Consider the following 57671-nt stretch of genomic DNA (forward strand, 5'->3'; position numbering starts at 1 on the left):
GCAGGCGCTGGCACGCATGGCGGCTGAAATTTCGCAAAGTATAGAAGACCAGAATAAGCGCCCCCGTAAAACTTTTATTACACCCAGCACCCAGGCAGTTGGTTACGCGGTGTATTACAAGACTTTGCAAAAGCGAGTGGAAGATATTGGTACCTTGGATTTTCCGCAAAAAAACGGCAAAAAATTATATGGCGAGTTGATTGTGTACATTCCGATTTTTCAGGACGGCACTATTTATGAAAAAGATGGCGGTCCAAAAGTCGAGAAGTCATCAGGTAATCCCGCATTAGACGCCGCCGCTTTACGTATCGTCAGACGTGCAGCGCCGTTTGGTAAATTCCCACCCAATATGCGCTCGAATGATAAAGACGATTTGTGGATAGTGATCACCCGTTTTAAATTTACCCGTGACCAGCAGTTAGAAACCGAATTGCGCGGAGGTGGCAATTGATTGCTCCGTCAGTGCCCGATCGTTATGTGGTGATCGGTAATCCGATTGCGCATAGCAAATCGCCGTCTATTCATGCCAGCTTTGCGATGCAGACTGTGCAACATATCGACTATCAGCGTTTGCTGGCACCGCTAGATGGTTTTGCGGATTGTGTGCAGGCATTCCGCTCTGCGGGCGGTAAAGGTGCCAACATCACCGTGCCTTTTAAGCTGGAAGCATTTGTATTAGCCACCCAACTGACACCGCGCGCACTAGCCGCCGGCGCGGTAAATACGCTCAAGTTTGATGGTGAGGAGATCATCGGCGATAACACCGATGGACAAGGCCTGGTCACTGATATTGTGCAAAACGCAGGCATAGTATTGAAAGCGAAACGTATTTTGTTACTGGGCGCAGGCGGAGCAGCGCGCGGTGCAATTCTTCCCTTATTAGAACAACATCCGGCACAACTCATCATCGCTAATCGTAGCTTGGTACGCGCACGAGAGTTAGTCGCACTGGCACATCAGTACAATCCCGATGCCGCGAGCAATAGCAGAGTTAAGGCAGTGCCATTTGCTGACGCAGCGGGCATCTTTGATGTCGTCATCAACGCCACCTCAGCCAGTTTGCAGGACGATCTGCCGCCTGTTCCTGCCGGTGTATTTGCGTCCCATACCTTTGCCTACGACATGATGTATGGCGCGCAACCAACGACGTTTCTGCGCTATGCCGCCGGGCAAGGTGCGCAGACCAGAGATGGCTTGGGTATGCTGGTAGAACAAGCCGCCGCTGCGTTCCAGTTGTGGCGCGGCGTGCAACCAGAGACGCAGAAAATATTAGCTGATTTACGCATGGCTTTAGCTGTACCTGCACATGCAACTGCACCTGTATCGACAACAGCACCGGAGCCAACATGAAGCGCGTCCTTTTATGGCTGATCCTGTTGCCACTATTATTATTTGTGTTGTTGCAGGCGTATTTCTTATTGCAAATTTGCTGGTGGGTACATTTCAATCCCTCATCTACTAGTTTCATGCGACATCAATTAGATCTGCTACAAGAGAAAAATCCCGACGCCAAACTTCAACAGAAGTGGGTGCCGTACGCTAAGATTTCTAATAACCTAAAGCGTGCCGTGATTGCCTCAGAGGACGATACTTTTGTCGATCATGAAGGAGTCGATTGGGAAGCCTTGCAAAAGGCTTATGAGAAAAATCAGAAGAAGGGCAAGGTCGTTTCTGGTGGTTCCACCATCACCCAGCAATTGGCTAAAAATTTATTCTTGTCCGGCCAGCGCAGCTACCTGCGCAAAGGACAAGAATTAATTATTACCTACATGCTAGAACTCTGCATGGATAAAGAACGTATCTTAGAAATTTATTTAAACGTAGTGGAGTGGGGCGTCGGCGTATTCGGTGCAGAGGCAGCATCCCAGCATTATTACGGTGTGACGGCGGCGGCACTCAGCCCAACCCAGGCGGCAAGGCTGGCCGTCATGTTACCCAAGCCTAGATACTTTGATAAAAATACTGGATCCGGCTACCTGCAAAGGCGTAGTGAACTGATCTTAAGACGAATGAATTCTGCTGAACTACCATGATCAATCAAAAACAATCTGGCTCCATGAGCTTATGGACTATTTCCTTCTTAATGATGTTATTAACTGCAGTAGGCTTGAGTGTTTTATACATGGCGCGTTATGGTGAATTGCCTTTTCCACAGGCTCGGGCCAGATGGAGTAAATCAGCGAATGTGATTTCAACTGAACTAAAAAATGCCAGTGGCATGCAATCGTCCGTTAGTTCGCAAGATACAAGCAGCACGCCAAATGCCAATATGCAGCAAGCTGTAACCATAGATGCTGGTGTGCGTCGTTGCACCGTTAACGGCAAGACGGTTTATTCCGATACTTTGTGTCTGGATAATAACCCCACGACTAAAACGCTCAAGCTGCACGACAATAAGTCCGACGCACCGAAAGCCCCTGCATCAGCAGTAGACAGCAATGATCTGGCTGGACAAGATTTACGTGAAAAAGTTTTGAGTAAAATGCTGAAGTAAATTGCAGTAATACGTCGCCGAAGCTGAGCTGGAAAGCATGCCAGTTCAATTTAAAGAGATGAGTAAATAAGTCTATCAAATAGGTGTGGTGTGTTCATCTGAGCAGGTCGCTCTAGCGCGAAATGGCCCGCTACTGCCAGGAATGTTGTAGATTGTAAAACTACTATCTGGAGCAACCGCAGCATTGCGATTAAGTGCGCTAATCGTGCAAGAGGCACCAACCGATGGCTGGATCAGATTTTGCGCCTGAACAGGCAACAATTAAAGATTTAATTTTCGGACTTGATGTCTTCATTGATGGAACAAAATCTGATGTCTGTGCATGCACATTACAAGCTAGAAAACCGAGCAACGCGAAACTACAATTTTTAAACACAAGGCGGGCGATTTCCACGAGGCTTCCTTTATTTTCTTCTTTTAAATTTTTTTACTAAAACAGTAAAATCCTTATTTAAAGATTTTTGGTGAAATAACCCGCAAATTAAAAAAAATGTGGCTAAAAGTAAACCATTCAAAAATCCCCATGAATCATGCTCAGTTTCAAACATACTTGCCTTACTTGGATTGTTTTTTTCGTACCATAATTTTGTATTTATAGGATTCGTTTTTTTAAACTCTGCACATGCTTCGATGGTATCAAACCACTTGGTAGCAGTTAATTCATAACGACTAATATCATGGGGGCTAGCAGAATACTGATATGTCATAACAAGTATTGGTTTTGGCGCTCCTCCTCTGGAACCACGCGTAAAAGTTGTGCACTCAGAGGAAACTAGCTTACCTGCGCTGAGAACTGGCTGTATCAGTCTGCGCTGTGCTATCTCTCGATTGTTTTGAACAGTCGCCCAAATAAAAAAACAAGCCATTGTCGAAGCAATGAAAAAAAAGGGAGACCAAGATAATTTTGGGGCTCGACTCATGGGATCAATATCCTGGCGGATGCTTTTCCGTTAACGAACACTGGTACTTGTAAACGAATCCCCGTTACCTTTTGATTGAATGCAACCAGATCGCCTTGCATATAAACATTGATGTAGGAATTGATATCAAAATTCGGATCGCTAGGAGTGCGATTCGAAATAACTTGACCACTATAACCAGCCTTAGTAACGCCGCTATTTGAATCGCTAATCAGCAGCGCCCCATCTTCACTGACAGTGGCTCTACCCATTGCGACAAACGTTGCGAGATCGTGATCCCATTGGTAGATTTCCCGCGTTTCACCTGGCTTCAAGTTAATACTATTGGGGATTTTGACCTGAATCGGCGGATCAAATCGAGTGCCGCTCGGTTGTATTGTCCAAGCAGGTGCCATGAATCCGCTGTATCCACTAGGAGGTACCATTGGCAACTTGTCTTGTTGAACAGGGCTGACCACCAATGGACCGACTTTGGAACCATCTGGAAACGTCACACTGTTGGCTTTAACCACCATCTCAAATCCCTCAAACCCCGGTATCTTGAGGGTGACATCCTGATCTCCACCCACAATTTTGGCTTGACTCATCAGCAGAGGTGGTAAGTAGATTGCATGCGGCAATACGTTATTTTGTCCGCGAACGGCCAATGCTTCAAAGTGCAGCGCAGGATATTGATTCGTTTTTATATCTGCTGTTCTTCCATCAATAAACAGGTCTAGTTTGCCGGGTGGTACCTGATCGTCGAAGTGGAAAAATCCGGTGGCGTCCGTTGTAACATCTAGACTGGTTCTACCAATCGAAACACGAACACCCGACAATGGCGTACCTGTATGGTTGAGGACTTTGCCACTGAACTGGGTAGGACCGTCTTGTTGTTGCAGTACTTGGATTTGATAGGTGGCGCCGCTTATATTGGTTTGCGTTAGCGGATTCATTGCTTGTGCCGTGACTAGCACCAAACCTGCTTGCGTACCCGTAACTGGACGCGCTGCCGCCATACCATTTTTGTCCGTGCTGAGTGTCAGTGTTTTATTCTTATTGCCATTTGCATCTATAAAAATGGCATCGCCCTCTTCTATCGTAAAAACTACGCTGGCGTTAGGCAGGCGGTTTTCTTCGCTGTCAGTCACTATCACTGATAACGCTTCCAGAATACTGGCATTGGTTTCACCGTACTGATTCACACCGGCATCAGCGCGAACAAACGCAGGAATACCTTTTTCTGCTGTGGCAGTAAAGACGACATCTTCAGCGATGGATCTAAAAACCGCTCGTGCTCTCATTAACTGCAAATAAAACCGTGCGTGAAACCAACCGTAAAATAGGGAGAAATATGATTCATGATGGATCAAAAACACGTGGTAAGTTCCGGCCGCCATAGGCAACGCGCTCGATTCGTACGACGTTCCCCATGATACGGAATAAGATTGCATAATTTCCCACTGTAGCCATGCGAGCGTCTTCGCCAATGTCCGGGCGTAGTTGGTAAATTAACGGTTCGCGCTGGATCTGATAAAACTTTCCGCGAATGTCGTGGATGAATGTTACCGCGCGCCTCGGATTGTCTTGCGCGATAAAATCAGCAATAACATCCAGATCTCCTTCGATGTAGCGTGATAGTTCTATTTGCATCAATTAGACGAATCCGCAGCGTTGGCGATTGCCTGGTACTTGCGCTCAAGTCGGTTCAATACCTCGTCAGCCGAGATGCCTGGTGTCTTGTCGCTTAAGGCTTCCTGCCAGACCCCGCGAAGCTCGGCAATGCCTTGCATGCGCAAACTGCGTTTGTGCGCCCAGTCTCGCAAGGCGTCACGAATCACTTCGCTGCTCGATGCGTATTCACCGGTCGCGACGGCGGTACGCACGATGTGCACCATTTCTGGCGGTAGGGCAATACTTATTTTCTCTGCGTTAGTCGTCATCGAAGCACCTTTTATGCAAGTGGTATGAATAATTCCTACCATAGTAGCGAATCTGAAGAAATTGGTAAAATTAAATAGATGATCCCGCCAAGGCTGTTTCACTAAAAGCCACATTGGTGGATATTGCAAACACCGCGCATTTAACCGAGATTCTCCAATAGACCGCTAGCACTTCGCAAAAAACGCAGACGGCATGCGGTGTTCAGAGTGATAGCACCACCGCGATTTGAGTGGGAGCGCTACAGCGACAATTGTACGTTTGGCGAACTGCCTGGCGTTGCTCCTTCTGGCAAGAGGCAGCTTGCGTCGTCGTTGCGTCTAGCAAGTCAGTCCGCGATAGGCACACTTGCAGCTGTTCCAATGGAAAATCTGGGTTTAATGGAAAATTTCGGTGTAACGTCCCATGCGGCGCTGCGCTCCTTTGCCACTATATCGCCACTACTCCAACTCCCGTCGCTCCGGCAATTCCTAAATTAGTCAGAGTCAGCATCTCTTCAGCAGAGCCAACACCTTCAGCGAATACCTGGATATCGATACGATTCAAGATATTTGCCATGCCTTTGATAAATGCCTGGTTACTGGCATTGGCGTGAATGTTGCGGATAAAGCTGGCATCAATTTTCAGGTAATCCAGTTTAATGTCGTGGATCAAATTCATACGGCTGAGTTGATGGCCGGCGTGTTTGAAGCCAATTTTGCAGCCATAAGGATGGACGATTTGTTCAAAAATTCTAAAGGCATCCAGATGGTTGAAGACGCCATTTTCTGGAATCTCCAGCCATAAGCGCTTGCATAGTTCTGTGTTGTTTTTCAACAGCGTTTGTACTGCTGCACGGAATGTCGTATCCCGGATTGATAATGCGGATAAATTGACGGCAACCCCCGCCAAACTTGGATTTTTTCTTAACTCGTTTAAGCCCAGATTCATCGCCGCGAGGTCTAACTGTGTGCTCAAACCCAAGCGTTCTGCAACGGGTAAAAAACGTCCCGCTGCAAACCAGATATCATCAAACATCAAGCGTAAAGCTGATTCCTGATGGACGATGTTTTGCTGGAAATCCACTACAGGAAATAGCGCGATCTTGACTTTCTCTTGCTGTAAGGCTTGCTGGATTAAGTTAGTCCATTCTTCTTTAGTTTTCGGTGCCTGCGTGATGTCTAAAGGCAGCGCACGATGGGTGCCGCTGATACCTGTGCTTTCTACGCTGGCGACGGCGCTGTCGATTTGGGATAAGAGTTTGCCAGAGCTGATGCCAAAATTAAACTCACCATAGCCGACGCAAATTGTGTAGGAGTTTTCGGCGACTGCGTTGACCGTATCTTGTATCCGTTTCAGTAGGGTCGTTGCCAGCGGCTCGGCATTACTTTCCCTGCACAGTATTGCAAAGTCCGAGCCGTTTAAGCGGGCGGCAAATCCTTCCTGTAATCCCGATAAGCTATCCGTCAATTGTCCACCGATTGTTCTTAACAAGGAATCTGTCTTCTCGCGTCCCAGTTGTTGATTGAGTTGTGAAAAATTCGCCAGTCGCATCAGTATCAGACTACCAGTTGCGGTATGTTCTTCTTCGATCATGACTTGCAGGCGCGCCATAAAATGCGAACGATTCGCTAGGCCTGTGATGGCGTCGGTATTGGCTTCGCGTTGCAATGCATCCAGTCGGGACGCTTCTTCTGCGAACATGGATTTGAGTAAATTGACGGAGGCATTCATCGCTATCGTGAGCTGGCGAAGTTCTGGCACATCGGATTCTGGCGTGGTGACAAAGCGTCTTTCAGATAATGCATTAGCTTGTTCAATCACGGTATCTAAAGGCCGCTTCAAGCGGCGCAAAATACGGGTGCCGAGGTAGCCAGAAATCAAACCGGCCAGCCCAATCGCTGCCAGCATTTTGCAGGAAGAATCCCATAGCGCTTGATAAGCAAAACCACTTTGCGTGACGATAGAAATGGTGCCGACTTGTTTCCAACCATTGCTGATTTGTGCCTGACCGGGGAATGAGCTGATCGGGAATAACCGGATAAACCAGTTCGGAACACTTGCTCGCTCGGGTTCTGCAACGCGTTCAACCAGCTTTTTTCCTTCTGGATTAATGATGCTGATATTTTCGTAATAGCCGCGATCAAATAAAGCTGTGACGATCAGTTCCAGCTCAACGGTATCGATGTTTTTTTGATTCAGTGATAAGGCTAAGACGCTGGCGTTATCGGCATTTTTCATGCGTAACTGTTCATTTAGATAGGCTCGTGAACTCAGCGTGGAGGCAAGCAAACTTCCTACCGATGCCAGCACGGTACTGAGGATAATGGCGAGCCAGAGTTGACGATACATGGACATAAATTTTTCTTTAAAAACCTTCTCGTTTGGCACGTTCTAACAGATCTTGCCAGCGCGATAGCCGACTAGTGCCGCCGGCACCAGGTTTGGTATTACCTGCAACGCCCGAGTAAATCCCTTGACTGTTAAAGCTGAAGATCGGGATTAAGTCCGGTCGGCGTGATGCTGGACGGATATCGTTGACCAGGCTGTCAAGTATCAATGGCTCGGCGCTACTTGATGGGTAGTAAGCGAGGATCATGTGCGCCTGTTGTGTGCTAGTGCCATCGGCATTGGTGATTTTTGCTTTGACGTAAATCAGGCGTAACTGATTTTCGGGTACGTTCATGTTCAGCAGGGTGAAGTACTTGGCGATGACGTAGTCTTCACAATCGCCTTTTTCTTTCGATAAAAGTTCCATTGGCGTCGCCCAATAATCCTCAACACCCCAGACTTCCTGATCCTCGGTATAAGTGATTTTTTGATTGAAAAAATCATTCACTTTTTCTAATTTGGCACTGGTCGCAAGCGCCATGTTTGTCTGAATCAGGTTGCGCCATTCCAGCAGCAGTTGCTGGTTGCCACCCATGGCGCGTAGCGTAGATTGCAGTCGCGGAAAATCAAGGGCACTCACCGTCAGCAACACACTGCAAGCGAGCAACAGCAATGCTAGTTTGCAGAGGGTATGTGGGAACGTGCTGCGTAGAGACAAATGGTTGGCCCAAGGTTGAGAGACTTATATGAGGTTTTCTATATCAAGCACTGAAGAATTTTGTACAAAATGCGAAGGACCTATCTAGCGTCATTTAAATATACTCCCCATTATTTTTTCTAAAAATGCCTTATTGTCCAGTAAATATATGGACAACTAATAAATACATACTAGGAGTATATATTTAATCTATTGTGTAATGCAGATTGACGCGAGACTTAATTTTTTTGTCGACACAAAAGGGGATTCTCGGTTTAACTCAAATTTCCCTTTGTGAGTGTAACGCGTGGGGGTTAAAACCTCACCTACATATCCACATCGAATTACTAGCTTTTAGTAGACAAAATAAACTAATACTTCATTGCTGTCTCGATGTCATTTGCTACAGATCGCGGCAAATAAACAGCTTAAAAATAATATTGCCCAAATAACTCCCCAGCGCAATGCTGCGGTTTTATTCGGCATAACAATTGTTAATATCATCATGCCCAAGGATATCTGCACACCGCCCATCCATTGGGCAGTCAATCCATCCGCGCTAAAGAGTTGGCCGCGTTTAGTAGTACCCGCAAAATGACCAGAAAAAATCGCCAGTAAACCTAAACCCAGCATTACAGCAGCGAATAAGCCTGTAATGACATAGACAATACGCTTTTGGCGTGTTTGTTCCTGGATTTTTAGGTTTTCAGGATGCTGCATGAACCTAGTCCTCTTTTTATTTTAGTGTTCTGTTTTATATTAACTTTATTCAGTTTGCTAAACAAAGGCTGTAACCTCGGAGGCCATTACTTCGCTAGTTCCGCAAACGCTTTTTTCGCCGCAGCAATCGTCTCAGCGATGACCGCATCGTCATGTTGTGCTGACACAAAGCCTGCTTCAAAAGCTGACGGTGCCAGGTAGACGCCGGCGTCCAACATCAGATGGAAGAAGCGGTTGAAGCGGTTTTTATCGCTGGCCATCATCGCAGCATAAGTCGTTGGAACCTCGGCGGCGAAGTAAAGGCCGAACATGCCGCCCTCTGAATCTGCACAAAATGAGATGCCTGCTTCGTTCGCCGCAGCGCTTAAACCTTCCACTAATTTGCGGGTTTGCGCGGTCAGATTTTCATAGAAGCCAAGCTCTTGTACCAGTTTGAGTGTAGTCATGCCGGCAGCTACAGCAACCGGATTGCCAGACAAAGTGCCTGCCTGATAAACGCCGCCGATAGGTGCCATGTGTTGCATTAAATCCGCGCGTCCACCAAACGCCGCCACCGGCAACCCGCCGCCAATGACTTTGCCTAAGGCCGTGATGTCTGCGTTAATGCCGTACAGCGCTTGTGCGCCGCCCAAGCCAACACGGAAGCCGCACATGACTTCATCAAAAATTAATACGCTGCCGTATTCAGTGCACAGGCGACGCATGGTTTGTAAAAATGCTGGCGTGGCTTTGATCAGATTCATGTTGCCTGCAATCGGCTCAACGATCACACAGGCGATGTCTTTGCCGTAGGCTTTGAAGGCGTCTTCCAGTTGTTGCGGATTGTTGTAGTCGAGCACCAAGGTGTGTTTGGTGAAATCCTCTGGTACCCCGGCGGAAGTCGGATTGCCGAAGGTGAGCAGGCCGCTGCCGGCTTTTACCAAAAGTGAATCGGCATGACCGTGATAGCAACCTTCAAACTTAATAATCTTATCGCGCTTGGTCGCACCGCGAGCCAGACGCAATGCGCTCATCGTTGCCTCGGTACCGCTGGAGACCAGTCGCACTTGTTCTATTGAGGGCACGAGGCGACAGATTTCTTCTGCCATCTCGATTTCGCCTTCGGTTGGCGCACCAAAGCTTAGCCCGCGTGTGGCAGCTTCTTGTACTGCTTTGACGACAGCCGGGTGTGCGTGACCAAGGATGGCGGGTCCCCAGGAGCCGATGTAGTCGATATAGCGTTGATCTTCCGCATCCCAAAAATAGGGGCCCTCTGCACGTTTGATAAAGCGCGGTGTACCGCCTACGGATTTGAACGCACGCACCGGCGAGTTAACGCCGCCGGGAGTGGTTTTTTGTGCGCGTAAAAAAAGACTGTCGTTGGTATTTGTCATAGTTGCGTAAAAAGATGAATGGGGTGTAATGAGGTTAGCGGCGATTACTGTAAAAAAATATTTAATTTGAGTAATGTGAGGTAAGCGTCCAGCAATTAAAAAAAATGGTGAGCCAGTAAAATCCAGACGCTGGGAAGTTATCGCAAGACCTCAGAAAGGTATAGCAAGACCCCAGATTATTCAGGCTCTTTTGCCCAAAAATAACGATCTGGAATTAACCTGCCCATACCCAGCCGTTGGGCGTGACTAATGGCAGCTAGCGTAAATTCTTGGGCTTCTAAAACTGCCTCGGGGATTTCAAGTCCGTTTGCCAATAAGGCGGCAATACTGGCAGACAAAGTTGTTCCTGCGCCAACGTGTGAGCCAGTGATTCTCTGCCAACGATCATTACGGACGACGCCTGCTTCGTTAAACAAAATATTGGCTACTTCATTGGTCGTGGTCGGTGTGCCGGTGACAAACACGTATTCACAACCGGATTCGATCAAGGTCATAACATCGGCCAGCATCTCATCGTCGATATTAGTTTCGGTATTTGAATTACCGGATTCATCGGATTCGCTTACTTCATTTGGTTCACGCCAGGTTTCTGCTAAACGAGATAGCTCTACTGCGGAGATCAGTAGTACGGTCGCTTGAGGTATCAACAATTCACGTATGGCCAATAACAGATCTTCAGCTTCCGGGTCGTCTGGCATGCCAGAATTAAACGGATCAAGTACCAATGGCAAAGCGGGATAATCAGACACGATCTCCGCAATGACGGTGACATTTTCTACGCTGGCGATTTGGCCGACTTTAAACGCGACAACTGGCATGTCCTCCAAAATCGTCCGGGCCTGGTCAACAACCAGATCGGCTTCCATCGGGTGAACATCGTCAATTTGAGAGGTGTCTCCAACCAGAATCGCAGTGATCACGGGCAAGCCGTGGCAGCCCATCGCTGCAAATGAGGCTAAATCTGCTTGGATGCCGATACCAGACACGGGATCCGAGGCACCAAACGTAAGAATGAGAGGAGAAATTTGGTTTTGCACGGTGGGTAGATTAATATAGGCGACTTTGTGGAGATGATTGCACGATATTCTGTACTCGTGGCGCGTATTTGGCGTGCTTAAGTAGCAAAAAATTCGTACGATAGTCTCTGTATTTTACTTGATTGAAGGGTTTTGGTCGTGAGCGATAAACAAACAACAACTGCAGAATTTAAGACTTGGATGTGCCTGATTTGTGGTTGGGTGTATGACGAAGAAGCCGGTTTGCCCGACGAGGGCATAGCGCCCGGAACACGTTGGGACGATGTGCCGATGAACTGGACTTGCCCTGAATGTGGCGCCCGTAAAGAAGATTTCGAAATGGTGGCGATGTAAGATAGTTAAAATTTAATTTTATTGCTTAAAAGATAAATTTCTGAATCATTTGACGCCGGTTGTTGCAGTTGAATGTTTATTCATGGAAAAAGTGTCGCAAGTTTCTTATTTTTTGTTACAGTGTTAGATGATTTTTAACGCAGTTTATTAGAGATAATCTTATGTCAACCTTGACAGGTAATGAAAGCTTGAAAATTATGGTGATCGACGACAGCAGCACGATTCGTCGGTCGGCAGAGATTTTTTTGGGGCAAGTGGGTTATAAAGTGGTTTTAGCGGAAGACGGCTTTGATGCGCTGGCTAAAATTAATGATTCACACCCTGATTTAATTTTTTGCGACATTTTAATGCCAAGACTGGATGGTTATCAGACTTGCGCATTGATCAAAAAAAGTGCCAGATTCCGCGACACGCCCGTTATCATGCTGTCTTCTAAAGACGGTTTGTTTGATCGGGCGCGCGGCGCTATGGTGGGGTCGGATGAATATCTTACCAAACCGTTTACTAAAGACAGTTTGCTCAAGACAGTTCGTAATTACACATCCGGCACGCCATCCAAATGATTTCAAAGTAAGAATATTGAGGTAGAAATAAAATGGCTATACAAAAAATTCTGGTAGTGGACGATTCTCCAACTGAGCGTTATTTCTTGACTGATATTCTGGTCAAAAATGGCTTCTCGGTTTCTACCGCAGAAAACGGCGAAGAAGCGTTGACAAAAATTAAGGCAGACAAGCCACAACTGATTTTAATGGATGTAGTGATGCCAGGTCAAAATGGTTTTCAGATCACGCGCGCAATTGCCCGCGATCCTGAGACACAAGACGTCCCAGTGATCATTTGCACTAGTAAAAATCAAGAAACCGATCGCATTTGGGGTTTGCGCCAAGGCGCGCGTGACTATTTGGTAAAACCTATCGACCCACAAGAGTTATTGGCGAAAATCGCCGCTCTTGGTTAATCGTTCACGTTATTGAACTTTTCCGATAATCACCTCAGAAATTTATGGACCAAACTCCTCGCGACATAGACCCGCCTGCAGCGGTGACACGCTTAGATGGTGTAAGACCCGATAAGGCCTTACGCCGTACCCGTTTGCGGGAGTTTCAGGCACAGCTAGTCGAGCGCATGCAAGCGGCGCAGACTGGTACTCGCCTCAGTGCTAGTCAGCTCGGTGTGATGATAGGTCAAGTGCGTTATTTATTAGATCTGCGAGAGGCGGGTGAAATCGTGTCCGCCGGATCGATGACCAAGGTGCCGCTGACTAAAGACTGGTATCTCGGGTTGTCAAACATACGCGGTAGCTTGACCAGTGTTGTCGATCTCGCGCGCTTTGAAGGTCGTGATGTTACAAATGTAGATAACAGTTGCCGCGTAGTCGCTTTTGCACCTAGCTTATCTTTCAATAGCGGGCTATTAGTGTCACAAGTGTTGGGCTTGCGCAACGCTACTGATATGGAAGAGCAACTGGTATTAGATAATGGTGGTGAACCCGGCGATAAACCATGGGTAGTAAAGAAATATCGTGACAAAGATGCAAATGTCTGGATCTCGCTGAGTCTTGCTGCCTTGGTCCAGAGCCAAGAATTTCTGCAGGTTGGTTTGTAATTTTGTAATTCGTCAGCTCTCATAAAGTATAGCTGGCCGCTTCTCAATCGTTTAGGAGACCTAGTAATGGCATTTAAACTACCGTCCTTGTCAAAGAAAAAACAAGATCAAGAGCTTGACTTAGCTGAATCGGGCGTTCGGGAGTTAAATGATGCTGCCGATTCGATTGAAGAGGCAAGTAATGTAAAAATGCTCCCGTCTGATACTGCAGAAACTTTGCAAGAAGATTTACAGCCGGATCAAGTCGCTGTAGCACCTGCTGAGCGATCTGCGGTAGCGCATGCTGATGCAACTTTTATCGGCGATGTAATTGAAAAAGGTGGCGATATAAGACTGCCTCTGATTGGTGGTTTGCCTCTGCAACGACAGATTCGCGTATTGTTGATTTTGATGATTGCATCACTCTTAGCTGTTGCTCTTTTCGTGTACTTAAACTCCACGCAGTCGACATTGATTTCTACTCAAGCGCAAATTGCGGGTGAGGCGCTGATGCATTCCCAGCGTATCGGTAAAGCCGCACCAAACTCGATCCAAGGTAATCCAGCTGCGTTTAAGCAATTGGATGAAAGCCGCCGGGAATTAAATAACGATTTGAATATTTTGTTGAACGGTGGTTCTTATCAAGGCCGTGACGTGAGTAGGCCAGATTCAACGCTTGAGCCGGTATTGAAAGATACTCAAAAAGCTTGGAAGAACTCCGATAAAGCCGCTGATACGATTATGAAGTTGCGTAAAGAGCTGACAGGTTTCGGCCAGACGTTACAAAAACTGAATGGGTTATCTGGTGGTTTATTGGAATTAACTGAACAAATCTCTACATTAAAAGTGCAAGGTGGTGGTAGTTCCCGTGAAATTTCTGCCTCTGGTCAGTTAGTGATGTTGACGCAACGTCTTGCCCGTAGCGCAAATGAATTCTTGACCTCCGAGGGTGTTAATCCCGAAACAGCATTCTTGTTAAGTAAAGATACCAATACTTTCCGCGACCTGGTGGATGGATTTTTGAACGGCAGTGAGGTTTTACGCCTTACAGCAACAAAAGATGCAGATACACATGAGAAACTGCTAGAGCTGCAAAAATCTTTTGCGGAGTACCAAGCATCAGTTTCCAGCATTCTAGGTAATCTGCAAAATTTTATTGCTGCTAAACAGTCAGAGCAATTATTGTTTAATGAGAACGAAGACTTAAAACAAAAGCTTACTAAGTTGCAAAAAACGTACACCGCACAGCAAGATTCAACCAGTATCTATTTTATATTGATGTTGATTAGTGCGGTATTCGCGTTGTTATCGGCTGCTGGCATTGCGTTAGTGCTGTTGCAAGATAGTCGTAATCGTACAAAAGAAGCGAATGAACGTCGGGTTGAAGCTGGGGCACAAATGTTGCAGGCGCAAAAGCAAGAGGAAGAAGCAAAAGCTGCAAATGACCAAAATCAGGCTGCGATTTTACGGTTAATGAATGAATTGCAAGAAGTTGCGGATGGTGACTTGACGATTCAGGCAACGGTATCAGAGGACATTACTGGCGCGATCGCCGATTCGGTTAACTACACGGTGGAAGAGTTGCGCGGTCTGGTTGGTCGTGTAACGTCAACAGCAGCGCAAGTTACTTCAGCATCGAATCATGCGCAAGGTATTTCAAACGATTTGCTGGAAGCATCACAGCAACAATCACGTGAGATTTCTGATGCGGGTCAAATCGTTGTGACAATGGCGCAGGATATTACTGATGTATCACGCTCAGCTAATGAATCGGCCGAGGTTGCGCGTCAATCCGTTGCTGCGGCAGAGCAAGGTTCCCATGCGGTGGAAAATGCGATCAAAGGTATGAACGAGATTCGCGAGCAAATTCAAGAAACATCCAAACGAATTAAACGACTGGGTGAATCCTCACAAGAGATTGGTGAGATCACAGAGCTGATTTCCGATATTACCGAACAAACTAATGTTTTGGCGTTGAATGCGGCGATTCAGGCAGCTTCAGCAGGTGAGGCAGGTCGAGGCTTCTCGGTGGTTGCGGAAGAGGTTCAGCGACTGGCGGAACGTTCAGCTGAAGCGACCAAGCAGATTGGTGCGCTGGTTCGTACGATTCAAACGGATACGCATGATGCGGTTGCTGCGATGGAAAAATCAACACAAGGTGTGGTTGAGGGAGCGAAGCTATCCGATGCTGCTGGTACGGCCTTGTCTGAAATTCGGAGCGTTTCTAATCGTTTAGCGGAACTGATTCAAGGCATTTCTTTGGCGACCGAGCAGCAAGCGACTTCTGCGAATGGCGTTGCGCAAAATATTCAACATATTTTGACGATCACAGAGCAAACTCAGAGCGGTACGCAACAAACTGCGCATTCTATTAGTGAATTGTCGATGTTGGCTGAAGAACTTAGAAACTCGGTATCTCGCTTCCGAGTTGCTGCTTAGTTACGTAACTAATTTTGTTCGCTAACTTCTTCAGCTAATGGCTGTTTTATAAATATGTGTATTGATGTGCATATGCAGTCAAATCATAAATGCAAGGCGATAAGCGAAGGTTTATCTCCCTTTGAGTTTGCGGGGTACGCATGACATCTGATTTTTCAAATTCGCAAGAAACTTCCCATGACCAGTTTGACATTGGCCCACTATCTTGGGTGATGGGGGAAGTTCGCGAAGCCATAACCAGTGCTGGAAAATTACTGTCGGATGCGGTTGTCCAAGATAGCGACAGCAAATCCACTATGCTCTTGCATGCTAAAAGCTACTTGCATCAGGCGCATGGCGCTTTGCAAATTGTTGATATCGACGGTGTCTCTATCGTTACGGAGACAATAGAAGACCTGGTCGAACGACTGCAAACAGGACAGTTAGGTATGTCACAACCGCACGTTGATGTGATCAACGACGCTTTTCATGCTATTTTGCGTTATCTGGAAGACTTATTATCTGGCGGTGCTCACCAACCTGTGCGCTTGTTTCCATACTACCGTGCTTTGCTGCAACTAAAAGGTGCTGAAAGAATCCATCCTGCTGATTTGTTTTTTCCTTCATTGTCAGTTCAAGAACATATTCCTGAGCTGACGCTAGGCTCTAACATCGTTAAGGTTGATTACAGTCATCTCAGACAGCGGTTTGAGAAACTTTTGCTTGTGGTATTAACCAACAAAGATAATGTACAGCAGTTGCAAGCTGTGCAAACCATGCATGATTTGATTGCTGAGGTAGAGCGAGTACAAACAACTCCTCAGACGAAAGCCTTTTGGTTGGTAATGCGCGGCTTTACAGAAGCGGTAGCTAAAGGCCTGATAAAAAATGAACAGTATGTAAAACAAATTTTCGGACGTATTAATTTACAGATACGTCGCTTGGTTGACGGTGTCTCTAGCATTCCTGAGCGCTTATTACGCGATGCCCTGTTTTTCATCGCGCAGGTTGATCAGCCCTCTGAATTTGTTGCGCAAATTCGTCGTGCCTACCAATTAGATAATCAAGTTCCGCTCGATTATGATCAAAAGAACTACGGGGAAATTCCTGCAAATATTCTGGTAACGGCCAAAGAACAAGTTGCAAATTTAAAAAATTTGTGGGGCAGAATTGCTAACGGTGACATGAGCGTTGCGGATCGCTTTTCACAAAAAATGAAAGATCTAGCGGATAGCTGTTCGCAGCTTAATTCGTCTTCACTGTCCAAGCTGTTACGCGAATTGAGCGGTATTTCGCGTCACGCCGCGCATACTTCAGATAATAGTAAGATTGGCATTGAGTTAGCTACAAGCTTGTTATTTGTTGAGAATGCTTTAGACCATATTACTCGCTTACCGGCTCACTTCTCAGAGCGTGCAGATGAAATTACGGCGCGCCTATTGTCGTTAGTGTCTGGAGACGAGCCACCTACCCAAGCGGCATGGATGGGTGAGATTTCTAGAGAGGCCCAACAAAGACAGACGATGTCAGTCTTGGTTGCCGAGATGCAGTCCAGTTTGCGCCAGGTTGAAAAAGTCTTGGATGAATATTTCCGCGATCCTAATAGTTTAGAGGCACTGACTCCAGTAGACCCAATTTTGCACCAGATCGGTGGCGCGTTAGCTATTTTGGATCAAGATGATGTGATGCTTGCTGTAGAGCATACGCGTAAAGTGATAGGACAATTTGCCGGACTTGCTGGCACTGAGCATGCTAAGAATGCATATCAAAATGTGGCTCAAAACATTGGAGCCTTGTCATTTTTTATCGAAATATTACAATCGCAGCCTGATACCGCAAAGAAAAAATTCAATTTCGATCCGGATGCAGGTTTACTGCGTACGAAACTGCTAGACAAAAATTCTGACAAAGAATTACTACCTACCTCACTCAATATAGCTCTGTCGTCTTCTGACTCAACTAAAGTTGCTGAAATCAATCATAGTACAAGTCATTTAGCTGACGTCGTTACTGCGGAACAAGAGCTGTTAAATCAACAGCATCAATCCGACATGCTAGTTGCTTCTTTGGTGGAGCAGCCTAGTAATTTCGAGCTTCAAGCACAATTAAAAGACTCACTGGAGTCTGAGCGTTCGGTTGCTGCTTTGTTGGACGATGCAAATGCGAATACTAGAGCCAATGCTGCGATTAATTTGTTAGATAAGGCCGGTGCGACGATGTCGCAAGATTCTTTGAACGACATCGTTGCAGCGACGACGCATACAGTCACTGAATCTACGCCAACTTATGTACCTGAATTGCCTGAAGGTGATGAGGCAATTGATGCCGAGTTATTGGAAATTTTCCTGACAGAAGCGGATGAAGTATTAGAGTTTGTCCGCAAGACTGTGCCTCACTCCAGACACAATCCAAATAATCAAGAAGACCTGACTAGCTTGCGTCGCTCTTTCCATACTCTAAAAGGAAGTGGGCGGATGGTTGGTCTGACCGTCTTTGGTGAGGCCGCCTGGAGCATAGAACAGGTGATGAATCTGTGGCTATCTGAGTCGCGAAACGGTAATGAAAATTTATATGCATTGCTTGATAAAGCTGCGGATGAATTAACTGTATGGGTAGAAGATTTAAAGCAATCTGGCTACTCAACGAGAAATGGTCATGCTGTTATTGCCGCTGCTGAGAGGATGAAGGCGGGACAAGATTATTCATATATAGAAGAGCGGCAAGCTACGCCATTAAGTGAAATAGCAAATGAAGTAGTTGGCACCCCAGCGTTACAAGAAAGTATCGATGCTGAGCCTGAAGTTTCTGAGATAGTAGCTACTCAGGTTGTAGAGGAAAATACCTCTGCGACTGAACACGAGTCAGTAGAGGAAGTAATCCAAGCGATCGCACTCGAGGACGAGGCGGACGATTTACATAGTGAGGCATTGACTGAGCATGCTGACTTGGCCGCTTTTGTGGCAGAAATACCTGCACATGCCGAGTTGCAAGAGCAGGACAGTCCAATATTAGACGAGCCTTCGCATGATTTGCTGGTTGCGTCTCCGAATGCGGACAATCTTCCTGATTTAAATGTTGACGATGTTTTGCCTGTTTTGCCACTAGCCGAACACTTGGACGACAGTAAGTTAGATTCGACAAGCTTAAATTCTGCCAACCTAGACGTAACGAATTTAGATGCTCCTGATCAGGTCGCCGATACTCAAGATACTAATCAAGTTAGCGAATCTGCAGATACAGCTCATGCCACTGCATTGACTGATAATTTGATCGGCACTAGCAGTGCTCAAATTATTGAATTCCCTGATTTGTCCAAGCCTTTATCGACGCAAGATGATAATGTCAAACGTATTGGCGATATCGAAATTAGTTTGCCATTACACACGATTTACATGGCAGAGACGGATGAAATTGTTCGTTTCTTGGCGCAGGACTTTGCAGAATGGCGACACGAGCCACATCGCCCAGTATCTAAGCACGCAGTTCATGCAGCACATTCTTTGGCTGGTAGTTCTGCTACTGTCGGATTGAAAGCGGTGCAAGAATTAGCGCATTGTTTAGAAATGGTTTTGCAGCGCTTGGAACGCCACCCTGTCACTTTAGATAATGCTGAATATGACGTAGTAGATCACAGCGTCGATGCTGTTAAATCGATGCTGCAAAAGTTTGCCTTATCAGAAATGGCTGAGCATGCGCCAACTGAAGTACGTCAATTAGAGAAATTGCTGCAAGCAATTATCGGGCGGTCAGATGCTGGTGCCGATGATGAGTTCATTACATCCACAAATGAAAAACTTGATTTAAACGACCTTAGCGAATCACCTGATATTGTTGAGACTAAGGATTTAGCTGCTCAGTCCGATTCTTTCGTAGAAAATTCAATCGATACTGCAGAGGATGTTTCTGCTGAAACCACTGAATTTGAAGCCTCTGAAGTACATGGAGAAAATGCAGATACTTCTCTTGTTGATATTTCGCAGCATGATGTCCCTGAATTAACTGCATCTTTAGGCAATCAAGACTTAGTTGCTACTGAGCACCCCGTGTTAGAAGTTGCTGAGATGCCGGTAGTTGAGGATACTCATCAAGCTACCTTGGCTTCACCTCCAGTTCTAGAGTGGAGCGAGCCAGACCCAGAGCCGGAAGTTCAAATCATAGAAGTTATAGCGCAGCCGCTGGAGACCCCAGCGCCTGCAGATTTATTGGTAGACGCTACTGTTGCCAGCGCATACGAACCTGCGGTATTGAGCTCAGATCCTGATCTACGCATTAAAGATGATCTCGATCTTGATTTGCTGCCAGTATTTATCGAAGAGGGTCACGATTTGTTGCCTATGGTTGGGCAGCTATTGCGTACTTGGAAGCAGCAACCAGAAGAGATCGCGGTACCACAATCTATTCTGCGTTTGATGCATACAATCAAGGGTAGTGCTCGGATGGCTGGTGCGATGGAATTGGGTCAGCACACTCATGATATGGAAACTCGCCTTGAAAACCTGATGCACGCAGGTGCTGGCGGGGTGGCACGATTATCCTTGATGGATGATCTGCTGATGCGACACGATTACAGCATGCAATTGTTTGACCGTTTGCAAAATCCAAATGCGGTCGAAGTACAAGCGCCAGCAGCACCACTTACAGCAGCGCAAGAGCTAGATCAGTTCCAAGAGACTTTGAGTGCGCCAGTTGCTGAAGTAGTGCAAACACCAAGAGAATTGGTAAGCCTGACCTCGATTTTGCCGCTGCAGTCTTCCAGTCCGTCATTTAATAAAGCGGTCAGTTCCACGCCTCGTACCACTGTGCCAGCGGCTACAACACCCGCAGCACCGGTGCCGTTGGTGCGGGTACGGGCAGATATTCTGGATCGTCTGGTCAATCAGGCCGGTGAAGTTTCTATCTCTCGCTCCAAACTAGAAAATGAAGTAAGCACCTTACGTACTTCGTTAACTGAATTGACCGATAACGTAAATCGCTTGCGCGATCAATTGCGTGAAGTAGAAATTCAGGCAGAAACGCAAATTACATCGCGTATGGCGATGTCCGGTGATCGTGAATTTGATCCATTAGAATTCGACCGGTTTACCCGTTTGCAAGAACTGACACGGATGATGGCAGAGAGCGTCAGCGACGTATCTACTGTGCAAAATAACTTGACTCGTACGATTGACAATGCATCCAATGACTTGCATGTGCAAGCGCGCCTGACGCGTGATTTGCAGCAGGATCTGATGCGTGTTCGTATGATTCCTTTTGCTAGTATCTCTGAGCGTTTATATCGTGTGACACGTCAGACTTCAAAAGAGGTTGATAAGCGCGTCAATTTAGATATTCGTGGCACCTCAGTTGAGATCGATCGTAGCGTGTTGGAAAAAATGGTTGGACCTTTCGAACATTTGTTACGTAACGCTATTGTCCATGGCATTGAGTCACGCGAATCACGTCGTCAAAATGGAAAAGAAGAAACAGGTGAGTTGCTAGTTGAAATTCGTCAGGAAGGTAACGAAGTGGTGATCCACTTTACTGATGATGGCCAAGGTTTGAATCTGGCACGTATCCGCGAAAAAGCCAAAACGGTAGGTTTGCTTGGCTATGACGAAAGCGCTAGTGATGCTGAAGCCGTCAACATGATTTTTGAGCCTGGCTTCTCAACTGCCAACGAAGTAACCGAGTTAGCCGGGCGTGGTGTTGGCATGGACGTAGTTCGCTCCGAAGCGGCATCCTTAGGCGGTCGGGTTGAAGTAACTTCTGTCGAGGGTAAAGGTGCGCACTTTACTATTCACTTACCACTGACTTTGGCTGTGACTCAAGTGGTTATTTTGAAGTCAGGTGGAAAAACATTTGCAGTGCCGTCCGTCTTGGTAGAGCAAGTACAGCAACTGAAATCGGCTGTATTAGCTAATGCCTATAACGACGGCGCAATCATGTGGCAAGGCAATCGCGTTGCCATGCATTATTTGTCTACCTTGCTTGGTGAGAATGAAGTTGCACCGACTTCTCAACAATACACTCCTTTATTGATTATGAAGAGTGGTGCTGAGCGCGTCGCAATTCATGTTGACGATATCGTCGGTAACCGCGAGGTTGTGGTTAAAAATATTGGACCACAATTAGCGCGTATGGCAGGTATTGCTGGCGCAACGGTGTTGGGTTCAGGCGAAATTGTTTTAATCCTTAATCCTGTGCCTTTGGCATATAGAATGGAGCACGAACATGCTCGCCATCCTAGTGCAACACCAACGCCAGAAAATCCAGAAATGGGTGCCGTCGCTAATCTCAATACCGAGCCAAGTAAAGTCCAATCGGTCCCAGTACAAGGTTTGCGGACTCAGCACACCATTATGGTGGTGGATGATTCGTTGACTGTACGCCGGGTGACACAACGCTTGTTGACGCGTGAAGGCTACCAGGTTGTGTTGGCAAAAGATGGCATTGATGCGCTGGAACAATTGCAGTCGGTTACTCCCGATGTCATGCTGGTAGATATTGAAATGCCACGCATGGATGGCTTCGATTTGACGCGCAACGTACGCAGTGATGCACGTACCAGTCATATCCCTATTATCATGATTACCTCACGTACTGCGGATAAGCATCGCAATTACGCGCAGGAGTTGGGTGTAAATGAATATTTTGGTAAGCCGTACCGCGAGGATGATTTATTGGGAGCGATTGTGCGCTTCGTAGGTAAAGAAGCCGTTGTCATTTAATTCTCTCCACCTGAGAAGTTCAATTTTAGATCAGCTTCTTGATTAAACTTCTCAGTAAAAATGTTCTGACGAGTCTTAAAAATGCACCCTAATCAGGTGCATTTTTTTCGTCCGGTTTTTTCACAACGGCATAGCGTGCCAGTGTCGCCTTACGCGCCTGATCATGAGCAATCACCGGCATAGGATAATTTTTACCTAAGCGGATACCAGCAAGTTCCAAGACCTCAGTTGTCTGTGTCCAGGGCGCGTGAATTTGCTTGTTACTGAGCTTGCTTAATTGGGGTAAATACTTGCGAATGAACTTAGCTTCTGCGTCAAATTTCTCTGATTGTGTTACAGGATTAAAGATGCGGAAATAGGGTTGCGCATCACAGCCAGAAGAGGCCGCCCACTGCCAGCCACCATTATTTGCCGACAAATCAAAATCATTTAAATGTTGCGCAAAATAACGCTCACCCCAGCGCCAGTCTATCCCAAGGTCTTTGATCAGAAAACAGGCCGTCACCATTCGTAAGCGGTTGTGCATATAGCCAGTTTGATTCAGTTGCAGCATGGCAGCGTCGACTAATGGATAGCCAGTACGTCCCTCACACCAGGCCGCGAATAAGGATTCTGCGCGAGCGCCACTTTCCCACTGGATGGCGTCATAATCAGGTTTAAAAGCATGACCAACTACGCGCGGATGGTGATTCAGGATCATGAAATAAAAATCCCGCCAGATCAGTTCATTCAACCAGGTTTGTGCGCCCGATTGGTCTGCCACTGTACGCACGCAAGCCATCGCCTCTCTGACCAAATGGCGCACTGAGACAGTCCCAAACCGTAAATGTACCGATAGATACGAGGGACCTTTAACTGCCGGATAATCCCGCGCCACATCATATCGATGAATTCGATGTAAAAAATCCTCAAGCAATTTGGCTCCGCCGGACATGCCTGCCGGTATATTCATATGGGAGTCGCTTGTGTCGCTGAACCCCATTGCCTGCAAGCTTGGTATGCTTTCATCCAGAAATGCTCTTAATCGGTCAGCATAGGTTTCAAGCGGATAAGGCTTGCTATAAAAGTCGCTGCCTTCTGCATAGAATTTTTTTAGCCACGCGTTTTTGTAAGGCGTAAATACTGAAAAAGTTGTGCCAGCCAAGGACAAGACCTCGTTTTTTTCAAAAATCACCTGATCCTTGCAGGTGTGGAGTGCGCAGTTAAAACTGGCTAGCCGAGTTTTAACAATGTTGTCCCGTGCAATTGCCTGCGGTTCGTAGTCATGATTAGCGAACACGGCAGAGGCACGCAACTCCGCTGCCAGTCTGGGTATTTCTTCCTCAGAGTCGCCATGCAGGACTATCAGACTCCCGCCCATTTTTTTCAGCTCTTTCGCTAATTCTTTGATGCTTTCGTAGATAAACCAGACGCGCCTGTCGTTGGCAGGCAGTCCTTGCAAAATCGTGGCATCAAATATAAAAACACAATATACCGCTGCGCTGTGTTTCAGCGCGGCATATAAGGCAGCATGGTCAAAGCTGCGTAAATCACGTCTGAACCAGACTAAAGAAACGGGCAAAATATCGGTGGAAGCAGGATGGGTTGTCGGGGAAGAAGAGGTCATTTTATGAATTAATTGACATGATTTTCAGGTGGCAATGCGAGTGTTTGCGCACCTTAGCACACATCGAAAAAGCACGCCAAAAATGCTAAAATGTCGCCATGGCGAAGCAAATTAAACCCCCGAAGTCCGACAATCCAGTGCGACAAGAGCCCGAGGCTACTATTGCGCCTGATCAAGTGTCTCCTGCGTCTTCTGGCGCATCTGCTCCAAACTCTTCTGAGCCGCAACACCAACCGCAAGCAAAATCTGCAGCGGAATTAAATCTGACCAATCATTTTTTGATCGCCATGCCATCCATGCTCGATCCGATTTTTGGTGGAACCGTGATTTACCTGTGCGAACATAATCAGCGCGGCGCTATGGGCTTAGTGATTAACAGGCCGACTGATCTGACAGTCGCGGGCCTGTTTGACAGGATTGATCTTAAGTTAGAAATTATCCCCAATTCCCATCCCATGCGTGAGAAGCCTGTGATGTTCGGCGGCCCCGTGCAGGATGACCGGGGCTTTGTATTGCATGCTCCGGTTGGCAAGTTTTCTTCCTCACTCAAGGTAACCGACGAGATTGCTTTCACCACATCGCGCGATGTACTGGAAGCCGTAGCTTCTGGCGATGGGCCGGAACAAGTCATGGTCAGTATTGGTTATGCCGGATGGAGTGCGGGTCAGCTTGAACAAGAAATTTTAGCCAACGGCTGGTTGACGGTAGCAGCAGATGCCAAAATTTTATTCGACTTGCCGATAGAAGAGCGATTTCTGGCAGCGATAAAATTACTCGGCATTGATCCGCTGATGCTCGCCTCCGAGGCAGGACACGCCTGATGACAAGTCTCGCTATGTCTGCTCCAGAATCGATTAATTCTTCCGTTACTTCCTCCGTTATTGTTCCCGGTTCTGCACCTTGCTCTAACATTCTTACAGGCACGATATTGGCATTTGATTTTGGTTTGAAGCGTATTGGTGTTGCTGTTGGTAATACCGTGCTCAGACAGTCGCAGGCGCTCTCCATAATCAGCGCTGCTACCAATGATGCTAAGTTTGATGAAATTGCTGCGCTGATCAAATCCTGGCAACCTATTTTATGTGTGATTGGTTTACCCATGCATCCCGACGGTGCCGAACATGAAATGACGCAGCGCTGCCGGCGGTTTGCTAATCAACTGCATGGCCGGTTTTCCGTGCAGGTGGAGTTGGTTGATGAACGCTATTCTTCCGCCGTCATCCATGCTAAACGTGGTGAGCGTATTGATGCACAAGCTGCGGCACTCATACTGCAACAATATTTTGATGCCACGAATTAACCTCACTAATTGACTCTACTAAATAAATCTTGCCATGACCACTACGAAGCAGTTACCAGAAGCAGAGATGCTCTACCAGCAATTGCTGGCACAAATTAAGGCGCGTGTTGCCAACGATGATCATCTTGCGATTGTCGGTATTTATTCAGGTGGTGCATGGCTTGCTGAGCGACTTACCGGCGACTTGGGGCTGCAGATCAAACCTGGATTTATCGACGTCTCGTTTTATCGTGATGACTATGCCGAAAAAGGTTTGCACGCCGAGGTCAAGCCGACCCAAATTCCGTTTGATGTGAACGGTGCCAGCATTATCTTGGTCGATGATGTGCTCTACACCGGTCGCACCACGCGGGCAGCGATTAACGAACTTTTTGATTACGGTCGCCCCGCAAAAATCATGCTGGCTGCTTTACTGGATCGTGGTGGCCGCGAACTACCGATCGCCGCTGATTTCGTCGCCCACACTGCCGAATTTGAACCCTCTTCATCCGTCAATCTGCGACGTGCAGATTCAGGACAACTTAGCTTCTCAATCGATCATGCATAATCCCCAACTCAATAAAAATGGCGAACTCCAGCACCTGCTGACGATTGACGGCTTGCCAAAATCCATCGTCAATCATATTTTGGATACCGCCTCCTCTTTCGTCAGTATCAGCGACAGAGAAGTTAAAAAAGTCCCTCTGATGCGCGGTAAAAGTGTCTTCAACCTGTTCTTTGAAAACTCTACCCGTACCCGCACCACGTTCGAGATTGCCTCAAAACGTTTGTCTGCTGATGTAATCAATCTTAATATTTCCGCCTCCAGTACCAGCAAGGGCGAATCGTTATTAGACACGATAGACAATCTGGCTGCGATGCATGCCGATATGTTTGTTGTGCGCCATGCCACCTCCGGCGCACCGTTTCTGATTGCCAAACATCTCAATGACACTAAGCAAAATCATGTACATGTGATCAATGCCGGGGATGGACGTCATGCGCATCCGACCCAAGGTTTGTTGGATATGTACACTATCCGTCACTACAAAAAAGATTTTACTAATCTGACGGTCGCTATTGTCGGCGATGTATTGCATAGCCGTGTTGCGCGTTCTGACATCCACGCACTGACGACCTTGGGCGTGCCAGAAGTGCGCGTGATTGGCCCACGCACTTTGTTACCGGGGGGATTAGAACAGATGGGCGTGCGCGTGTTTAATAATATGGATGAAGGTCTCAAAGGCGTCGACGTGATCATCATGCTGCGCCTGCAGAATGAGCGCATGAGTGGTGCCTTACTCCCTTCCGCGCAAGAATATTTTAAAAGCTATGGCTTAACACCGGAGCGACTGGCATTAGCAAAACCAGATGCCATCGTGATGCATCCAGGTCCGATGAATCGTGGTGTAGAGATTGATTCTGCGGTCGCCGATGGTCCGCAGGCAGTGATCTTGCCGCAAGTGACATTTGGGATCGCGGTGCGGATGGCGGTGATGAGCATCGTCGCTGGTAATTGATATTATCACGTAGAAAATAAAGAAGAAAAACCAGTATGAAACTACACATCAAAAATGGCCGAGTGATTGACCCCGCCAACCAGATCGACGGCGTGCAGGATATTTATATTGCCGCTGGCAAGATCGTCGCCATTGGTCAGGCGCCTGCTGATTTTGTCGCGAATAAAATCATCGATGCGACCGGATTGATTGTCGCGCCAGGCTTGGTCGATCTCAGCGCCCGTTTGCGTGAGCCGGGTTTTGAATATAAAGCCACTTTAGAGTCCGAGTTGCAAGCTGCCATGCGCGGTGGCGTGACCAGTCTGGTTTGTCCGCCAGATACTGATCCAGTACTGGACGAATCCGGTTTGGTCGAGATGCTCAAACAACGCGCCAAAATCCAAAACAAGGCACATGTTTATCCCTTGGGCGCACTCACCGTTGGATTGAAAGGCGAAGCCCTGACAGAAATGTCTGCGCTGACCGACGCTGGTTGCATCGGCTTTTCGCAAGCGGATGTCACCATTGCCGACACCAACATACTGCAACGCGCACTGCAATATGCCAGCACTTTTTCTTATACCGTCTGGCTGCGTCCGCAAGATGCTTTTATCGGTAAAGGTGGTGTTGCCCACAGCGGACCGCTGGCATCGCGCCTTGGCTTATCCGGTGTGCCCGTTATGGCAGAAACGATTGCACTGCACACCTTATTTGAATTGATGCGTGCGACAGGTGCCAAAGTCCATCTATGTCGTATTTCATCTGCTGCCGGGTTAGATCTGGTGCGGCAGGCAAAAAAAGAAGGTTTGCTCCTCACTTGCGATGTCGGCGCGCATCACGTTCACCTGACCGATGCCGACATCGGCTACTTCGACGCCAATGCCCACCTCACGCCGCCACTGCGCAGCCAGCGTGACCGCGATGCGATCCGTAGCGCATTATTAGATGGCACGATAGACGCCATCTGCTCAGATCACACGCCGGTCGATGATGATGAAAAACTGCTGCCATTTGCCGAGGCATCACCCGGTGCCACTGGTTTGGAATTACTCTTGTCGCTGACTCTGAAATGGGTAGAGGACAGCCACGGCACAGTCTCCATGACGCAAGCTTTGTCGACAATCACCAACGGTGCCGCCAAGGTCGCCAGCTTGCCTTGCGGTGTGTTGAGTGTCGGCAGCGTCGCCGACCTGTGTCTGTTCGATCCAGCAGCCCGTTGGTTGGTCGAACCCAAAGCCCTGACTAGTCAAGGCAAGCACACGCCATTTATCGGCTATGAACTGCCCGGCATCGTCAAAGCCACCATCGTATCTGGTCATGTTGCGTATGAAGTGGTCTAGCCAAAGTCGCTAGTCCGTACACAGTTGGCTGACTAACTGAAGTGCCTGTTGTTTGGCAAAAATAGGGGAGTATGGGTAAAAATCATACTTAATGTCCAAATAATATATGGACAATTAAAAATACCTACTCCCAGTATATATTTAACTAAAATAGGACTTACGCAAAATTGTCCCAACAAGGCGTAGCGATGACGACAGTGCTTCGCTACGGCTAGGTGCTGCAACGCGGTCGGGGCGGTTTTGCGTAAATCCTGTAAAAAAGATACAGGGTAGGCATGATAGCTTGGCGTTTTATACGTATCATCGTTCACTTGTTTGCGGGCATGCTCACCTGCGCGGCGATTTTTCCATGGACTAGCACTGCAACGCACGAGGCGCTAATCCGCCGCTGGTCTAAAAACTTACTTACCATTTGCAAAGTCAGAGTGCGCTTGATTGATCGCGCAGCCGACTCACCGTCAGCGCACGCGTCTTCCAACGTGCTGGTTGTATCCAATCATGTTTCCTGGTTAGATATTTTCGTATTAAATACGCTGCAACCCTGCCACTTCGTCGCCAAATCCGACATCCGAAAATGGCCACTGGTCGGCTGGCTGTGCGAAAAGGCGGGCACGATTTTTTTAGCCCGCGGCAAGCAACGCGAAGTACGTCGCATCTATGAAGGCCTGGTACATCAGATCGAAGCAGGCAAACGCATCGCCTTTTTTCCAGAAGGCACCACCGCAGCACAGGGTGCAATTTTGCCGTTCCACGCCAATCTGTTTGAAGCCGCCATCGAAGCCCGCGTCCCGGTCCAACCCTTTGCCATCCGCTATGTCGATGCTCAAGGAGCATTGCACACCGCAGCGGATTTTATCGGCGAGATGACCTTTGTCGAAAGCATGCGACTGATTTTGCAAGGCGGCGGCATGACAGCCGATCTGATTCGTCTACCACTCATTTCAACTGAAAACGCACACCGGAGAGAGGTAGCACAAGCGGCTTGGGTATCTGTCGGCGAGGGCTTAGGTTCGTAAGCTCAATAATCGATACAAATTTTTACTTCTGGCCGCTACGTATCGAGCACAGAAGTGACAGATTTTTTCCAGTGTTTAAAAGAAACATTATAGAATCCTTACGGCTGTACCTTATCTTTAACCCAACCAAAGGAAAACGATTATGTCAAAACTATTGGATTATTTGAATGTGCTCGATAAAGATGCTTCCGCTCGTGATGCACACAACGCAGATCCTGCAGGCGCAATGACCACTTTTGGTTTGACTGAAGAAGAGCAGGACGCGTTTATGTCGGGTGATAAAAATGCCGTCGCAGATTTGATTGGTATTTCTGCCGATGAACTTCCGAGCATTGAAGTTACTCAAGGAGTTTAAAATTTAGATTTAGAATCTTCTATTCTAAAAAACACTTGGAAGGGGACGTATTTTGAAAGTGACTGTATCAATTATTTTTCTGATGCTACTGACTTTTACATCCTCTGTATTTGCAGATAGTGCCGAAGAAATTGATCAACAACTTCAACTCTTTTTACAATATATAGACCGGGATATAGCAAAGGCCACTGTTGTATTGCAACATTTAACAGCCGAAAAAATACAATTTACTCAAGAGCAATCTAATAAATTTGTATTGTATAAAGCTTCATATTTAGGATTTGTGGGGCTTCATAAAGAGCGTATTGATATTGTTCAGTCAGTAATCGGAAATATAACTGATCAGAATCTTAAAGTTAAATTTTTAAATCAACTATCCGCATCTTATACGGCGCTAGGAGAATATGACAATGCACTAAATGCAATGAATCAAAGCATTTTATTACTGCCAACGATAGACAGTTACACCGCACAAATCGGTATTCTCCATTCGGCTGCAACTCTTCTATCTTCTCTACGCGCTTATGATGATGCGTTATCTTATGCTGACAGGATAATTAGCCTTCCCAGCCCCCAAGGTAATTTCCAAGCTAAATGTATCGGCTATGCGAATAAGGTACAGATCAATTTTGAACGTGGAAATCATGCTGATGCTCTTTCTTTAATGAAAGATGCAATCGACAGTTGCAACGCTAATGGTCGGAAAAGTATTGTGCTGTTTCTTAGGGGTTACGAGGTAATTGATTTAATTGAGGAGCACTCATATCAACAGGGAATCAAGCTGGGGCTACCTCTACTGATTGAATATTCCAAAGCTGATCAAAAATTAAATAATTTTTGTGAACTAGAGGAGGCCATAGCAAAGGCGTATCTGAAAATTGGGAATTTCTCGCTTGCAGAGACTCATGGTCTAAGTGCGTACGAGCATGAAAAAATAAATCAGTCTATGCAAGTCAGGCAAAAAATTAATACGACTATGGCACTCATTAAGCGCGCTCAAGGGCAGCTAGCTGCTGCTTTAGAATATTCTGACGCTGCATTAGTACTTAAAGATAAAGTATTGAATGAGCAATTGCAAAAAAGCGTTGCCTACCAACGTGTCAAGTTTGATATGCAGGATAAAGCTAATCAAATGAGTTTGCTGGAGGAGAAAAATAAGGTTCTTCGTATAGAGCAACAATTAGAAAAGCGTAATAATCAATTGTTGCTGATAGCAGTAATTTTTGTCATGGGATTGTTGCTATCCATTTTGATCTGGTTGATGAAAACCCTGGAACAAAAAAATCGCTTTCGTCAATTTTCCCAAACAGATGGCTTAACGCAGGTCGCAAACCGTATGCACTTTATGACTTGTGCGACCGATATTTTTGAAAAAAATTCTAGTGGGATGAGTATCATTTTGTTCGATATGGATTTGTTTAAAAAAGTGAATGACACTTTTGGTCATGCTACAGGTGACTGGGTCTTGAAGACAGTGACCGAGGTAGTGCAGTCTCAGCTCCGTAAAGTAGATTTGTTCGGACGGCTTGGAGGTGAGGAGTTCGCCATTTGTATGCCGGACTCGAATTCAGACACGGCCCTGCAGTTAGCAGAGCGCTGCCGCAATGCGATTGAATCTATTGACACCACCGCAAGCGGTCATCAATTCAAATTGTCCGCTAGTTTTGGCGTCGCCAGTTTTCCTGTCAGCCCAAATCGTACATTCAAAGCGACGCTGGAAGCAGCGGATCAGGCCTTATATTTGTCTAAATCTCGGGGGCGTAACTGTGTATCCGTCCATCATCAGTAGTTTTTTATCTAAAGAACGTCTATGTCCAATCAAAAGCAAGGTAAGTTAATTTGTGTTGGCACTGGTTTAAGAATGGCTGGGCATCTGACCCCAATCGCTCAAAGCTATATTGAAAACAGCGATGTGGTCGTTGCTGTCGTGCCTAATATTTTTACCCGCAAATGGCTGCAAGATATCGCTAAAGAATATATTTGTTTGCTCGGCTATTACAGCGATGTCGAGATCGAAGGTAAAGATCGGCGTGATACTTATCGCCGTATGGCCGACACAATTCTGGATCAGGTGCGTGCCGGTAAAACTGTCTGTGCTGCGTTCTATGGGCACCCCGGCATTTTTGCCTGCATCGCTCACATGGCAATTGCCGATGCCAGAGCCGAGGGTTATAGCGCCGTGATGGAGCCTGGCATTTCTGCAGAGGATTGTCTGGTGGCAGATATCGGGATTGATCCGGCCAAAACGGGCATGCAGTCTATGGAGACAACGCAGTTTATGATCTACCAGCATGTGCTTGATCCAACCTGCCTACAAATCTTGTGGCAGCCTGGCTTAGCGGGTGATTTGAGCATGAAGAAGTTTGAGACCAATACCGCGCACTTACAAATACTGGTGAATAAACTGGCTCGTTACTATCCTCTGGAGCACGAAGTTATTTTGTACGAGGCCGCCACCAATCCGATGGAAAAGACGCGTATTGATAAAGTGCGTTTAGGCGACTTACCAACGGCGATGCTCAAAACAATTACGACGTTGGTGATCCCGCCAGCACAGACGATGCAATTGGATCAGACGATCGTGGATCAATTGAATGCGATTGCAGAGGCGAGTAGAGTGAGTCAGCAAGCAGCGTAAGCTTGATTGCCTCGTTATGGAATTAAAACTATAGGATGCGCCATGCGCACTCTAAGGTTAAAAGCATCGTCCAATGATTATGCTGCTTGCAGGTCATTTTCGTGCCAGAAGCCGCAGAATGATTGGACACTCCGTTTGACATTTTTTAAATCAAAGTCGGATAGATCATCTAGCTTTAGCCCGGTTTTTGCTGCTGGGGGCAATCGACTTGTACTACGCTGTGATCATTAAGGCATACCGCCGTCAGCTTGCCACCCCAGACGCAGCCAGTGTCTAAACTCAACAAGTCGTCACGAATGATCAAGCCCAGTGTTGACCAGTGCCCGAAGGCAATCGGTTCGCCTGCGGTCTGACGACCTGGAACGTCAAACCAAGGGAAATAACCATCAGGCGTATCGCCCATGCCATCTTTGCTGGCAAAATCCATCAGCCCATCGCTGCTGCAAAAGCGCATGCGAGTGAGGGCATTGACGATGCAGCGGTAGCGGTCTGCGCCTTGCAGAGTATCGCTCCATTGATCGGGTGTATTGCCATACATCTGACTCAAAAAATCCACATAGTGATCACCGCGCAAAACCGTTTCCACCTCGTGAGCCAAGTTCAAGGCTTCTGTTATTGTCCATGCGGGAAAAACGCCAGCATGGATTAGCAGATGACCTTGCTCCAACAAGGCGAGCGGGCGATGACGCAACCATGTCAATAATTCTTCCCGATCGGGTGCCGCTAAGATATCGTCGATGGTGTCGTTGCGATGGGCTTTGCGGATGCCGTTGGCGACGGCGAGTAAGTGCAGATCGTGGTTGCCCAGCACGCTATTTGCGCGTTCACCCAGACTGCGTATAAGGCGCAACGTGGCTAAGGACTTCGGGCCACGGTTGACCAGATCGCCCGCAAATAACAGACGGGGAGCCGGGGCTTGCTGCGGTACATCTTTGTCTATCAGCGCAATCAGTTCTAACAACTGATCATGGCAACCTTGGATGTCGCCAATGACAAATACCTTGTTAGATTGGGCTGAGGTAGTCAATGCTCTGCACCTAAACGTTTAGATTCTGATCGACTAATTTGCGCATCTTGCTTTTGCTTGTCTCGCATACTGACTGTCATCATCGTCGGCCAGCCGATCAGATGTTGCTCGGTAATTTCTGCTAGCCCGCGCATCCACTCTGGCGATTCATTCAGGCAGGGAATGTAATTAAATTCTTTACCGCCGGCATGCAAAAATTCATCACGGACTTCCATGGCTATCTCTTCCAAGGTTTCTAGGCAATCGGCGATAAAGCCGGGACAAACCACATCAATACGTTTGGTACCTTGTTGTCCGAGCGCTTTTACTGTGGGGGCTGTATAGGGTTGCAGCCATTCTGCGCGTCCCAGCCTTGATTGGAAAGTCACAACATATTGCTCTTTAGTCAGACCTAATTGTTCCGCTAATAAACGGGCAGTTTTATAGCATTCGCAATGATAGGGATCGCCGCGCATTAAAAATGCTTTTGGCAATCCATGAAAACTCATGACCAGTTTGTCAGGGCGACCATAGCTTTGCCAGTGGTTCATGATCGAGAATCGGAGTGCGCGGATGTAGGAATCATGGTCGTGATAACTCCTGACCATACGCAACTCGGGCATGTTTCTAATTTTTTGATAATGCTGAAAAACTGCATCTGCATTGGCACCGGTCGTCGTCGCTGAATATTGCGGGTAGGCAGGCAAAATCAAAATCCTGTCATAGCCATCGGTTTTCAATTTTTGTAAAACAGTCGGGATATTGGGCGAGCCATAGCGCATTGCATGGGTCACATGCACTTCATGTCCACGTTCTCCCAAATAGCCTTTTAAGAGCACCGCTTGTTTTTCAGTATGCACCTTTAACGGTGATCCATCCTTGGTCCAGATCGACGCGTATTTAGCCGCAGATTGTTTGGAGCGAAATGGCAAAATAATTAAATTTAAAATCAGCCACCAAATCATGCGCGGTACCTCTACCACCCGCGGATCAGATAAAAATTCTTTCAGATAGCGACGCACTGCGGAAGTCGTCGGCGCATCTGGTGTGCCAAGATTGATTAAGACGACAGCGATTTTGCCTATTTTGCCGTGGGTGTGATCTGGTTCTTTGAGGAAGCGCATAGTTTTTTATTAAAGTTTTTTAAATTAAGATGCCAGCAATTCTCTGGCATGTTTGCGCGTGGTTGCGGTGATTTCCAGTCCGCCCAACATGCGGGCAATTTCTTCTACCCGTTGTTTGGAATCGAGTCTGGCGATCTGTGAATGGGTTTTGCCATCATCACTGTTTTTGCTGACTTCAAAATGTTGATTGGCCTGACTTGCGACTTGCGGTAAATGAGTCACACAGAGTACTTGCCGGTCCTGCCCTAAACGTTTTAGCAGACGCCCGACGACTTCGGCAACACCGCCACCAATGCCGCTATCCACCTCGTCAAAAATCAGTGTCGGCGTGGCGGTCGCGCACGAGGTGATCACTGAGATTGCCAGTGAAATCCGCGCTAGCTCGCCACCGGAGGCCACCTTTGCCAATGATCTTGGTTGTACACCAGCATGACCCGCTACTTGAAATTCGATTTGCTCCAGGCCGTAACTGGCTGGTTCACATTTAGATAAAGCGATCGCAAACGACCCGCCACTCATACTCAGATCTTGCATTGCTGTCGTTACTGCTGCAGATAATTCTTGGGCTGTCTGACGACGTGCTTTGGATAACTGTTGTGCATTTTTTTTGTAGGTGGCAAACGCTTTTTCTTCCTGCGCTTTGAGTGCCTGAATATCTGATGCATCTGCCAATTGAAGCAACTGTTCGGACAAGGTCGCAAACTCTAAATGTAAGGTCTCAGGCGTCACATGAAAGCGGCGTGCAGTGGAATGAATGCTTTCCATCCGCGCTTCTACCGTACGCAAGCGTGCCGGGTCAAGTTCGATCCGGCTCAGATAATCATTTAATGCATAGCTAGTTTCTTGCAAGTTGATGCGGGCAGAATCTAGTACGTCAATCACAGGTTGCAGAGCAGGATCGTAATCCAATAATTTGGATAATTTTTGTTGCAACGACGATAGCTGCGACAGCATAGGGTGATCGGATTCGGTGATTAGATCGGCAGCTTCTTGCGCTCCTTCGAGCAGACTGGCGGCATGTGCCAGACGGCTATGTTCATGGCTGATGCTTTCCCATTCACCAGGTTGAATTTGTAGCTTATCGAGTTCTTTAACCTGCCATTCCAGACGTTCTTTTTCTAGCAAAACGTTTTTGGAGTCGCGTTCAAACTCCTCTCTTTGTTTGACCAGATTGCGCCAGGTTTTAAATAATTGTGCGACTTCTTGCGCGGATGCTTGCAAGCCACCTTGCATATCCAGCAGCGCCCGTTGCGCATCACTTTTAAGTAAAGACTGGTGTGCATGCTGACCATGAATGTCGACTAACAAATCGCCCAGTTCACGTAACTGTCCTGCGGTAGCGGTGATGCCGTTGATATAGGCTTTGGAGCGACCAGCGTTGTCGATCACCCGACGCAAAATGAGTTGATTGTCGTCATTAGCAAAGTCATGCTCCGTCAGCCATACGGATGAATTGGCGTCTAAAGAAAATTCTGCACAGATATCGGCACGAGCGGCACCTTCACGCACCATACTGGCGTCGCCACGTCCGCCTAAAGAGAGGCTGAGGGCATCAATCAAAATGGATTTACCAGCGCCGGTTTCGCCCGTGAACACGGTGAAGCCAGCAGAAAAATCGAGTTCTATCGCATCGACGATAACAAAATCACGGATAGCAAGCGTGCGCAGCATAAGGGGATTCGGTGTAAAAAAGAGATAACAAGAGGTGGAATGAATGCAAAAAATGCGCTGCTATCAACCGATAGCTGGTGTCGTTCTACGCTAGCTATTTTAACGTAAAGCGCCCTCTACTGACGGGTACTCATTCCAATGCAATTTCTGCCGCAAGGTGTCGTAATAGTTCCAGCCCTTTGGATGTAAAAAGGTGACCGTATGAGCGGATCGCTGGATCACGATTCGATCTTTGTAGATTAGGCTGGCGAAGGATTGCATATCAAAATTGACGCTGATATCTCGGCCTGCGACGATTTCAATTACGATCTCACTGGAGTCCGGCAACACTATCGGGCGATTGGACAGGGCATGCGGCGCAATTGGCACCATCACAATGCCGCTCAGGCTAGGATGCAATAAGGGGCCACCGGCCGAGAGCGCATACGCCGTTGAGCCAGTCGGAGTAGAAACGATTAGACCGTCCGAGCGCTGGTTGTACATAAAATGCTGATCGACATCGACCCGCAATTCCACCATGCCAGACCCGGTGCCACGCGATACCACAACATCATTAAATGCCATTCCGCTAAAAATCTGCTCGCCGTCACGGATCACAATACCTTGCAACAAACTGCGTTTTTCGGATTCATAATTACCTTCCAGCATTTCTGTAATGACGGGCAGCATGCGGTCCAGCGGGATATCGGTAATAAAACCAAGCCGCCCCTGATTGATACCGATTAGCGGCACATTGTAGGGGGCAAGCTGGCGGGCGATCCCTAACATTGTGCCATCGCCACCGAGGACAATCGCGGCGTCAGCGTTTTTCCCGATATCAGGTACCGACAGCACGCTAAATCCTTCTACTGAGATATTTTGTGCAGTCTCTTCGTCGAATACGACAGTGTGACCGGCCTGGCCTAAAAAATCGGCTAGCTCAGTCAAGGATTCGATAATGCCTGCGGCGTTATATTTGCCTATCAGTGCGATGGTTTTAGACGAAGAGGTCATAAAGGTTGGTAATGTGAGCACGGATGACGGACTGAAAACCTGTAAAAACCCCATAATCGAGCGCCCCGCGTTGTAGGTGTTGCAAAGCCTTAAAGCCTCGCAATACCGACGTATTGCTTTGTTTTGTGCCTAGCGCGGCATCTCGATTAAAGGATTTTAGAAGTTTCCGATTGACTCAGATTAGACCATAATTGCGTTTGATTTGGATATTCCAAATAGCGACAAGCCTCTGCAATTCGCTGTAAGTGGGCGAAATTCCCAAAAAATAGATGAGAAGTGACGATGAGTAGTCCTAAGATTCAGGCAGTGCTGTTCGATTTAGACGATACCTTGTGGCCCGTCGCACCAGTGATTCAATATGCCGAGGCGAGCTTATACCAGTGGATGATGTTTAATACGCCAGAAGTAGCACAACATTATTCGATCGACCGCATGCGCAGTTATCGCGAAAAGCTGGTCAAAACCAATCCGCGCTTCCAATATGATTTGTGGTCGCTGCGCCACGCATTGTTATCGAAATTGTTCCAGGAATTTAAAGTTGATGTGGTAAAGGCTGATGAAGCTATGGCGGTCTTTGCCGATGCCCGTAACAAAGTCAGTCTCTATGATGACGTAGTACCGGGTTTACAGGCGTTGAGCAAGCGCGTCAAACTGGGTTCCATTTCAAATGGCTTTGCCGATTTGCATGTTATTGGTCTGGCGCCTCATTTCCATGTTTCACTCGCAGCCCACAAATTTGGCTGCGCCAAGCCCGATCCAAGAATCTTTAGTGCTGCATGCAATGCCTTAGATTTGTCACCAGAACAGGTGATGTATGTCGGCGATGACTTACTCTTAGATGTAGAGGGCGCGCAACGCGCCGGTATGCAAGGCGTCTGGATGAACCGCCACCAAGTCGCACAAGACAAGCCACATCATGCACATATTAAGCCAGATGCCGTGGTAGCGAGTGTGCATGATGTGCTAGCGATGTTTTTGGCTTGAGCGTATTGACTCGATGTTTGAATCAAAATGCTGCGAATCTAAAAAAACTTAACCACTGTATTTTGATAGTTGAGTAGTTAGACTCGATCTGATAGTCGCCGATATAAAGGTAATCAGTGATTAGATCGAGCGCTCATTCACCTATATTATTTACCAATATTGGCGTCTAAAAAGTGGTCTACTTTGTTCCAAAAATCTAATCGGTTTTTGACCAATCCCCAGCCATGACCTTCCTCAACATATTCAATCCACTCAACTGATGAGTTTGTCTTGCGGACGGCAGCTAAGAAGTCTTTCCCATGAGCGATAGGAACACGTCTGTCTGATCCACCATAAGCAAGTAGCAGCGGTTGCCGAATACGATCTGCTATTTCAACTGGTGAAGTTTCTTTTAGTTGGGCTGCGTCTTTTACTTTGTCGCCAATTAATACAGGCATTCCGTAGTTTTGCCATTGAGCGTCGGCATCGCTATTCCAGTTTGACTGGTACATTAAGTTTAAATCCGTTACACCAACCCAATTCACGCCACAACGAAATAATTCTGGATTTTTTGCTAGTCCCATTAGTACCGCATATCCGCCATAACTAGCCCCAGCGATACAGATACGTTTCGGATCGGCGATTCCTTGTTGTATCGCCCATTTTGTACCATCGGCGATATCATCTTGCATAGCAAGGCCCCATTGTTTCCAGCCTGCTCTGAAATGTTTATATCCGTAACCGGTGCTACCACGGAATTCTGGCTGCAATACCGCATAGCCTTTAGACGCTAAAAACTGTACTTCCGGATCCCAGCCCCAGTTTACTCCGCGAACAAACGGACCGCCATGCACTAAAACCACCATGGGTAAATTTTTATTGGCTTTGCCTTGAGGCAATGTTAAATAAGCCGGAATTTCTAATCCATCTCTTGCTTTGTATCGCACCATATCTTGTGCTGCCATTTTCTTTGATTCTATGTCGGGATGTTTTCCTCCAATTAAATCTAACTTCTTAGTTGTTATATCGTAAATTAAAAATGTTGCTGGCTGCACATCTGAGTAGGAGCGTATTAGAACATTCTGACTCACTCCATTCCTTGAGATGGATAAGTCGTTGATGGTATTTGGTAATAAAGTATCGATCGACGTTTGAATTTTTTTCATTTCTTCATCAAACCAGATCGTTGATGAAGCATCATTTTCGTAACGAACGCCCAACAATTTTTTCTTGGAGAAATCAAAAATCATTGAACCGTCAAAATCGTAACCAGTAATTGAAACCAGTGGGTTAGGATCAATAGCATTCTTCTCTAAATCAAAACGGTATAAAGCACTTGTATCGTGACCGTTTCGAGCGGTTACATATAATGATCCGTCCGGGCCGAAAGAAAATGGCGTGAAACTTCCTTCTTTGAAGGTATTGAATTGAGATAATTGACGCCATTTTTCTGTTTTGGGATCGAGATAGTAAATGGTGCTGACACCCTCGTTTGTAGTTATATTGATGCGCGGAGTACCAAATTGATCAATCAACCATTCTTTGCTATCCCCAGGTCTTGTTATGCGTTCAACGGCTCCGGTTGTTGTGTCTAGTCGTATTAGCGACAATGCTTTTAAATCATAAACAGCATCCCAAACCGGATGCACGACAAATACACTATTTGATCCCTTACTAAAATCGACGGAATAAAAATAATTGTCTGCGCGCAAAATGCGGCTTTTAATGATGGTTCCAGTAGTAAATTCTTCTCCCCAAACACGATCAACTAAGGTTCTTGCCCCTGATCCATCACGGTTTATCGCATACAGACCTGGGAAAAATCGATTATCACCGATGCCTACATTCTTATCCTTCGTACTAAATACCAACCTGTCATCATTTACCCAATGAAATTCGTCGATATCTGCATTGCTGAAGCCACTAATAATTTTGGACGATTTTGTTGCTAGATCTACGACCGCCAATTGCATACGTCCACTTTTTGTTGCAACTAATACCCCCAGATATTTTCCGTCTGGCGATAGGGCGGCTTTATCTAATTTTGGATTTTCAAAAAAAATGTCAACAGAGGTTTGTTCTGCGCTAGCTCGTGAATTTGATGCTGTTGAAAATAAAATGACACCAATTATCGCAATAGTAAAAATTAATTTACTCCGGCCAATGAAATTACTAATCATAAATTTTGATTTGATTTTTTGAAAAAGAAATCAATCATAGCCGAGGATAAATAATGTTTTTATGTAAAGTTAATTTATTTTCACAATACTGCAAATTAAGACCAATAGTGTCGTTAATCAGTAACGAAATATATTGGAATTTGGCGCTATTAATCAAGCTACTAACTTAGCTATCCGCATTAACTAGCCGATGGTGGCGAAGTCGAACTGAGTATCGCCGCAACAAAAATGACGATCAACAAAATGATCGCTTCTGCTTGCAGTATTAAAGTAAACCGCCGCTCTGTCGGATGTTGCTTAGATTTTTCTAATGCCTGCAGTAAATCAGGCATCACATAAAAACGGTTATATCCGCCTAGTGCTGCGGCACCAATTACCAGTGCAATTTTAAGTAGCAGAGTAATGCCGTACGCACTGTCTGTGATTGCGCTGACACTGTTGACGTCACCTAGCCCTCGCCATACGTTTAGGCCACCGGTTATAAAAATGCCGACTAACCCCCAGCTAGCAGAGTGCGACAGTGCAGTGACATAACTAACGCAATCGCGTCGGTGATCTTGCAGCGAGCCTACCGGTTTGGCGAGCACGCTCAATCCCGCGATCAGTACTTCTCCAACCCATAAGCTGACCAGTAGCAGATGCACCCAATCGATCATCACTGACCAGGTGAAATCACCGGATATCACCGCATGACTAACGACACTGCGGCTGTAAGCAAATACTCCGATGCAGATTGCGAGGATGATTTTTTGAGTCCGTAAATACTGATGAGATGTCGTTCGTTTCGATAGGAATATATTGATAAAAACGACCATGACCAAGGCGGAAGCGCCGACCAAATAAGCGTATCCAAAATGGGTACTGGTTGCCAGTGCGATGCCGGCATCCCATGACGCTAGTAGCGGCAGTTCAGCCATAACCGCAGCTTCTATCCACAGTGCGCCGGTACTGGCGAGTAGTGTGATGATTGTCGAGATTGTCAGGATGCGCTTCAAGCGTGACGCAGCAGTAAGTGCCCAGGATGATGGTTGCCTTGTTAATCCCGCAAGGCTCTTCCGGTTGCCTCCCCAGCTAAGCCCAGAGCTAAGCCAGACTTGTGACGCCAGCGCGCCAAGCATAATCGCAAATGCCAGATTTAACGCCCAGGTAGCCAGATGCTGTATCACTCCTATTTCTGCCACTTACTTCACCTTAAAGCTAAATGTGCCTTTGGTTTTATGACCGTCTTGCGTCATGACTGTCCATTGCACCTGATAGTCTCCTGCGGACAAGTTGGGTACAGCAACCGAGATGATTTTAGGATTGGTTTTATCAACGATACTTTTGTCTAAAGCCAGCGCGTTTTTTTTGGCATCTAGCAATTGTATTTTGCTGAATGTCTCTTCCAGATTTTCATTAAACTGGATACGGATTTCTTTTGGTGACTGATCTAGCACCTCGGCCGCTTTCGGTGATGACGATTCCAGTTTGCCATGCGCATGCGCGTGCAGCGAGGTAAGTCCTGCCAACAATAAAAAGCTTGTGGCTACTAATTTTTTGATGTTTCTTGAGTTCATATTGAGTCCTGATGACGGATGATTAAGGATAACTAAATAGGGACAACTAAGTGAGGACAACCAAGATACCTTAAGGATGATGCATATGTCCCTCGGGCTTACGGATTTGTACTTCAATCTCTTTTTCAGGCTTGATGTTTTCTGGCGCCGCTTGAGTCCCTTCCGGTGAAAGACGTTTTGCCTCAGGCAGCGCGCCCACCCATTCAAATGCGACCGTACCTTTGGGATGCTGATACCAGCCCGGATCTTTATAGTCGCCCGCAGCTTGATTTTTACGTACTTTGACGACGCTAAACATACCACCCATATCGACAGAACCAAATGGGCCGTCGCCCGTCATCATCGGTGCGGTGTTATCCGGTAGTGGCATTTGCATCTGGGCCATATCCGCCATACCACTGTCGCCCATTGCCATGTATGCAGGCACTAAATCGGTAATTTCCTTTGCGACTTTGGCGTGATCAACGCCGATCATGGTCGGTACGGTGTGCCCCATGGCATTCATGGTGTGATGCGATTTGTGGCAATGAAATGCCCAGTCACCTTCTTCATTGGCGACAAATTCGATCTGACGCATTTGTCCTACCGCGATATCGGTAGTGACTTCTGGCCAGCGTGCGGTTTTCGGGATCGCCCCGCCGTCGGTACCGGTGACCTGGAACTCATGTCCGTGGATATGAATCGGATGGTTCGTCATCGTCAGATTGCCGATGCGTATTCTTACCTTGTCATTTTTGCGCACGACCAAGGGATCAATGCCGGGGAAAATCCGGCTATTCCAGCTCCATAAATTAAAATCCAGCATCGTCATAATCTTAGGCGTATAAGCCCCGGGATCGATGTCGTAAGCATTCAACAGAAATACAAAATCACGATCAACCTCATCGATTAGAGGATGTTTCGTTTTAGGATGGGTAATCCAAAATCCCATCATGCCCATCGCCATTTGCACCATTTCGTCGGCATGCGGGTGATACATAAAGGTGCCGGGACGACGTGCCACAAACTCATAGACAAAGGTTTTTCCGGGCTGAATTGACGGCTGGGTCAGACCAGATACACCATCCATCCCATTGGGCAGGCGTTGCCCATGCCAATGTACGCTGGTATGTTCTGGCAAACGATTTGTCACAAAAATCCTTACCCGGTCGCCTTCAACGACTTCGATCGTCGGGCCCGGCGATTGACCGTTATAACCCCATAGATGTGCTTTAAAGCCGGGTGCCATTTCACGTACGACTGGCTCTGCGACCAGATGGAATTCTTTGATGCCATTATTCATCCGCCAAGGCAGCGTCCATCCATTGAGTGTCACCACCGGGTTGTAAGGTCTGCCCGTAGTCGGGTGTAGTGGCGGCATGGTATCCGGTGTGATTTGTGTGGCTGGTTCGGGCAATGCGGCCATGGCCACTTTGCTCACAGAAGCGCCGGTAACTGCGGCGGCGATGGTGCCTGCCACAGCGCCAGCCATCGTACCCATACCACTTAAAAAATGTCGACGATTGGTCATAATAATTCCTTAGTGTTCTGCGGCAGAACCGGAGACAGAGATCACTGTGGATTGTGATGAAATCATGCTGGGCTTGCCAGTCATGCTCATCTCCAGATCCGCTTGTGCTAGCCAAAAATCTTTGAGCGCATCGATCGCGCTATTGACGCTGGTAATTTGTGAGCGCGCATCGGCCAGCAGATCAAATACGCTGATAAACATGCCGTTATAGCGGAGTTGATTCTCTTGTGAAATACGTTTTTTTAAGGGAACGACCTCATCCCGATAATGCCTGGCGATGTCATAACTGGCGCGATAGTTAGCATAGGCTTCCCTGATTTCAGAGCGGGCTTCCAAAGCAGTCTGGTTGGCTTGATTGACTGCCTGCATGTAGAGCGCCTCCGCTTTGGCAGTGCGTGCCGTGCCCCAGTCAAATAGTGGTAACTCTAGGCGTACTTCATAACCATGTTGCGTCGCTTGTTGGTTGGAGGTATTTCGTACGCCACCGAGCTCCAGTACGTTGATAAAGCGGGTAACTTTGTTCAAGCCCAAACTCTCTGCTAACTGCTGCGTATTCAGCTTAGCTGCCTGCACATCCAGTCGTTGGACAACGAGCTTGTTTATCACCGTTGCTTCTTCATCCGATTCAGTCTTAACATCAGTCAGAGTCAAAACATCGGGAAGATCAGGTAAGCGCTCAGGTAGTTTGAAACTCGTTACGCCAGTATTTTCCTCACTGAATTGATCTATTCCAAGCAAGCGAATCAAACGCTCGCGACTGCGGATACGGGCTTGATCCGCACGCGCCAAATTGAGCGCTGCGTCGGAATAAAAGCTGAGTTCACGCGCCTCTTGCAGGGAATTAAAGTTGCCCGCTGCTTTCATGCGCTTGGCCAGTTCTGCGCCGGCTTCGGCAGATCTTTTGACTTGTTGAAGATAGCGTACCGACTCTTCTGCTGCCACTGCGATGAAGTAGGCTTTACGGGTTTCTGCCGCCATGATCAGCATCTCCATCATGACCTGACGCTGGGTTTGCTCAAAGCGATGACGCTCCATTTTGCTAGTGAGTGGCATCGCAATCAAGCGGGCAATATTGAAGCTGATGCCCCGATCAAATTCAACTTCATCACCGCGTCGCAAGCGGCTAAAGCTGAAACCAGGATTGCTCATGCGACCTGCCTGTACCAGATCAGATTCAGCAATGCCCAACGTATCAAATGAGGCCTGCAAGCCTTTGTTATTCAGCAGCGCGAGTTGCACCGCCGCGTCAACCGTTAATGCTTGAGCGAGTAATTCTTTATTGCGGTCGTTGACTTGCTGCCGGTCTACATCACTTTTAATCCACTGCACGTTTTTATGCAGTTTGTCGGTAGCTGTTTGTTGTACAACGGCGAAGCCACCGTCCTGGCTAAATGAGGCGCAGGCAGAGAGCGTGATGCACGCCGTAAATGCCGAGCAGCGTTTTATGTAGCCGCGCGATCGCTTTGGTAATAGATAAATAATGTCCCAATATGCATAGGACGATTTCAGGTAATTCATGCGATACCTCTTGGTTAGTCATCCAGCGAATGGTAGAAATTCCCATTGATGGAGACAGAAAAAAGTAGATTAACTATGGCTTATTTAACTATGGCTTATAGTTTTGGGCTTACAGCATGCGAGTGCTGACACTGTATGACCGCAATGACAAATTGCGGACGCGACAAGACACTGCTTAAGCGAAAAATCGAGGAGGGCGCTCTGGACCGTTGGTAATAAATCCAACGTGGGAGATGGTTTGAAAAGCGATACGTTCAGATGCGGCTGCATTGACTTGCGGTTTGATCGCATCACTCAGAATCACAGCACCGACACAGCAAGCGGCGCAGGCACTACATTTATGTTTGACCGATAGATTGGTATCGCCACTGTGGTGGCTATGGCTATTGTTGCTGGCTGTATTACTCACAGTATTACTTAATGCATTGTTCACCTGATCGCTTAGCATATCGTGATGCATTTCATCATGCATAACTTGCTGATCTGATGGACTTGCGTGTTGTTGCATTGGGTGTGATGGGTTCATATGATGCTGACTGCCGCACATCAGCATAGACGCCGCCGCCAAACCTTGCAGCGGGATCGCAATCATCAATATCCATAATAAGAATAGTCTGACGGGCTTTTTCATATGGCGACGATTATAGCGGGAAAATACGCTAGCGGACATCGCGCCAGTGTTGATGCGATTCCATTTGGTTTCTGTTTTGATCTCAGTCCGCTGCACAATTGCCTATGGGTTATTAATATACTGTCATATGTATATATAGAGTGTCCATATAAAGTCTGGACGATAAGAGATATTTTATAAAAAATAGGGGGAGTATATTTTTTTACGTAAGAATGTAGTGCTGGATGATTTTGCCGTATGTCGGTTAATTCAGATGGACGTCACGTTTTCTAATCGGTCTTTATATCGATCCTTGGTTCACACGTTTAGACAAAGCCTCGGCACTCTCTTTACGTTCGCTGTATCGATCCACCAGATACGGTGCGACATCGCGGGTCAGCAGCGTGAACTTCATCAACTCTTCCATCACATCCACCACACGGTCGTAATACGCTGATGGCTTCATCCGTCCCGCATCATCGAATTCTAAAAATGCTTTGGCGACTGATGATTGATTGGGTATCGTCAGCATACGCATCCAGCGACCCAAAATGCGCAACTGATTGACAGCATTGAACGATTGCGATCCGCCGGAAACTTCCATGACTGCCAGCGTTTTACCCTGTGTCGGACGCACAGCGCCGATTGACAGAGGAATCCAGTCTATCTGCGCTTTCATAATCCCGGTCATCGCGCCATGGCGTTCTGGCGAGCACCAGACCATGCCTTCCGCCCACAAAGATAAATCACGTAACTCTTTGACCTTGGGATGATCCTCTGGCGCGCCGTCCGGTAAAGGCAAGCCTTGTGGATCGAATACGCGTACCTCACCACCCATCGCTTCTAACAAACGAGCCGCCTCCAGCGTTAGTAATTTGCTATACGAGCGCTCGCGTAGCGAACCATACAACAGTAAAAAACGCGGCGCATGTGTGGCAGGCGCTGCGGGTCTTAACTGTGTATTGTCAGGTACTGTAAATAAGTCCTGATCCAGATTAGGCAGATCATTTAGCTTGGACACGGCGAGCCTCGTTATCAATCAATTCGATCACTTTTTCGCCATCTTCTTTGACGAATTCACCCAGTTGCGGTGACGGTAAAATATCTAACACCAGTTCGGACGGTCTGCATAGCTTAGCTCCCATTGGCGTGACGACAATCGGGCGGTTGATCAGGATGGGATGGGTCAACATAAAGTTGATTAGCTCATCGTCAGTCCATTTGCTGTCGTCCAATTTGAGCTCTTCGTACGGCGTCCCTTTTTGTCGTAGCAAGTCACGTACCGGGATGCCCATGGCCGCAATTAACTCCAGCAATTTATCGTGACTTGGCGGCGTGATCAGGTATTCAATGACTTCTGGCTCGATGCCGGTATTGCGTATTAAGGCCAGCGTATTGCGCGAGGTGCCGCATTTGGGATTGTGATAAATCGTGATCGTCATGGAAGTCCGCCTAGGTAATTAAGTGATTAAGTAATTAAGTAATAGTTAGCTTAAAAAATATTGCGAGTAGCCGGAATGATTTAAGCAAAATCGTTGGGCGCAAGCTTGCTTGCTATGCTTTTACTTCTGACAGCGGTGCTGGATAAAGCCAGCAAAATAGCAGCGTTGCAGCGGCCGCCCCCAGCAACTGAGCAGCGATAAAGCCCGGCGTATCTGCCGGTCTGATTCCTGCAAAGGTATTGCTCGCGGCACGCGCCAGGGTCACTGCCGGATTGGCAAACGAGGTCGAGGAGGTGAACCAATACGCTGCTGTGATGTAAGCGGCAACGGCAAATGGCGTTGTATTAGGCTTGCTGCGCGAGCAGCCGATGATGGTGGCAATCAAACCAAAGGTCGCAACAAACTCACTCCACCACTGGCCAGCGCCAGTTCGTACATGTGTTGATGCAAAAAATAATGGATCATCAAACATGTAATGTGCAGCTGCCACACCCGCAAATGCCCCCACAATTTGAACGGCGATATAAGCTAACAATTCTGATGAGGGCAAATTTTTTTGCCATGCTTCGGATAGGCTGACTACCGGATTAAAATGCGCACCCGATACCGCGCCAAACATCAAAATCAAGGCAACTAAACCAGCCCCGGTCGCTATCGCATTCGCCAGCAGAGCGATTGCAACATTACCAGCGGACAAGCGTTCGGCCATGATGCCAGAGCCGATCACAATCGCGAGCAAAAACGCCGTACCCAGACCTTCGGCGACCAGACGTCGGGATAAGTTCGCTTTGATCCGATTATTAGCGGAGATTTGGGTCATAGGTTTGCAGTACTGCCGCGATTATTCTCTCGCTCGGTGACTTGCTGATCCATCGGTGCGCAGGTCGCATTTGGAGAGCAAGGATTTCCGCCACAGCAGTTTTCCGTCAAAAAGCTGATCAGATCATTCATCACCGTAAAATTGGCGGCGTAAATCATAAATCGCCCATCTTGTTGCACCGTGATCAAACCGGCATGCATCAGCTCTTTTAGATGAAAGGATAAAGACGATGGCGCAATGCCAAGGAGTTCGCTGATTTTGCTGGCGATGACGCCGCTGGGGCCACTTTGGACTAGCAAGCGGAAGATCGCCAGGCGGGAATCTTGGGCAATCGCGGCGAGGGCGCTAACAGCTTGTTTCGTTTCCATATTTAATTCCCCTTGTTTTAACCCAGATTTTCCATTAGACCGCTACCACTTCGCAAAAAACGCAGACGGCGTGTAGTCTTCAGAGGGATAACACCACCGCGATTTGAGTGGGAGCGCTACAGCGACAATTGCACCTTTGGCGAACTGCCTGGCGTTGTTGCCCCTCCTGGCAAGATGCAGCTTGCGTCGTCGTCGCGTCTAGCCAGTCAGTCCGCCAAAGACACACTTGTCGCTGTTCCAATGGAAAATCTGGGTTTAATTTTCTATTTAATTTCGATAATTCTATATTAATTGAAATATCAAAGTAAACAGATATTATGAAGATGCAGCGAGGGAAAATTTGAGAATTGCATTAAAAGCACCAAATAATAAGCGTCTTGCTTCATTGCAAGCGAATATGGGTTTATATTTCTATGTCATTGATTACAACGCTCGCATAGAATACAAACATGCAACTCGATATTCGCGCACAAACATTACTTAAAGCTCTGGTAGAACGCTACATCGCTGATGGTCAGCCGGTGGGTTCGCGGGCGCTCTCAAAAATTTCTGGATTGGAGTTGTCTCCTGCCACCATTCGTAATGTGATGGCAGATCTGGAAGAAATGGGCTTTGTCGCCAGCCCGCATACGTCGGCGGGACGGATTCCGACCCCGCGCGGGTACCGCGTGTTTGTGGACAAACTACTGACCGTGCAGGAATTTGATGGCACTGCGCTGGAGTCGCGTATGCAAGCGAGCGTGTTTTCTAATTCCCCACAAAAAATTATTTCTAACGCGGCTCAGGTGTTGTCGTCGCTATCGCAATTTGCAGGTGTAGTCATGACCCCGCGGCATGAATCAACATTCCAGCAAGTCGAGTTTTTACGCTTATCTGAAAAGCGGATTTTGCTGGTCGTGGTCGCGCCCAATGGCGAAGTGCATAACCGCTTGCTGCTGACCGATGTTGATTACAACTCCTCGCAATTGGTGCAGGCCGCGAATTATCTGAATCAAAATTTTGGTGGATTGAGTTTTGAAGACGCTCGCTTACGTATCAACACTGAATTACGCCAATTGCAAAACGATATGACGCGCCTGATGCAAGCGGCGGTCGAAGCGGGCAGTGATGCGATGTCAGATCAGTCGGACGAGGTGGTGATTTCGGGCGAGCGCAATTTGCTCAATGTGCAGGACTTGTCGAATAATATGACTTCTTTGCGTAAGTTATTTGATATGTTCGAGCAAAAAACCGGACTGATGCAATTGCTGGACGTGTCTAGTAAAGCGACCGGGGTACAAATTTTTATCGGAGGCGAATCGCAACTCGTACCGATGGATGAAATGAGTATTGTCACTGCGCCTTATGGCGTGAACGGTAAAATTGTCGGCACGCTTGGGGTGATAGGGCCAACTCGTATGGCTTATGAACGTGTTATTCCTATTGTTGATATCACTGCAAAGCTACTCTCAAATGCGCTAAGTCAATAGCCGATATCCAGTATCCAAATTCCAAATAATGAGGTTGTTATGAACAACAAAAATATCTCTGTTTTAATTGTTGACGACAATGATATGACTCGTGAGGTTTTACGGGTAGTACTGCGCAGCGAGGGTTATAACGTCGTTGGCGATGCTTCTGATGGTGGGTCGGGTTTGGAAATGGCGATCAAACTCAATCCGCAAATTATTCTATTGGATGTAGTTATGCCTAAAATCGGCGGCTTAGAAATATTGCCAAAAATGAAGGAAGCATTGCCAAATGCGATGATTTTGATGGTGACTGCGAATAAAGATCAAGCCACGGTGACGGAGGCTGTTAAAGCCGGTATTCACGGCTATATCGTAAAACCTTTTAATTCACAGCGAGTGATTGATGCAGTGGCAGGGGTAGTAGAAAAAATTCGTAAGCAAAATGCTAGCAGCGAAAATACCAGTAGCGACGTTTGAGTACGAATTTGATCAGTAAATATCAGTAGAAGCTGATACTTGTGTTCTCATTTTTTATGATTTGCGATTTCTGTGTTCGCAATTTTGTTTGGTGCAATGACCATACATCGCTAGCGAATGTTCAGCAATAGTAAAGCCACGCTCCAGTGCAACGGCATGTTGTTGCTTCTCAATTTGCTCGTCATAGAACTCTTCTACCAAACCGCAGTCCAAACAGACCAAATGGTCGTGATGCGAACCTTCGTTTAGTTCAAAGATGGCTTTGCCGGTTTCAAAATGATTACGATTTAACAATCCGGCTTGTTCGAACTGGGTTAAAACCCGATATACCGTCGCTAAACCGACATCCATATTTTCATTCAGCAGAATTTTATAAACATCTTCCGCTGTCAGATGGCGAACTGGGCTACTTTGGAAAATTTCTAAAATTTTCAGCCTTGGCAAAGTCGCTTTCAGGCCGCTGGATTTGAGATTGGGAGTGGTATTCGTCATGTTTTCGGTCAAAAAGAGTGTATCTGCTTTATGATATCGGGTTTAGAGCTTAACTCAAAGCGAATCTCAGCATAATCCCGGCGTAATTTCAGGGTGGTTTTTTGGGGTTTTAATCGACGTATATCAAGCTTGCATCAGTGAGTGATTTCATTATGCTGCTTTATTCTAAGATTCTTTCGCGCTGTATTTGTGTTCTTTGTGTAGGCTCTCACTTAAGTTGCCACCTAAGTTACTACCCAAGTAACGCCAAAGTTAAACGTAATAAATTAGTAAGTAAGATTGATATAAGCTGTTTGAATTAATTATTTTTTGCAAACTGTACACCGTTGCACATCACATTGAGGTTATTTATGCGATTGTTGTTTTCTGAAGTATCCCGAGGTACCGCGCAAGGTTTGACTGCTCTCGCTTTGGCGTTTGGTGTAGTTGGTGTCTCTGGCTGCGCTATGCTCAATCCTATGGTGGATACACCGCCAGTGACCAAGCTCCCTAGTTCCACTGACTCCGCAGTGACGGATGCTGGTAACAAAGACGGCGCCAAACTCAATTCTGCTGATGGCGCACAAAAAACGACGCCAACAGGCGTATCCAAATTTTTAGGTTACATCTCGCCTTACCGGATTACGATTCAGCAAGGTAACTTTGTCTCGCAAGAAATGGTATCGCAACTTAAAGAAGGCATGACCCGTGAGCAAGTCCGGTTTTTGCTGGGTACGGCATTATTGACCGATATGTTCCACGAAGACCGCTGGGACTACCCGTTCCGTTTATTAAAGCCGAACGGCGAATTACTCACCAGCCGCGTGGCGGTATTTTTTAAGAACAATACTGTGCAACGTTTTGAGGGTGGTAATTTGCCCAACGAAAAAGACTACTTAGCCAATATTACGACTTCTGCAATTGGTGTGAGAGCTGAATCTTCTATCCTGACGACGGATAAAGATAAGAAAAAATAATCAAGGTATTCCGATGACAGTATTAAAAATCGCCGTGACCGGTGCATCTGGTCGCATGGGTAAAATGTTGATCGAGACCATCACTGCGGCAGATGATGTTGCACTGGTCGGCGCACTGGATTTGCCTGGATCGCCTGCTTTGGGGGCTGATGCCGGTGCCAGTTTAGGCAAGCCAGTTGGCGTTTTAATTGAGTCTGATTTGTCGACGGCTTTGGCAGATGCTGATTGTCTGATCGACTTTACCCGTACTGAAGGCACCTTAACGCATCTGGCTTACTGCGCGGAACATGGCATTAAAATGGTTATTGGTACGACGGGTTTTGATGATGAAGGTAAAGCAGCGATTGCCGCTGCAGCGCAAAAAACGGCGATTGTATTTGCGCCGAACATGAGTGTCGGCGTGAATGTGACGTTGAAGTTGTTAGAAATGGCAGCCAAGAATTTTGCGCAGGGCTACGATATAGAAATTATCGAAGCGCACCACCGTCATAAAGTTGATGCGCCCTCCGGTACCGCATTAAAAATGGGCGAAGTCATCGCAAGTACACTAGGTCGTGATTTGAACGAAGTCGGCGTGTTCGCACGAGAAGGTGTCACCGGCGAACGTGACCCTTCTTCGATCGGCTTTGCCACCATTCGTGGCGGCGATATTGTCGGCGACCATACAGTGATGTTCGCAGGGATTGGTGAGCGGGTAGAAATCAGCCATAAATCGTCTAGCAGGATTAATTATGCCCACGGCAGTTTGCGCGCAGCACGGTTTTTGGCGGATAAGAAAACTGGTTTGTACGATATGTTTGATGTGCTGGGTTTGAATTCAGTAGCTTAGTAGGAGTTACGCAAAACCGCGCCAGCCGCGTTGCAGCGACTAGCCGTATTAAAGTACTGTCTTCGTCGCGATGCGTTTCCGGGACAATTTTGCGTAAGTTCTATTTTGGAAACACAGAGACTATTTAATTTATTAACCGACGATCTTTTTAACGAGTCCTATGATTTTTGATTACTGGTCCCAAGTTGATGAAATAAGCCACGCAGTAGCTTATTTTTTGATGGCGATGTCCCTCGTCAGCTGGTTCATTATTTTTTATAAAACCTGGTCGTTTTGGCGCGTTCGCAAAACCGCGCCAGTTGTTGAGTCTTTTTGGAAAGCGCCAAATATCAATGATGCGCTTAGCCTGATCAGTCATGCTGATAGCGAAGACATTTATGCTTCTCTGGCGAGAAGAAGTATGGCGGCTGCGGACCTAAAACTCTCTACAGAACCAGCACGCGCTAGCGCAGGACTTAATACTAATTCTGCTTTAAGCGACATTCTTACCCGGGTTTTGCGGCAAGAATTAAACCGTGTTACGGTCAAACTGGAATCTGGCTTAAGTATTTTGGCCTCCATCGGAGCGACTGCACCTTTTGTCGGTTTGCTCGGCACGGTGTGGGGTATTTTTCATGCGCTGACGACGATTGCAAATAATGGTGCCGTGCAGATCGCGCAAGTAGCTGGTCCGGTCGGCGAGGCATTAATCATGACGGCATTAGGTTTGATGGTGGCGATTCCTGCGGTATTGGCCTATAACGCTTTTAACCGTATGAACCGTATTACCATGGCAGAGCTAGATGCTTTTGCGCATGATCTGCATGCACACCTTAGTCCGCGCGGATAAGAGCGTAACTCGGCTAACGTCAGCAATAAACTAACCACAAGCTTGCCAACGTAGTAAATAAAAATCTCAACGCATTATGGCCTTCGGTAAATTCAATCAGGCAAGTGACTCGGCAGCAAAAACACCGGCTGCTATGGCCGATATCAACGTCACACCGATGGTGGATGTCATGTTGGTATTGCTGGTAATTTTTATCATTACCGCCCCTTTGATGACACAAGCTATCAAGCTTGAATTACCTATTGCAAAATCAAATACGGCCCCCCAATTGCCAAACAACATCACCATCTCATTTGACTCTAAAGGCGTTTTATATTGGGATAAACAGGTCATTACTTTTAAAGATTTAAACGTAAAATTAGCAAAAGCAGCACAAAAATTACCGCAGCCAGAATTGCAATTGCGTGCCGATAAAGCAACTCGCTACGAGATCATTGCCCAAGTGATGGCGGCAGCCCAAGAACAAGGTTTGGGTAAAATTGGTTTTGTGACTGAGCAGCCAGGCCAACCACTCGATCAAAAGTAATCTACAGCGTTATCCTTAATCAGGATGCCACCTGAACCAGTTATAATCAAAGGTTCAAAAGATCCCCTCGCATTTAGAAAATATAGCCCGCCATGCAAGAAAAATACAGCTCAGTTTATAAACCAGCCGACATTGAGCAATCTGCGCAATCCCATTGGAAAAAAATAGACGCTTACAAAGCGGTGGAGAACGATCCACGCTTCCCAAAAGGGAAGTACTACGCTTGTTCTATGCTGCCTTATCCATCAGGTAAATTGCACATGGGGCACGTGCGCAATTACACGATCAACGACATGCTGGCGCGTCAATTGCGCATGAATGGTTACAACGTTCTGATGCCGATGGGCTGGGATGCTTTTGGTTTGCCGGCAGAGAACGCTGCAATCAAAAACAAGGTGCCGCCTGCCAAATGGACTTACGATAATATCGCCTATATGAAGACCCAGATGCAAGCTATGGGTCTGGCGATTGACTGGTCACGCGAAGTAGCGACTTGCTCGCCTGAATATTACAAATGGAATCAATGGTTGTTCCTGAAAATGCTGGAAGCTGGCATTTGCGAACGCCGTACGCAAGTAGTGAACTGGGATCCGATTGACCAGACCGTGCTTGCAAATGAGCAGGTGATCGACGGGCGCGGCTGGCGCTCCGGTGCTCTGGTCGAGAAGCGCGAAATTCCAGGCTACTACCTGAACATCACCGACTACGCGGAAGAATTGCTGTCTGCAGTCGCCAATCCGGAAGATCCGAATTACCTGTCCGGCTGGCCAGAGCGCGTGCGCCTGATGCAGGAAAACTGGATAGGTAAATCCGAAGGTGTACGTTTTGCCTTCACACATGACATCAAGGACGCCACCGGCGCATTGATTCAGGACGGCAAGATGTACGTGTTTACGACCCGTGCCGATACCATCATGGGCGTGACCTTTTGTGCGGTGGCACCGGAACATCCGTTGGCAATTCATGCTGCTGCCAGTAATCCGGGACTCGCTGCCTTCATCGAAGAATGCAAAAAAGGCGGTACGACCGAAGCAGAAGTTGCAGTGCGTGAAAAAGAAGGGCAGCCAACGGGACTGTTCGTCACGCATCCGTTGACAGGCGCGCAAGTTGAAGTTTGGGTCGGTAACTATGTGTTGATGAGTTACGGCGATGGCGCGGTCATGGGCGTGCCTGCGCATGACGAGCGGGACTTTATTTTTGCGAAAAAATATAATCTGCCGATTAAACAAGTAGTCGCTGTAGAAGGTGAAACCTACTCCACCGATGCATGGGCAGAATGGTATGGCGACAAGCAACGTGGCTTGACCATTAATAGCGGAGACTCTAACGTTGACCTAAATGGATTGACCTGTAGACAGGCGGTCAGCAAGGTCGCCGAATTAATGTCAGCCAAAGAATTAGGCGAAAAGAAAACTACCTGGCGTTTGCGCGATTGGGGCATCAGCCGCCAGCGTTATTGGGGCACGCCTATCCCTATTATCCATTGCGATGCTTGTGGTGTGGTGCCAGTGCCGGAAAAAGATTTACCCGTTGTGTTACCAGAAGATTGCATTCCTGATGGCTCAGGCAATCCGCTAAATAAACGCTTAGATTTTTTGCATGTTGATTGCCCAAGTTGCGGCAAGCCAGCTAAACGAGAAACGGACACCATGGATACCTTCGTTGATAGTTCCTGGTATTTCATGCGTTATTGCGACGCGAGTAACGACCAGGCCATGGTTGCGGAAGGTAGTAAATACTGGATGCCGATGGATCAATACATCGGCGGTATCGAACATGCGATTTTGCATTTGCTGTATGCGCGCTTCTGGACCAAGGTCATGCGTGATCTGAAGTTGATCGATGCGCACGAACCGTTCGCCAAATTGCTGACGCAAGGCATGGTCTTGAAGGGCGCGTTTTTCCAAAAACCGGAAGGCGCAGGCAAGAATTATTTCTGGGAAGAAGAAGTCAACGTCATCACCAATGAGCAAGGTCAGATCACCGGCGGAACCTTGAAGTCGGATGGGTCAGCACTCGAATACGAGATGACTACCATGTCTAAATCCAAGAGTAATGGTGTCGATCCGCAAGAACTCATTAATCAATACGGTGCAGATACAGCACGTTTGTTTGTGATGTTTGCCTCGCCACCTGAGCAGACTTTGGAGTGGAACGACTCTGGTGTTGAGGGTGCGCATCGCTTCTTGCGCCGGGTCTGGACTTTCGGTTTTAAAAATGCTGAGTTATTGCGCCCTGCAAGTTCAGTCAGTACTGACTTAAGTACTGACTTAAGTTCGAACTTATGTGCCGACAGCAAAGCGCTACGCCGCGAAGTACATATGATTTTGCGCCAGGTAAGCTATGACTACGAACGTATGCAATACAACACGGTCGTGTCCGGCGCGATGAAATTATTGAATACGATCGAAGCCTTTAAGCAAGAAGGTGCTGGTCATGCAGCGGTTTTGAGTGAAGCCTTTGGTGTCTTGTTGCGTGTTTTATATCCGGCATGCCCGCACTTGACCCATGTCTTGTGGGAAGAGTTGGGTTATGCCGCTTCTTTCACCGATATTCTCAATACCCCTTGGCCCCAAGTCGACGAAGCGGCTTTGGTACAAACAGAAATCGAAATGATGATCCAGGTCAACGGCAAGCTACGCGGTAGTATCACGGTAGCCAAAGATGCGGATAAAGCGACGATAGAAGCTTTAGCCTTGGCGAATGAGAGTGTGCAACGTTTTGTTGAGGGTACGCCGAAAAAGATCATTATCGTACCGGGTAAATTAGTCAATATCGTTCCTTAATATAGACGGGTAATTTTATGATCGTTAATTCGAAAGCGGGCGATATGCGTAATGAGAAAGACTCTACAACAAGGTCTGATTGGATGCGGAAATTGCTAACCTTTTTCAGCATCGCGTCAGTTGCTGTAATTTTGTCCGCCTGCGGCTTTGCGTTGCGTGGTCCGGTGACTTTTCCGTTCTCTAGTATTTATATTAGCTTGCCAGATACCTCACCGCTTGGTGGTGAGTTGCGGCGGAATATTCGGGCCAATGGCAATACCGTGATTTTTAACGATGTCAGAAGCGCCGATGTGGCATTAGAAGTTTTGGCAGAAACACGCGAGAAAGTGATCTTGTCTTTAAATAGCCAAGGTCGTGCACGTGAATACAATTTGTTGTACACATTTAAATTCCGTGTGCGCGACAAGGCTGGTAAAGAGTTGTTAGAGCCAACCAGCATCCCACTCAAGCGCAATATCACGTTCAACGAATCTGCAGTCTTGGCGAAAGAGTCTGAAGAAGCTCTGTTATACCGTGATATGCAAAGCGATCTGGTGCAGCAAATCATGCGTCGCCTAGCTGTACTGAAGATGGAATAGCGTATGCAATTGCGCTTTGATGCAATCGATGCTCACCTGACTAAATCACTGGCGTCTTTGTACGTCATCACCAGTGACGAGCATTTGTTGGCATTAGAAACCGCGGACAAAATCCGTCGTGTCGCTAAAACACAAGGATTTCTGGAAAGAGAAATTTTAACTGTAGAGCGTAGTTTTAAATGGGGCGCTCTGCTGTCAGTGAATCAATCACAATCCTTGTTCGGCGATAAAAAGCTGATTGATTTGCGCATACCCACCGGCAAGCCAGGCAAAGACGGCGGCGCTGCACTACAAGAATATGTCAAGCATCTATCTCCCGATAATCTGACCCTGATTACCTTGCCAAAACTCGACTGGGCGACGCAAAAGGCTGCCTGGGTGACGAGCTTGCAGCAGGCGGCGGTGTATATCGACATCCCGATGGTGGAACGGGCACAACTGCCTAATTGGATCTCCTTGCGTTTATCTGCACAAGGGCAAAGCGCTGATCGGCTTAGTCTGGACTTTATCGCGGACAGAGTAGAAGGTAACTTGCTCGCCGCACATCAAGAGATTCAAAAACTCGCTTTGTTGCACCCCCAAGGCAAACTTAGTTTTGAGCAAATACACGACGCTGTTTTAAACGTCGCGCGCTACGATGTGTTTAAAGTCAACGAAGCCATGTTGGCTGGCAACGCCGCCAGACTGGTGCGCATGCTAGAAGGTCTGAAGGGCGAGGGCGAGGCCTTGCCGCTGGT

General features: G+C 47.2%; 55 protein-coding genes (2 of these 55 only partly in view). 29 read left to right on the forward strand and 26 right to left on the reverse strand.

The window, feature by feature from the left end; genetic code table 11:
• The 4 genes in view from RGU72_RS19635 to RGU72_RS19650 are tightly spaced (each overlapping or abutting the next) and all read left to right on the forward strand, a layout consistent with a single transcriptional unit that may run on beyond the window.
• Positions 1-451, forward strand: partial view of a TonB family protein gene (locus RGU72_RS19635; RefSeq protein ID WP_416200139.1) — the 3' portion only. 443 nt of this gene lie to the left of the window's left edge; only the last 451 of its 894 coding nucleotides appear in the window; its start codon lies beyond the left edge, outside the window; its stop codon occupies positions 449-451.
• The gene (gene aroE / locus RGU72_RS19640) at positions 451-1350 is read left to right on the forward strand and encodes a shikimate dehydrogenase (RefSeq protein WP_416200169.1); all 900 of its coding nucleotides are present in this window, start codon (positions 451-453) and stop codon (positions 1348-1350) included. Before RGU72_RS19635 ends, aroE begins: the two co-directional genes overlap by 1 nt.
• Positions 1347-2033 carry a monofunctional biosynthetic peptidoglycan transglycosylase gene (gene mtgA / locus RGU72_RS19645; protein ID WP_322121354.1) on the forward strand — a complete coding sequence of 229 codons (687 nt, stop codon included), beginning with the start codon at positions 1347-1349 and terminating at the stop codon, positions 2031-2033. Before aroE ends, mtgA begins: the two co-directional genes overlap by 4 nt.
• Positions 2030-2494 carry a hypothetical protein gene (locus tag RGU72_RS19650; protein ID WP_322121355.1) on the forward strand — a complete coding sequence of 155 codons (465 nt, stop codon included), beginning with the start codon at positions 2030-2032 and terminating at the stop codon, positions 2492-2494. Before mtgA ends, RGU72_RS19650 begins: the two co-directional genes overlap by 4 nt.
• A 199-nt stretch (positions 2495-2693) precedes the next feature.
• Here RGU72_RS19650 and RGU72_RS19655 read toward each other — a convergent pair whose 3' ends face one another.
• From RGU72_RS19655 to RGU72_RS19700, 10 genes are all read right to left on the reverse strand, one after another.
• Entirely contained in the window at positions 2694-2888 is a 195-nt protein-coding gene (locus RGU72_RS19655) for a hypothetical protein (RefSeq protein ID WP_322121356.1), read from the reverse strand.
• A gap of 10 nt (positions 2889-2898) precedes the next feature.
• Entirely contained in the window at positions 2899-3414 is a 516-nt protein-coding gene (locus tag RGU72_RS19660; protein ID WP_322121357.1) for a hypothetical protein, read from the reverse strand.
• Positions 3411-4706 (reverse strand): hypothetical protein, encoded by a 1296-nt coding sequence (locus RGU72_RS19665; RefSeq protein WP_322121358.1) that lies wholly within the window; start codon positions 4704-4706, stop codon positions 3411-3413. Before RGU72_RS19665 ends, RGU72_RS19660 begins: the two co-directional genes overlap by 4 nt.
• Positions 4707-4752: 46 nt before the next feature.
• Positions 4753-5046 carry a type II toxin-antitoxin system RelE/ParE family toxin gene (locus tag RGU72_RS19670; protein WP_322121359.1) on the reverse strand — a complete coding sequence of 98 codons (294 nt, stop codon included), beginning with the start codon at positions 5044-5046 and terminating at the stop codon, positions 4753-4755.
• On the reverse strand, positions 5046-5336 hold the full coding sequence (locus RGU72_RS19675) for a type II toxin-antitoxin system ParD family antitoxin (RefSeq protein WP_322121360.1): 291 nt from the start codon (positions 5334-5336) through the stop codon (positions 5046-5048). The genes RGU72_RS19670 and RGU72_RS19675 overlap by 1 nt, the downstream gene beginning before the upstream one ends.
• A 427-nt stretch (positions 5337-5763) precedes the next feature.
• Positions 5764-7671 (reverse strand): EAL domain-containing protein, encoded by a 1908-nt coding sequence (locus RGU72_RS19680; RefSeq protein WP_322121361.1) that lies wholly within the window; start codon positions 7669-7671, stop codon positions 5764-5766.
• A 10-nt stretch (positions 7672-7681) separates the two neighbouring features.
• Positions 7682-8362, reverse strand: a complete 681-nt coding sequence (locus RGU72_RS19685; protein ID WP_322121362.1) for a transglutaminase-like cysteine peptidase — start codon at positions 8360-8362, stop codon at positions 7682-7684.
• 375 nt (positions 8363-8737) lie between these two features.
• The gene (locus RGU72_RS19690; protein ID WP_322121363.1) at positions 8738-9061 is read right to left on the reverse strand and encodes a hypothetical protein; all 324 of its coding nucleotides are present in this window, start codon (positions 9059-9061) and stop codon (positions 8738-8740) included.
• Positions 9062-9147: 86 nt separating this feature from the next.
• Positions 9148-10434 carry a glutamate-1-semialdehyde 2,1-aminomutase gene (gene hemL, locus RGU72_RS19695; RefSeq protein ID WP_322121364.1) on the reverse strand — a complete coding sequence of 429 codons (1287 nt, stop codon included), beginning with the start codon at positions 10432-10434 and terminating at the stop codon, positions 9148-9150.
• 176 nt (positions 10435-10610) lie between these two features.
• On the reverse strand, positions 10611-11471 hold the full coding sequence (locus RGU72_RS19700; protein ID WP_322121365.1) for a hydroxymethylpyrimidine/phosphomethylpyrimidine kinase: 861 nt from the start codon (positions 11469-11471) through the stop codon (positions 10611-10613).
• A gap of 180 nt (positions 11472-11651) precedes the next feature.
• Between RGU72_RS19700 and RGU72_RS19705 the strand changes: the two genes are divergently transcribed.
• The 6 genes from RGU72_RS19705 to RGU72_RS19730 all read left to right on the forward strand — a co-directional run bounded on the left by RGU72_RS19705 (position 11652) and on the right by RGU72_RS19730 (position 22516).
• Positions 11652-11804: a rubredoxin gene (locus RGU72_RS19705; protein ID WP_322121697.1), complete on the forward strand. Its 153-nt coding sequence runs from the start codon at positions 11652-11654 to the stop codon at positions 11802-11804.
• Positions 11805-11965: 161 nt separating this feature from the next.
• Positions 11966-12367, forward strand: coding sequence for a response regulator (locus RGU72_RS19710; RefSeq protein WP_322121366.1), 402 nt, complete (start codon positions 11966-11968; stop codon positions 12365-12367).
• A gap of 32 nt (positions 12368-12399) precedes the next feature.
• Positions 12400-12765 carry a response regulator transcription factor gene (locus RGU72_RS19715; protein ID WP_262837714.1) on the forward strand — a complete coding sequence of 122 codons (366 nt, stop codon included), beginning with the start codon at positions 12400-12402 and terminating at the stop codon, positions 12763-12765.
• Positions 12766-12809: 44 nt separating this feature from the next.
• Positions 12810-13412 carry a chemotaxis protein CheW gene (locus RGU72_RS19720; RefSeq protein WP_322121367.1) on the forward strand — a complete coding sequence of 201 codons (603 nt, stop codon included), beginning with the start codon at positions 12810-12812 and terminating at the stop codon, positions 13410-13412.
• A gap of 66 nt (positions 13413-13478) precedes the next feature.
• Positions 13479-15830, forward strand: a complete 2352-nt coding sequence (locus RGU72_RS19725; protein ID WP_322121368.1) for a methyl-accepting chemotaxis protein — start codon at positions 13479-13481, stop codon at positions 15828-15830.
• Between the two features lie 140 nt (positions 15831-15970).
• Positions 15971-22516 (forward strand): Hpt domain-containing protein, encoded by a 6546-nt coding sequence (locus RGU72_RS19730; RefSeq protein ID WP_322121369.1) that lies wholly within the window; start codon positions 15971-15973, stop codon positions 22514-22516.
• Positions 22517-22604: 88 nt separating this feature from the next.
• Here the strand turns inward: RGU72_RS19730 and RGU72_RS19735 are convergent, their stop codons facing one another.
• Entirely contained in the window at positions 22605-24122 is a 1518-nt protein-coding gene (locus RGU72_RS19735; RefSeq protein WP_322121370.1) for a deoxyribodipyrimidine photo-lyase, read from the reverse strand.
• 98 nt (positions 24123-24220) lie between these two features.
• Between RGU72_RS19735 and RGU72_RS19740 the strand changes: the two genes are divergently transcribed.
• The 9 genes from RGU72_RS19740 (at position 24221) to RGU72_RS19780 (ending at position 32249) form a co-directional block, all read left to right on the forward strand.
• Positions 24221-24943, forward strand: a complete 723-nt coding sequence (locus RGU72_RS19740) for a YqgE/AlgH family protein (protein ID WP_322121371.1) — start codon at positions 24221-24223, stop codon at positions 24941-24943.
• Entirely contained in the window at positions 24943-25422 is a 480-nt protein-coding gene (gene ruvX / locus RGU72_RS19745) for a Holliday junction resolvase RuvX (RefSeq protein ID WP_322121372.1), read from the forward strand. The genes RGU72_RS19740 and ruvX overlap by 1 nt, the downstream gene beginning before the upstream one ends.
• Positions 25423-25456: 34 nt before the next feature.
• Positions 25457-25969, forward strand: a complete 513-nt coding sequence (pyrR, locus tag RGU72_RS19750; RefSeq protein ID WP_322121373.1) for a bifunctional pyr operon transcriptional regulator/uracil phosphoribosyltransferase PyrR — start codon at positions 25457-25459, stop codon at positions 25967-25969.
• Positions 25962-26921, forward strand: coding sequence for an aspartate carbamoyltransferase catalytic subunit (locus RGU72_RS19755; protein WP_322121374.1), 960 nt, complete (start codon positions 25962-25964; stop codon positions 26919-26921). Before pyrR ends, RGU72_RS19755 begins: the two co-directional genes overlap by 8 nt.
• 35 nt (positions 26922-26956) lie before the next feature.
• Positions 26957-28240, forward strand: coding sequence for a dihydroorotase (locus RGU72_RS19760; protein ID WP_322121375.1), 1284 nt, complete (start codon positions 26957-26959; stop codon positions 28238-28240).
• A 275-nt stretch (positions 28241-28515) separates the two neighbouring features.
• Positions 28516-29256 carry a lysophospholipid acyltransferase family protein gene (locus RGU72_RS19765; RefSeq protein ID WP_322121376.1) on the forward strand — a complete coding sequence of 247 codons (741 nt, stop codon included), beginning with the start codon at positions 28516-28518 and terminating at the stop codon, positions 29254-29256.
• 142 nt (positions 29257-29398) lie between these two features.
• Complete coding sequence (locus RGU72_RS19770; protein WP_322121377.1) at positions 29399-29611, forward strand: hypothetical protein; 213 nt, start codon at positions 29399-29401, stop codon at positions 29609-29611.
• Positions 29612-29669: 58 nt separating this feature from the next.
• Positions 29670-31400 (forward strand): GGDEF domain-containing protein, encoded by a 1731-nt coding sequence (locus RGU72_RS19775; RefSeq protein ID WP_322121698.1) that lies wholly within the window; start codon positions 29670-29672, stop codon positions 31398-31400.
• Positions 31401-31421: 21 nt separating this feature from the next.
• Entirely contained in the window at positions 31422-32249 is an 828-nt protein-coding gene (locus RGU72_RS19780; protein ID WP_322121378.1) for an SAM-dependent methyltransferase, read from the forward strand.
• 175 nt (positions 32250-32424) lie between these two features.
• On the opposite strand, the gene RGU72_RS19785 is transcribed toward RGU72_RS19780, so the two are convergent.
• From RGU72_RS19785 to RGU72_RS19800, 4 genes are all read right to left on the reverse strand, one after another.
• Complete coding sequence (locus RGU72_RS19785) at positions 32425-33276, reverse strand: symmetrical bis(5'-nucleosyl)-tetraphosphatase (RefSeq protein WP_322121379.1); 852 nt, start codon at positions 33274-33276, stop codon at positions 32425-32427.
• Positions 33273-34379, reverse strand: coding sequence for a ferrochelatase (gene hemH / locus RGU72_RS19790; RefSeq protein ID WP_322121380.1), 1107 nt, complete (start codon positions 34377-34379; stop codon positions 33273-33275). Before hemH ends, RGU72_RS19785 begins: the two co-directional genes overlap by 4 nt.
• Positions 34380-34403: 24 nt before the next feature.
• Positions 34404-36050, reverse strand: a complete 1647-nt coding sequence (gene recN, locus RGU72_RS19795) for a DNA repair protein RecN (RefSeq protein ID WP_322121381.1) — start codon at positions 36048-36050, stop codon at positions 34404-34406.
• Positions 36051-36149: 99 nt separating this feature from the next.
• Positions 36150-37043, reverse strand: a complete 894-nt coding sequence (locus RGU72_RS19800; RefSeq protein ID WP_322121382.1) for an NAD kinase — start codon at positions 37041-37043, stop codon at positions 36150-36152.
• Between the two features lie 282 nt (positions 37044-37325).
• On the opposite strand from RGU72_RS19800, the gene RGU72_RS19805 reads away from it, so the two are divergent.
• Complete coding sequence (locus RGU72_RS19805; protein WP_322121383.1) at positions 37326-38027, forward strand: HAD family hydrolase; 702 nt, start codon at positions 37326-37328, stop codon at positions 38025-38027.
• Between the two features lie 146 nt (positions 38028-38173).
• Here the strand turns inward: RGU72_RS19805 and RGU72_RS19810 are convergent, their stop codons facing one another.
• The 10 genes from RGU72_RS19810 to RGU72_RS19855 form a co-directional block, all read right to left on the reverse strand.
• The gene (locus RGU72_RS19810; RefSeq protein WP_322121384.1) at positions 38174-40186 is read right to left on the reverse strand and encodes an alpha/beta fold hydrolase; all 2013 of its coding nucleotides are present in this window, start codon (positions 40184-40186) and stop codon (positions 38174-38176) included.
• Between the two features lie 179 nt (positions 40187-40365).
• Positions 40366-41367: a copper resistance D family protein gene (locus RGU72_RS19815; RefSeq protein ID WP_322121385.1), complete on the reverse strand. Its 1002-nt coding sequence runs from the start codon at positions 41365-41367 to the stop codon at positions 40366-40368.
• A complete protein-coding gene (locus RGU72_RS19820; protein WP_322121386.1) occupies positions 41368-41742 on the reverse strand; it encodes a copper resistance protein CopC in 375 nt (124 codons plus the stop codon). It abuts the gene before it with no gap.
• A gap of 70 nt (positions 41743-41812) precedes the next feature.
• On the reverse strand, positions 41813-43252 hold the full coding sequence (locus tag RGU72_RS19825) for a copper oxidase (protein WP_322121387.1): 1440 nt from the start codon (positions 43250-43252) through the stop codon (positions 41813-41815).
• A 9-nt stretch (positions 43253-43261) separates the two neighbouring features.
• Positions 43262-44770, reverse strand: coding sequence for a TolC family protein (locus RGU72_RS19830; protein WP_322121388.1), 1509 nt, complete (start codon positions 44768-44770; stop codon positions 43262-43264).
• Between the two features lie 175 nt (positions 44771-44945).
• A complete protein-coding gene (locus tag RGU72_RS19835) occupies positions 44946-45440 on the reverse strand; it encodes a hypothetical protein (protein WP_322121389.1) in 495 nt (164 codons plus the stop codon).
• Positions 45441-45681: 241 nt separating this feature from the next.
• Positions 45682-46416, reverse strand: a complete 735-nt coding sequence (gene arsH, locus RGU72_RS19840) for an arsenical resistance protein ArsH (RefSeq protein ID WP_322121699.1) — start codon at positions 46414-46416, stop codon at positions 45682-45684.
• Positions 46385-46822 carry an arsenate reductase (glutaredoxin) gene (arsC, locus tag RGU72_RS19845; RefSeq protein ID WP_322121390.1) on the reverse strand — a complete coding sequence of 146 codons (438 nt, stop codon included), beginning with the start codon at positions 46820-46822 and terminating at the stop codon, positions 46385-46387. Before arsC ends, arsH begins: the two co-directional genes overlap by 32 nt.
• A 112-nt stretch (positions 46823-46934) precedes the next feature.
• Positions 46935-47642: an MIP/aquaporin family protein gene (locus RGU72_RS19850; protein WP_322121391.1), complete on the reverse strand. Its 708-nt coding sequence runs from the start codon at positions 47640-47642 to the stop codon at positions 46935-46937.
• Entirely contained in the window at positions 47639-48010 is a 372-nt protein-coding gene (locus RGU72_RS19855; RefSeq protein WP_322121392.1) for a metalloregulator ArsR/SmtB family transcription factor, read from the reverse strand. The genes RGU72_RS19850 and RGU72_RS19855 overlap by 4 nt, the downstream gene beginning before the upstream one ends.
• Positions 48011-48459: 449 nt before the next feature.
• Here RGU72_RS19855 and hrcA point away from each other — a divergent pair, with 449 nt between their 5' ends.
• Together hrcA and RGU72_RS19865 are read left to right on the forward strand one after the other, a co-directional pair.
• Positions 48460-49479, forward strand: a complete 1020-nt coding sequence (gene hrcA / locus RGU72_RS19860; RefSeq protein WP_322121393.1) for a heat-inducible transcriptional repressor HrcA — start codon at positions 48460-48462, stop codon at positions 49477-49479.
• Between the two features lie 39 nt (positions 49480-49518).
• Positions 49519-49938, forward strand: a complete 420-nt coding sequence (locus RGU72_RS19865; RefSeq protein WP_322121394.1) for a response regulator — start codon at positions 49519-49521, stop codon at positions 49936-49938.
• A 54-nt stretch (positions 49939-49992) separates the two neighbouring features.
• On the opposite strand, the gene fur is transcribed toward RGU72_RS19865, so the two are convergent.
• Positions 49993-50430 (reverse strand): ferric iron uptake transcriptional regulator, encoded by a 438-nt coding sequence (gene fur / locus RGU72_RS19870; protein ID WP_322121395.1) that lies wholly within the window; start codon positions 50428-50430, stop codon positions 49993-49995.
• Between the two features lie 350 nt (positions 50431-50780).
• Here fur and RGU72_RS19875 point away from each other — a divergent pair, with 350 nt between their 5' ends.
• The 7 genes from RGU72_RS19875 to holA all read left to right on the forward strand — a co-directional run.
• Positions 50781-51386, forward strand: coding sequence for an outer membrane protein assembly factor BamE (locus tag RGU72_RS19875; protein WP_322121396.1), 606 nt, complete (start codon positions 50781-50783; stop codon positions 51384-51386).
• Positions 51387-51399: 13 nt separating this feature from the next.
• Complete coding sequence (gene dapB / locus RGU72_RS19880; RefSeq protein WP_322121397.1) at positions 51400-52215, forward strand: 4-hydroxy-tetrahydrodipicolinate reductase; 816 nt, start codon at positions 51400-51402, stop codon at positions 52213-52215.
• 220 nt (positions 52216-52435) lie between these two features.
• The gene (locus tag RGU72_RS19885) at positions 52436-53044 is read left to right on the forward strand and encodes a MotA/TolQ/ExbB proton channel family protein (RefSeq protein ID WP_322121398.1); all 609 of its coding nucleotides are present in this window, start codon (positions 52436-52438) and stop codon (positions 53042-53044) included.
• Positions 53045-53120: 76 nt separating this feature from the next.
• Positions 53121-53570: a biopolymer transporter ExbD gene (locus RGU72_RS19890; RefSeq protein ID WP_322121399.1), complete on the forward strand. Its 450-nt coding sequence runs from the start codon at positions 53121-53123 to the stop codon at positions 53568-53570.
• A 92-nt stretch (positions 53571-53662) separates the two neighbouring features.
• Positions 53663-56356, forward strand: a complete 2694-nt coding sequence (gene leuS, locus RGU72_RS19895) for a leucine--tRNA ligase (protein WP_322121400.1) — start codon at positions 53663-53665, stop codon at positions 56354-56356.
• A gap of 17 nt (positions 56357-56373) precedes the next feature.
• Positions 56374-56934 (forward strand): LPS assembly lipoprotein LptE, encoded by a 561-nt coding sequence (lptE, locus tag RGU72_RS19900; protein ID WP_322121401.1) that lies wholly within the window; start codon positions 56374-56376, stop codon positions 56932-56934.
• 3 nt (positions 56935-56937) lie between these two features.
• Positions 56938-57671: the 5' portion of a DNA polymerase III subunit delta gene (gene holA / locus RGU72_RS19905; protein ID WP_322121402.1), read on the forward strand. It continues 283 nt past the right edge of the window; only the first 734 of its 1017 coding nucleotides appear in the window; its start codon is at positions 56938-56940; the stop codon falls past the right edge of the window.

The sequence above is a fragment of the Undibacterium sp. 5I1 genome (assembly GCF_034314085.1).
Taxonomy (GTDB): Bacteria; Pseudomonadota; Gammaproteobacteria; order Burkholderiales; family Burkholderiaceae_D; genus Undibacterium.

Bases quoted from the DNA above. Each gene is read 5' to 3' on its own strand.
- mtgA (WP_322121354.1), top strand. From the start codon at position 1,347: ATGAAGCGCGTCCTTTTATGGCTGATCCTGTTGCCACTATTATTATTT.
- RGU72_RS19650 (WP_322121355.1), top strand. From the start codon at position 2,030: ATGATCAATCAAAAACAATCTGGCTCCATGAGCTTATGGACTATTTCC.
- RGU72_RS19660 (WP_322121357.1), bottom strand. From the start codon at position 3,414: ATGAGTCGAGCCCCAAAATTATCTTGGTCTCCCTTTTTTTTCATTGCT.
- RGU72_RS19670 (WP_322121359.1), bottom strand. From the start codon at position 5,046: ATGCAAATAGAACTATCACGCTACATCGAAGGAGATCTGGATGTTATT.
- RGU72_RS19675 (WP_322121360.1), bottom strand. From the start codon at position 5,336: ATGACGACTAACGCAGAGAAAATAAGTATTGCCCTACCGCCAGAAATG.
- RGU72_RS19680 (WP_322121361.1), bottom strand. From the start codon at position 7,671: ATGTCCATGTATCGTCAACTCTGGCTCGCCATTATCCTCAGTACCGTG.
- RGU72_RS19690 (WP_322121363.1), bottom strand. From the start codon at position 9,061: ATGCAGCATCCTGAAAACCTAAAAATCCAGGAACAAACACGCCAAAAG.
- hemL (WP_322121364.1), bottom strand. From the start codon at position 10,434: ATGACAAATACCAACGACAGTCTTTTTTTACGCGCACAAAAAACCACT.
- RGU72_RS19705 (WP_322121697.1), top strand. From the start codon at position 11,652: ATGTGCCTGATTTGTGGTTGGGTGTATGACGAAGAAGCCGGTTTGCCC.
- RGU72_RS19710 (WP_322121366.1), top strand. From the start codon at position 11,966: ATGTCAACCTTGACAGGTAATGAAAGCTTGAAAATTATGGTGATCGAC.
- RGU72_RS19715 (WP_262837714.1), top strand. From the start codon at position 12,400: ATGGCTATACAAAAAATTCTGGTAGTGGACGATTCTCCAACTGAGCGT.
- RGU72_RS19720 (WP_322121367.1), top strand. From the start codon at position 12,810: ATGGACCAAACTCCTCGCGACATAGACCCGCCTGCAGCGGTGACACGC.
- RGU72_RS19725 (WP_322121368.1), top strand. From the start codon at position 13,479: ATGGCATTTAAACTACCGTCCTTGTCAAAGAAAAAACAAGATCAAGAG.
- RGU72_RS19730 (WP_322121369.1), top strand. From the start codon at position 15,971: ATGACATCTGATTTTTCAAATTCGCAAGAAACTTCCCATGACCAGTTT.
- RGU72_RS19735 (WP_322121370.1), bottom strand. From the start codon at position 24,122: ATGACCTCTTCTTCCCCGACAACCCATCCTGCTTCCACCGATATTTTG.
- RGU72_RS19740 (WP_322121371.1), top strand. From the start codon at position 24,221: ATGGCGAAGCAAATTAAACCCCCGAAGTCCGACAATCCAGTGCGACAA.
- ruvX (WP_322121372.1), top strand. From the start codon at position 24,943: ATGACAAGTCTCGCTATGTCTGCTCCAGAATCGATTAATTCTTCCGTT.
- pyrR (WP_322121373.1), top strand. From the start codon at position 25,457: ATGACCACTACGAAGCAGTTACCAGAAGCAGAGATGCTCTACCAGCAA.
- RGU72_RS19755 (WP_322121374.1), top strand. From the start codon at position 25,962: ATGCATAATCCCCAACTCAATAAAAATGGCGAACTCCAGCACCTGCTG.
- RGU72_RS19760 (WP_322121375.1), top strand. From the start codon at position 26,957: ATGAAACTACACATCAAAAATGGCCGAGTGATTGACCCCGCCAACCAG.
- RGU72_RS19765 (WP_322121376.1), top strand. From the start codon at position 28,516: ATGATAGCTTGGCGTTTTATACGTATCATCGTTCACTTGTTTGCGGGC.
- RGU72_RS19770 (WP_322121377.1), top strand. From the start codon at position 29,399: ATGTCAAAACTATTGGATTATTTGAATGTGCTCGATAAAGATGCTTCC.
- RGU72_RS19780 (WP_322121378.1), top strand. From the start codon at position 31,422: ATGTCCAATCAAAAGCAAGGTAAGTTAATTTGTGTTGGCACTGGTTTA.
- hemH (WP_322121380.1), bottom strand. From the start codon at position 34,379: ATGCGCTTCCTCAAAGAACCAGATCACACCCACGGCAAAATAGGCAAA.
- recN (WP_322121381.1), bottom strand. From the start codon at position 36,050: ATGCTGCGCACGCTTGCTATCCGTGATTTTGTTATCGTCGATGCGATA.
- RGU72_RS19800 (WP_322121382.1), bottom strand. From the start codon at position 37,043: ATGACCTCTTCGTCTAAAACCATCGCACTGATAGGCAAATATAACGCC.
- RGU72_RS19805 (WP_322121383.1), top strand. From the start codon at position 37,326: ATGAGTAGTCCTAAGATTCAGGCAGTGCTGTTCGATTTAGACGATACC.
- RGU72_RS19810 (WP_322121384.1), bottom strand. From the start codon at position 40,186: ATGATTAGTAATTTCATTGGCCGGAGTAAATTAATTTTTACTATTGCG.
- RGU72_RS19820 (WP_322121386.1), bottom strand. From the start codon at position 41,742: ATGAACTCAAGAAACATCAAAAAATTAGTAGCCACAAGCTTTTTATTG.
- RGU72_RS19825 (WP_322121387.1), bottom strand. From the start codon at position 43,252: ATGACCAATCGTCGACATTTTTTAAGTGGTATGGGTACGATGGCTGGC.
- RGU72_RS19830 (WP_322121388.1), bottom strand. From the start codon at position 44,770: ATGAATTACCTGAAATCGTCCTATGCATATTGGGACATTATTTATCTA.
- RGU72_RS19835 (WP_322121389.1), bottom strand. From the start codon at position 45,440: ATGTCCGCTAGCGTATTTTCCCGCTATAATCGTCGCCATATGAAAAAG.
- arsC (WP_322121390.1), bottom strand. From the start codon at position 46,822: ATGACGATCACGATTTATCACAATCCCAAATGCGGCACCTCGCGCAAT.
- RGU72_RS19850 (WP_322121391.1), bottom strand. From the start codon at position 47,642: ATGACCCAAATCTCCGCTAATAATCGGATCAAAGCGAACTTATCCCGA.
- RGU72_RS19855 (WP_322121392.1), bottom strand. From the start codon at position 48,010: ATGGAAACGAAACAAGCTGTTAGCGCCCTCGCCGCGATTGCCCAAGAT.
- hrcA (WP_322121393.1), top strand. From the start codon at position 48,460: ATGCAACTCGATATTCGCGCACAAACATTACTTAAAGCTCTGGTAGAA.
- RGU72_RS19865 (WP_322121394.1), top strand. From the start codon at position 49,519: ATGAACAACAAAAATATCTCTGTTTTAATTGTTGACGACAATGATATG.
- fur (WP_322121395.1), bottom strand. From the start codon at position 50,430: ATGACGAATACCACTCCCAATCTCAAATCCAGCGGCCTGAAAGCGACT.
- RGU72_RS19875 (WP_322121396.1), top strand. From the start codon at position 50,781: ATGCGATTGTTGTTTTCTGAAGTATCCCGAGGTACCGCGCAAGGTTTG.
- dapB (WP_322121397.1), top strand. From the start codon at position 51,400: ATGACAGTATTAAAAATCGCCGTGACCGGTGCATCTGGTCGCATGGGT.
- RGU72_RS19885 (WP_322121398.1), top strand. From the start codon at position 52,436: ATGGCGATGTCCCTCGTCAGCTGGTTCATTATTTTTTATAAAACCTGG.
- RGU72_RS19890 (WP_322121399.1), top strand. From the start codon at position 53,121: ATGGCCTTCGGTAAATTCAATCAGGCAAGTGACTCGGCAGCAAAAACA.
- leuS (WP_322121400.1), top strand. From the start codon at position 53,663: ATGCAAGAAAAATACAGCTCAGTTTATAAACCAGCCGACATTGAGCAA.
- lptE (WP_322121401.1), top strand. From the start codon at position 56,374: ATGATCGTTAATTCGAAAGCGGGCGATATGCGTAATGAGAAAGACTCT.